The 47,300-nt window shown below is 70.7% G+C and carries 54 protein-coding genes; 10 read left to right on the plus strand and 44 right to left on the minus strand.

Translation table 11 applies throughout. The annotated features are described in order from the left end of the window. A partial coding sequence (gene gcvP / locus AB0C36_RS23915) for an aminomethyl-transferring glycine dehydrogenase (RefSeq protein ID WP_358357157.1) occupies positions 1-2,554 on the plus strand: 2,554 nt, incomplete at its 5' end. A gap of 162 nt (positions 2,555-2,716) precedes the next feature. Here the strand turns inward: gcvP and AB0C36_RS23920 are convergent. The 7 genes from AB0C36_RS23920 to AB0C36_RS23950 all read right to left on the minus strand — a co-directional run bounded on the left by AB0C36_RS23920 (position 2,717) and on the right by AB0C36_RS23950 (position 9,102). Next, a complete protein-coding gene (locus AB0C36_RS23920) occupies positions 2,717-2,911 on the minus strand; it encodes a DUF5999 family protein (RefSeq protein WP_358357159.1) in 195 nt (64 codons plus the stop codon). Between the two features lie 187 nt (positions 2,912-3,098). Beyond that, entirely contained in the window at positions 3,099-3,872 is a 774-nt protein-coding gene (locus AB0C36_RS23925) for an anti-sigma factor (RefSeq protein WP_358357161.1), read from the minus strand. Next, positions 3,869-4,444, minus strand: coding sequence for an ECF RNA polymerase sigma factor SigK (gene sigK, locus AB0C36_RS23930; RefSeq protein WP_358357281.1), 576 nt, complete (start codon positions 4,442-4,444; stop codon positions 3,869-3,871). Before sigK ends, AB0C36_RS23925 begins: the two co-directional genes overlap by 4 nt. Before the next feature lie 332 nt (positions 4,445-4,776). Then, complete coding sequence (locus AB0C36_RS23935) at positions 4,777-5,385, minus strand: hypothetical protein (RefSeq protein ID WP_358357163.1); 609 nt, start codon at positions 5,383-5,385, stop codon at positions 4,777-4,779. 430 nt (positions 5,386-5,815) lie between these two features. Further along, positions 5,816-6,802: a hemolysin family protein gene (locus AB0C36_RS23940; RefSeq protein ID WP_358357165.1), complete on the minus strand. Its 987-nt coding sequence runs from the start codon at positions 6,800-6,802 to the stop codon at positions 5,816-5,818. After that, the gene (locus AB0C36_RS23945; protein WP_358357168.1) at positions 6,799-8,109 is read right to left on the minus strand and encodes a hemolysin family protein; all 1,311 of its coding nucleotides are present in this window, start codon (positions 8,107-8,109) and stop codon (positions 6,799-6,801) included. The genes AB0C36_RS23940 and AB0C36_RS23945 overlap by 4 nt, the downstream gene beginning before the upstream one ends. A gap of 150 nt (positions 8,110-8,259) precedes the next feature. Then, positions 8,260-9,102, minus strand: coding sequence for a polysaccharide deacetylase family protein (locus AB0C36_RS23950; RefSeq protein ID WP_358357171.1), 843 nt, complete (start codon positions 9,100-9,102; stop codon positions 8,260-8,262). Positions 9,103-9,349: 247 nt separating this feature from the next. Here AB0C36_RS23950 and AB0C36_RS23955 point away from each other — a divergent pair, with 247 nt between their 5' ends. The 3 genes from AB0C36_RS23955 to AB0C36_RS23965 all read left to right on the plus strand — a co-directional run bounded on the left by AB0C36_RS23955 (position 9,350) and on the right by AB0C36_RS23965 (position 12,688). Next, entirely contained in the window at positions 9,350-10,828 is a 1,479-nt protein-coding gene (locus tag AB0C36_RS23955) for a glutamate-cysteine ligase family protein (RefSeq protein ID WP_358357174.1), read from the plus strand. Positions 10,829-11,042: 214 nt separating this feature from the next. Beyond that, a complete protein-coding gene (locus tag AB0C36_RS23960; protein WP_435839106.1) occupies positions 11,043-11,840 on the plus strand; it encodes a CPBP family intramembrane glutamic endopeptidase in 798 nt (265 codons plus the stop codon). Positions 11,841-12,151: 311 nt separating this feature from the next. Continuing rightward, a complete protein-coding gene (locus AB0C36_RS23965) occupies positions 12,152-12,688 on the plus strand; it encodes a hypothetical protein (protein WP_358357177.1) in 537 nt (178 codons plus the stop codon). A 42-nt stretch (positions 12,689-12,730) separates the two neighbouring features. On the opposite strand, the gene AB0C36_RS23970 is transcribed toward AB0C36_RS23965, so the two are convergent. Further along, positions 12,731-13,657, minus strand: a complete 927-nt coding sequence (locus AB0C36_RS23970; protein WP_358357180.1) for an amidohydrolase family protein — start codon at positions 13,655-13,657, stop codon at positions 12,731-12,733. On the opposite strand from AB0C36_RS23970, the gene AB0C36_RS23975 reads away from it, so the two are divergent. Further along, positions 13,656-14,450 (plus strand): PhzF family phenazine biosynthesis protein, encoded by a 795-nt coding sequence (locus AB0C36_RS23975; protein WP_358357182.1) that lies wholly within the window; start codon positions 13,656-13,658, stop codon positions 14,448-14,450. The genes AB0C36_RS23970 and AB0C36_RS23975 overlap by 2 nt on opposite strands. A 228-nt stretch (positions 14,451-14,678) precedes the next feature. After that, positions 14,679-16,361 (plus strand): MFS transporter, encoded by a 1,683-nt coding sequence (locus AB0C36_RS23980; RefSeq protein ID WP_358357184.1) that lies wholly within the window; start codon positions 14,679-14,681, stop codon positions 16,359-16,361. On the opposite strand, the gene AB0C36_RS23985 is transcribed toward AB0C36_RS23980, so the two are convergent. Further along, entirely contained in the window at positions 16,286-17,254 is a 969-nt protein-coding gene (locus AB0C36_RS23985; RefSeq protein ID WP_358357187.1) for a LysR family transcriptional regulator, read from the minus strand. The genes AB0C36_RS23980 and AB0C36_RS23985 overlap by 76 nt on opposite strands. A 306-nt stretch (positions 17,255-17,560) precedes the next feature. On the opposite strand from AB0C36_RS23985, the gene AB0C36_RS23990 reads away from it, so the two are divergent. Continuing rightward, a complete protein-coding gene (locus tag AB0C36_RS23990) occupies positions 17,561-17,794 on the plus strand; it encodes a helix-turn-helix transcriptional regulator (RefSeq protein WP_358357190.1) in 234 nt (77 codons plus the stop codon). Positions 17,795-18,069: 275 nt separating this feature from the next. On the opposite strand, the gene AB0C36_RS23995 is transcribed toward AB0C36_RS23990, so the two are convergent. Both AB0C36_RS23995 and AB0C36_RS24000 read right to left on the minus strand, forming a co-directional pair. Continuing rightward, complete coding sequence (locus AB0C36_RS23995; RefSeq protein ID WP_358357193.1) at positions 18,070-18,228, minus strand: hypothetical protein; 159 nt, start codon at positions 18,226-18,228, stop codon at positions 18,070-18,072. Beyond that, positions 18,225-18,410 carry a hypothetical protein gene (locus AB0C36_RS24000; protein ID WP_358357196.1) on the minus strand — a complete coding sequence of 62 codons (186 nt, stop codon included), beginning with the start codon at positions 18,408-18,410 and terminating at the stop codon, positions 18,225-18,227. Before AB0C36_RS24000 ends, AB0C36_RS23995 begins: the two co-directional genes overlap by 4 nt. A gap of 82 nt (positions 18,411-18,492) precedes the next feature. Between AB0C36_RS24000 and AB0C36_RS24005 the strand changes: the two genes are divergently transcribed. Beyond that, positions 18,493-19,449 carry a helix-turn-helix domain-containing protein gene (locus AB0C36_RS24005; protein WP_358357199.1) on the plus strand — a complete coding sequence of 319 codons (957 nt, stop codon included), beginning with the start codon at positions 18,493-18,495 and terminating at the stop codon, positions 19,447-19,449. On the opposite strand, the gene AB0C36_RS24010 is transcribed toward AB0C36_RS24005, so the two are convergent. After that, positions 19,446-19,727, minus strand: a complete 282-nt coding sequence (locus AB0C36_RS24010; RefSeq protein ID WP_358357201.1) for a hypothetical protein — start codon at positions 19,725-19,727, stop codon at positions 19,446-19,448. The two genes, AB0C36_RS24005 and AB0C36_RS24010, sit on opposite strands and share 4 nt — an antisense overlap. A gap of 1 nt (position 19,728) precedes the next feature. After that, the gene (locus tag AB0C36_RS24015) at positions 19,729-19,899 is read right to left on the minus strand and encodes a hypothetical protein (protein ID WP_358357204.1); all 171 of its coding nucleotides are present in this window, start codon (positions 19,897-19,899) and stop codon (positions 19,729-19,731) included. A gap of 140 nt (positions 19,900-20,039) precedes the next feature. Here AB0C36_RS24015 and AB0C36_RS24020 point away from each other — a divergent pair, with 140 nt between their 5' ends. Both AB0C36_RS24020 and AB0C36_RS24025 read left to right on the plus strand, forming a co-directional pair. Continuing rightward, positions 20,040-20,234, plus strand: a complete 195-nt coding sequence (locus tag AB0C36_RS24020) for a hypothetical protein (RefSeq protein WP_358357207.1) — start codon at positions 20,040-20,042, stop codon at positions 20,232-20,234. A 431-nt stretch (positions 20,235-20,665) separates the two neighbouring features. Next, positions 20,666-21,256, plus strand: a complete 591-nt coding sequence (locus AB0C36_RS24025) for a TerD family protein (protein WP_358357210.1) — start codon at positions 20,666-20,668, stop codon at positions 21,254-21,256. Positions 21,257-21,308: 52 nt separating this feature from the next. Here the strand turns inward: AB0C36_RS24025 and AB0C36_RS24030 are convergent, their stop codons facing one another. From AB0C36_RS24030 to AB0C36_RS24180, 31 genes are all read right to left on the minus strand, one after another. Next, a complete protein-coding gene (locus tag AB0C36_RS24030; RefSeq protein ID WP_358357212.1) occupies positions 21,309-21,665 on the minus strand; it encodes a hypothetical protein in 357 nt (118 codons plus the stop codon). Then, entirely contained in the window at positions 21,649-22,083 is a 435-nt protein-coding gene (locus AB0C36_RS24035; RefSeq protein ID WP_358357215.1) for a hypothetical protein, read from the minus strand. The genes AB0C36_RS24030 and AB0C36_RS24035 overlap by 17 nt, the downstream gene beginning before the upstream one ends. Next, entirely contained in the window at positions 22,080-22,403 is a 324-nt protein-coding gene (locus AB0C36_RS24040; RefSeq protein WP_358357217.1) for a hypothetical protein, read from the minus strand. Before AB0C36_RS24040 ends, AB0C36_RS24035 begins: the two co-directional genes overlap by 4 nt. Positions 22,404-22,405: 2 nt before the next feature. Beyond that, complete coding sequence (locus AB0C36_RS24045) at positions 22,406-23,356, minus strand: hypothetical protein (RefSeq protein WP_358357219.1); 951 nt, start codon at positions 23,354-23,356, stop codon at positions 22,406-22,408. Continuing rightward, positions 23,356-23,571 carry a hypothetical protein gene (locus tag AB0C36_RS24050; protein WP_358357222.1) on the minus strand — a complete coding sequence of 72 codons (216 nt, stop codon included), beginning with the start codon at positions 23,569-23,571 and terminating at the stop codon, positions 23,356-23,358. Before AB0C36_RS24050 ends, AB0C36_RS24045 begins: the two co-directional genes overlap by 1 nt. A gap of 61 nt (positions 23,572-23,632) precedes the next feature. Next, positions 23,633-24,097: a hypothetical protein gene (locus AB0C36_RS24055; RefSeq protein WP_358357224.1), complete on the minus strand. Its 465-nt coding sequence runs from the start codon at positions 24,095-24,097 to the stop codon at positions 23,633-23,635. Next, a complete protein-coding gene (locus tag AB0C36_RS24060) occupies positions 24,098-25,183 on the minus strand; it encodes a hypothetical protein (RefSeq protein ID WP_358357227.1) in 1,086 nt (361 codons plus the stop codon). Further along, positions 25,184-26,278 (minus strand): hypothetical protein, encoded by a 1,095-nt coding sequence (locus AB0C36_RS24065; RefSeq protein WP_358357229.1) that lies wholly within the window; start codon positions 26,276-26,278, stop codon positions 25,184-25,186. Positions 26,279-26,337: 59 nt separating this feature from the next. Continuing rightward, positions 26,338-27,276 carry a hypothetical protein gene (locus AB0C36_RS24070; protein ID WP_358357231.1) on the minus strand — a complete coding sequence of 313 codons (939 nt, stop codon included), beginning with the start codon at positions 27,274-27,276 and terminating at the stop codon, positions 26,338-26,340. A 4-nt stretch (positions 27,277-27,280) separates the two neighbouring features. Continuing rightward, on the minus strand, positions 27,281-32,701 hold the full coding sequence (locus AB0C36_RS24075; protein WP_358357232.1) for a transglycosylase SLT domain-containing protein: 5,421 nt from the start codon (positions 32,699-32,701) through the stop codon (positions 27,281-27,283). A gap of 25 nt (positions 32,702-32,726) precedes the next feature. Then, entirely contained in the window at positions 32,727-33,110 is a 384-nt protein-coding gene (locus AB0C36_RS24080; protein WP_358357235.1) for a hypothetical protein, read from the minus strand. Between the two features lie 17 nt (positions 33,111-33,127). After that, positions 33,128-33,553, minus strand: coding sequence for a hypothetical protein (locus AB0C36_RS24085; RefSeq protein WP_358357236.1), 426 nt, complete (start codon positions 33,551-33,553; stop codon positions 33,128-33,130). A 94-nt stretch (positions 33,554-33,647) separates the two neighbouring features. Next, entirely contained in the window at positions 33,648-34,568 is a 921-nt protein-coding gene (locus AB0C36_RS24090) for a hypothetical protein (RefSeq protein ID WP_358357238.1), read from the minus strand. A gap of 62 nt (positions 34,569-34,630) precedes the next feature. Next, positions 34,631-35,032 carry a hypothetical protein gene (locus AB0C36_RS24095; RefSeq protein WP_358357241.1) on the minus strand — a complete coding sequence of 134 codons (402 nt, stop codon included), beginning with the start codon at positions 35,030-35,032 and terminating at the stop codon, positions 34,631-34,633. Further along, positions 35,029-35,376 carry an HK97 gp10 family phage protein gene (locus AB0C36_RS24100; protein WP_358357243.1) on the minus strand — a complete coding sequence of 116 codons (348 nt, stop codon included), beginning with the start codon at positions 35,374-35,376 and terminating at the stop codon, positions 35,029-35,031. The genes AB0C36_RS24095 and AB0C36_RS24100 overlap by 4 nt, the downstream gene beginning before the upstream one ends. 18 nt (positions 35,377-35,394) lie before the next feature. Beyond that, positions 35,395-35,724, minus strand: coding sequence for a hypothetical protein (locus AB0C36_RS24105; protein ID WP_358357245.1), 330 nt, complete (start codon positions 35,722-35,724; stop codon positions 35,395-35,397). Then, complete coding sequence (locus AB0C36_RS24110; protein WP_358357247.1) at positions 35,721-36,107, minus strand: hypothetical protein; 387 nt, start codon at positions 36,105-36,107, stop codon at positions 35,721-35,723. Before AB0C36_RS24110 ends, AB0C36_RS24105 begins: the two co-directional genes overlap by 4 nt. A gap of 8 nt (positions 36,108-36,115) precedes the next feature. Then, positions 36,116-36,436, minus strand: a complete 321-nt coding sequence (locus AB0C36_RS24115; protein WP_358357249.1) for a hypothetical protein — start codon at positions 36,434-36,436, stop codon at positions 36,116-36,118. Between the two features lie 10 nt (positions 36,437-36,446). Continuing rightward, complete coding sequence (locus AB0C36_RS24120; RefSeq protein WP_358357251.1) at positions 36,447-37,463, minus strand: major capsid protein; 1,017 nt, start codon at positions 37,461-37,463, stop codon at positions 36,447-36,449. A 17-nt stretch (positions 37,464-37,480) separates the two neighbouring features. Next, on the minus strand, positions 37,481-38,200 hold the full coding sequence (locus AB0C36_RS24125; protein WP_358357254.1) for a hypothetical protein: 720 nt from the start codon (positions 38,198-38,200) through the stop codon (positions 37,481-37,483). A 16-nt stretch (positions 38,201-38,216) separates the two neighbouring features. Beyond that, positions 38,217-38,876, minus strand: coding sequence for a hypothetical protein (locus AB0C36_RS24130; RefSeq protein ID WP_358357256.1), 660 nt, complete (start codon positions 38,874-38,876; stop codon positions 38,217-38,219). A gap of 53 nt (positions 38,877-38,929) precedes the next feature. After that, positions 38,930-39,760: a hypothetical protein gene (locus tag AB0C36_RS24135; RefSeq protein WP_358357259.1), complete on the minus strand. Its 831-nt coding sequence runs from the start codon at positions 39,758-39,760 to the stop codon at positions 38,930-38,932. Further along, complete coding sequence (locus tag AB0C36_RS24140; protein WP_358357261.1) at positions 39,757-41,217, minus strand: phage portal protein; 1,461 nt, start codon at positions 41,215-41,217, stop codon at positions 39,757-39,759. Before AB0C36_RS24140 ends, AB0C36_RS24135 begins: the two co-directional genes overlap by 4 nt. Positions 41,218-41,235: 18 nt before the next feature. Continuing rightward, positions 41,236-42,864 (minus strand): terminase large subunit domain-containing protein, encoded by a 1,629-nt coding sequence (locus AB0C36_RS24145; RefSeq protein WP_358357264.1) that lies wholly within the window; start codon positions 42,862-42,864, stop codon positions 41,236-41,238. After that, positions 42,845-43,303 carry a phage terminase small subunit gene (locus AB0C36_RS24150; RefSeq protein ID WP_358357266.1) on the minus strand — a complete coding sequence of 153 codons (459 nt, stop codon included), beginning with the start codon at positions 43,301-43,303 and terminating at the stop codon, positions 42,845-42,847. The genes AB0C36_RS24145 and AB0C36_RS24150 overlap by 20 nt, the downstream gene beginning before the upstream one ends. Then, positions 43,300-43,461: a hypothetical protein gene (locus AB0C36_RS24155; RefSeq protein WP_358357267.1), complete on the minus strand. Its 162-nt coding sequence runs from the start codon at positions 43,459-43,461 to the stop codon at positions 43,300-43,302. Before AB0C36_RS24155 ends, AB0C36_RS24150 begins: the two co-directional genes overlap by 4 nt. Positions 43,462-43,509: 48 nt before the next feature. Continuing rightward, positions 43,510-43,950: a BT4734/BF3469 family protein gene (locus AB0C36_RS24160; protein WP_358357270.1), complete on the minus strand. Its 441-nt coding sequence runs from the start codon at positions 43,948-43,950 to the stop codon at positions 43,510-43,512. Positions 43,951-44,325: 375 nt separating this feature from the next. Further along, positions 44,326-44,616, minus strand: a complete 291-nt coding sequence (locus tag AB0C36_RS24165) for an HNH endonuclease (RefSeq protein WP_358357272.1) — start codon at positions 44,614-44,616, stop codon at positions 44,326-44,328. An 835-nt stretch (positions 44,617-45,451) separates the two neighbouring features. Then, positions 45,452-45,814 (minus strand): hypothetical protein, encoded by a 363-nt coding sequence (locus AB0C36_RS24170; protein WP_358357275.1) that lies wholly within the window; start codon positions 45,812-45,814, stop codon positions 45,452-45,454. Positions 45,815-45,825: 11 nt separating this feature from the next. Beyond that, positions 45,826-46,482: a DUF4082 domain-containing protein gene (locus tag AB0C36_RS24175; protein WP_358357276.1), complete on the minus strand. Its 657-nt coding sequence runs from the start codon at positions 46,480-46,482 to the stop codon at positions 45,826-45,828. A 391-nt stretch (positions 46,483-46,873) separates the two neighbouring features. Further along, entirely contained in the window at positions 46,874-47,224 is a 351-nt protein-coding gene (locus tag AB0C36_RS24180) for a hypothetical protein (RefSeq protein ID WP_358357279.1), read from the minus strand. Between the last annotated feature and the right edge of the window lie 76 nt (positions 47,225-47,300).

Raw genomic sequence — 47,300 nt, forward strand, 5'->3', positions numbered from 1 at the left:
GCGAGATCTCCGGCTGGTAGGGCGTCTGGAGGCGCTGCTCAACTTCCAGACCATGGTGTGCGATCTGACCGGGCTCCAGGTCGCGGGCGCCTCGCTGCTGGACGAGGGGACCGCGGCCGCCGAGGCCATGACGCTCGCACGCCGTGCGGGGCGGGCCAAGAGCAACGTGTTCGTCGTGGACGCCGCGTGCCTGCCGCAGACCATCGCCGTCGTGCGCACCCGCGCCGAGGCGCTGGGCATCGAGGTCGTCGTCGCGGACACCTCGGGCGGACTCCCCGAGGGCGAGTTCTTCGGCGTCCTCCTGCAATACCCGGGCGCCGACGGCCTCGTGCGCGACCTGACCGCGCTCGTCGCCGACGCGCACGCGCGCGGCGCGCTCACCGCGGTCGCCGCCGACCTGCTGGCCCTCACCCTGCTCACCTCGCCCGGCGCGATGGGCGCGGACATCGCGGTCGGCACCACGCAGCGCTTCGGCGTGCCGATGGGCTTCGGCGGACCGCACGCCGGATACCTCGCGGTCCGCGAGAAGCTGGCGCGCTCGCTGCCGGGACGGCTCGTGGGCGTGTCCGTCGACGCCGACGGCGACCAGGCGTACCGCCTCGCGCTGCAGACCCGCGAGCAGCACATCCGGCGCGAGAAGGCGACCAGCAACATCTGCACCGCGCAGGTCCTGCTCGCCGTGATGGCCGGAATGTATGCGGTCTATCACGGCCCCGACGGCCTCACCGACATCGCCCGGCGCACCCACCGCTACGCCGCCGTCCTGGCCGCCGGACTGCGCCGCGACGGCGTCGAGGTCGTGCACGCGGACTTCTTCGACACCGTCCTGGCCCGTGTGCCGGGCCGCGCCGACGCGGTCGTGCAGAACGCCCGCGCCGAGGGCGTCAACCTGCACCGCGTCGACGCCGACCACGTGTCGGTGACCTGCGACGAGACCACCACGCGCGACGACCTGGCCGCGGTGTGGCGGGCGTTCGCGCCCAACGCCGCCGCCGGGACCGCGGCGGACCTGCGCGACCTCGTCTCGACCCTGGACGCCGAGACCCCCGACGCGCTGCCGCAGGCGCTGCTGCGCACCGACGAGTTCCTGGCCCACCCGGTCTTCCACGCGCACCGCTCGGAGACCGACATGCTGCGCTACCTGCGGCGCCTCGCCGACAAGGACTACGCGCTCGACCGCGGCATGATCCCGCTCGGCTCCTGCACGATGAAGCTCAACGCGACCGCCGAGATGGAGCCCGTCACCTGGCCGGAGTTCGCGAACATCCACCCGTTCGCGCCGGCCGACCAGGCGGCCGGGTACCTGGAGCTGATCCACGGCCTGGAGGACGCGCTCGTCGCCGTCACCGGCTACGACAAGGTGTCGATCCAGCCGAACGCCGGCTCGCAGGGCGAACTCGCGGGTCTGCTCGCGGTCCGCGCGTACCACCTGGCCAACGGCGACACCGGCCGCGACGTGTGCCTCATCCCCTCGTCGGCGCACGGCACCAACGCCGCGAGCGCGGTGATGGCCGGGATGCGCGTGGTCGTCGTCGGCACCGGCGAGAACGGCGACGTCGACCTCGACGACCTGCGCGCCAAGATCGACGCGCACCGCGACAGCCTCGCGGTCCTGATGGTCACCTACCCCTCGACGCACGGCGTGTTCGAGGAGCACATCGGCGACGTGTGCGCGCTGGTCCACGAGGCCGGCGGCCAGGTGTACGTCGACGGAGCCAACCTCAACGCGCTCGTCGGCCTCGCCCAGCCGGGCAAGTTCGGTGCCGACGTGTCGCACCTGAACCTGCACAAGACCTTCTGCATCCCGCACGGCGGCGGCGGCCCCGGCGTCGGGCCGGTCGCGGTGCGGGAGCACCTGGCGCCGTACCTGCCGAACCACCCGCTCCAGCCGACCGCGGGCCCGGAGACCGGCGTCGGCCCGATCTCGGCGGCGCCGTGGGGCTCGGCGGCGATCCTGCCCATCTCGTGGACGTACATCCGGCTGATGGGCCCCGACGGCCTCAAGCGCGCCAGCCAGGTCGCGGTGCTCGGCGCCAACTACGTCGCGCGCCGGCTCGCCCCGCACTACCCGGTGCTCTACACCGGGCCGGGCGGGCTGGTCGCGCACGAGTGCATCGTGGACCTGCGCGGCATCACCAAGGCGACCGGCGTGACCGTGGACGACGTGGCCAAGCGCCTGATCGACTACGGCTTCCACGCCCCGACGATGTCGTTCCCGGTGCCCGGCACGCTGATGATCGAGCCGACCGAGAGCGAGAACCTGGGCGAGATCGACCGGTTCTGCGACGCGATGATCGCCATCAAGTCGGAGATCGACCGGGTCGGTTCGGGTGAGCTGCCGTCCGACGACAACCCGCTGCGCAACGCGCCGCACACCGCGGCGATGGTGGCCGGCGACTCGTGGGCGCACTCGTACACGCGCGAGGAGGCGGCCTTCCCGGGGACGGTGCAGCCCGCCGGCAAGTACTGGCCGCCGGTGCGGCGCATCGACGGCGCGTACGGCGACCGCAACCTGGTCTGCTCGTGCCCGTCGGTGGAGGCGTACCAGCACTGACGATCCGTCCGCGCGGGCGGCGCGCGGCGGCGCACGAGCCGGCGCGGACGGCCCGGCAACGGCACGCACGAGGGCGGCCACCGAACCCGGTGGCCGCCCTCGTGCGTCCCCGACGGGGACCTCGCGCGGGATCCGCGCCGTTGCCCGTCGCCTGAGGCCCCCTCAGGCGGCGAGACGGACGCGGGGCCGGTGCGGTGCGATCAGCCGCCCGTCCGGCAGGATCTCCCCGGTGTCCTCGAACAGGACCACGCCATTGCACAGCAGACTCCATCCCTGCTCCGGGTGGGCCGCGACAACGTGCGCGGCCTCCCGGTCAGGGCTGTCGGCCGGCGGGCATTGCGGTTGGTGCTGGCACATCCTCGTACCTTCTCGGTGATCGACGCCATGCGTCGCGTTCGGGCCGGGCGCTTGCCGACCGGCCATGCGGGAGTCGTGCGCTTTCCCATGCAGTGACACGACCTGACTCGTGTCTGGTCCCATCCTGCGCCTCGCGCGAGGCCCCCGCAGCGAATTACCGAGTTCTCACCCGACCGCGCCATGCCGTTTACACCGGGAGGGTCATCATCACGACGGGACGGGTGGTGGGTGCGGATGACCCACCTGCGGGCTCGAGCGTGACCCCGATGCGCGCCGCGTCGCCCAGACCTTTCGCGACGAGCCGCCGGACAGCGTCCTGACCGGCGGAAACGTCGTCCAACAGGCCGGCCGGGCGGACCTCGCGGTCGGTCATGAACCACACCTGCCAGACATGTGCGGCATCGGGCGCCGGCAACCCGCCGGTCAATACCAGAGCCTCGTCGCGTGCGCGCGACGCGAGCGCGGTGGCGGAAATTCCGCCGTCGCTTGTCGTCGCCGTGCGCGTGTCGGGGGCGGTCACGATGGCCGCGATGCGGTCGGCGGCCCGGGTGCCGGCGTCGGAGCGGTCGCCGCGCGCGTCGGCCAGCAGCGTGCCGAGGACGACGGCGGCGACGAACATCGCGGCGGCGGTCAGCCACGGGAGCCGGGTGCCGGCGGCCAGGCCGGCGCGGCGCAGCGGGACCACGTTGCGGGGCGGGGCCTGGCGTACCGTGCCGATCTCGGCCATCACCCGCGACCGCAGCCGGTCCGGCGGGGGCACCGAGGTGGCGGCGGCCAGCCGCGCGGCCGTCTCGCGCAGTTCGCGGACCTCGTCCCGGCAGGCCGGGCACGACTCCAGGTGGCGTTCCACCAGGGCGCGTTCGTTCGGATCCAGCGCGTCGACCGCGTACGGCCCGGTCAGCGCGTGCGCGTCGTCTCCGTCGCCGGAACCGCGCCGGGCGGGGCCGAGGGGGTGGTTCATGTCGAGGTCACCCCCAGGCAGTCGCGCATGCGTATGAGGCCGTCCCGCAGCCGCGTCTTCACGGTGCCCAGCGGGACGTCCAGCAGTTCGGCGACCTCACGGTACGTGTAGCCGCCGTAGTAGGCGAGAGTTATGGACTCGCGCTGCAATTCGGTGAGGGACGCCAGACAGCGCCGCACCTGCTCGCGCTCCAGACGCGTTTCGACCTCCTCGGCCACCGCGTCGTAGGCGGGGGAGCCGTCCCGGCGCCCGGCCCGCTCCTCGCGGTCGGCCGCCGACTGCGCCGACCGCACCCGGTCGACGGCCCGGCGGTGCGCCATCGTGCACACCCAGGCGTTGGCGCTGCCGCGTTCGGGGTCGTAGCGCGACGCGGTACGCCAGATCTCGACCAGCACCTCCTGCGCCACCTCCTCCGACTGCGCGGGGTCGCGCACGACGCGCAGGACCACACCGAGAACCACGGGCGACACCCGTACGTACACCTCTTCGAACGCCGCGGAGTCGCCGCGCGCCACGCGCACGAGCAGGCCCTCCAGCGACGATTCGGCCGCCGGTTCGCCCGCGGCCCGCATCCCTCTCAGTGCGCGCACGGTCGCCCCCGCCGGGGTGCGTTTGGCGGCTGCGACACGGCAACTCCCGCATGCGGTGGGCGCCTGGCGCGCAGCGTCGTTGCCATCGTGCACCCCTGTCCGGTAGCTGGCGAGGCCGGCGGCGGCCGGCGAGGGCCGGGTGACGGACCGTCAGGGGGCGGTGACGGGGGTGCTGTCGGGTGCGGTCCGTTGCCCGGGCCCTCGCGGACCCGCTCGTGGTTCACCGGGTGTTCGCGGCCGGGGGCGGAGCGGATTGGTCGGCGGGCGAGATTCCCGGACCCGTTCCGGGGAGGCGGGCCGGGTGCCCGTCCGGGTCAGGGCTGCGGGGCGGTGGGGGCGAGGCGGCGGCCCCGGCTGCCGAGCAGGGCGGCCAGTTCCTCGGCGGGATAGGGGCGGAGCGGCTGCACGCCGGGAGGCGCCGGGGCGAGGGGCACCAGGAGGTCCTGCCAGCCGACGAGGTCGGCGAGCCAGAGCGCGACCGTGTAGAGGCCGGGGATGTGCAGTAATCGCAGTTCGTAGTACCCGCGTTCGATCTGCGGAAGGGTGCGTACGGTGGCCACCGCCGCGTCCGTGCACGTGGTGAACGGGCCCTCGGTGAACCGCGCGACGGGGTGGCCGCCGCCGACGTCGGCGACTTCGACCGCACCGATGGTGTGCGCGCCGTCGTGCACGAGCCACCGCCAGCCGACCGGGCGTGCGGTGTCGAGGCCCCGCCCCTCGGCCAGGTCGGTCAGGTCGATCTCGAACATGCGGTGCGGGCAGACCGCGCTGAACGGGGCATGGGTGTCCGCGTCGGGCGAACCGGGGGCGTCGGGCTCGTCGGTGCCGGCTTGCGTGGGCGCCGGCCGCCGATGCGGTGCGTCGAGCACCGCACGAACCGCCGCCCGGGCGTGCTCGGGTGTTTCGGGCACACGCAGAACCATGAGACCGCCTCATTTCTGATGCAGCGTCCGTTGTCACGCCGCGGGGCGTGGATCGAGGCTGGGCGTGGATCGAAAAATGCCGCTGTGCCGGTCCGGGCCGGGCGGGTGCTGCGCCGCGCAATGCAGGAACCGACCGTACAAGCCGGTCAGCGCATTGTACTTGAATGGCTGCGAAAAGTAACGAACTGAGGACAGATCGTTCGGAATGGTGGCCGCCGACACCTGTATGCGGGGTTTTCGCCGGTCAGCGGCGCGTGAAGGGAGCGCACGGGGCGCACGGGGACGGAAGGGCTCCACGCCCTGCGACCGCCCGTACGATCCGGCCATCCAGGCCCGGGTCGTGCGGCTCCTGCGGGCCGTGCGGGGCCGGATACGCGGAGCCGGGTCCGTCGGTCCGGGGACGCGGGCCCGCGCCCCGCGACGACCGGCCTCAGGCCAGGAAGCCCGCGAGCACGTCGTCCAGGCTCGCCAGCCCCGCGATGCCCTCGTCCGGGTCCCGGATCAGCGCGATGTGGGTCCGCCCGGTCCGCATCCGGCCGAGCAGCGCCGACAGGGTCGTCTCGCGGTCCACCGCCAGCAGCGGGTACACCGGCACCGTGTCGTCCGGGCCGCGGTCGAGGGTGTCGTGCACGTGGACATACCCCTCGACGCCGCCGTTGCGGACCACCGGGAAGCGCGACCGGCCGGTCTCGACGGAAGCGCGTTCCAGGGCCCGCCCGGTCACCGGCCCCGGCAGCGTGCGCACCTCCGCCCAGGGCCGCATCACCTGCCCGGCGGTGCGCGACTGGAAGGTAAGAGCCGTGGAGAGCCGGTGGTGCCCCCGGTGGTCGAGCAGTTCGTGCTCGCGCGACTCGGCGAGCACCGCCGGCAGTTCCTCGGCTGTGTAGACGCTGCGCACCTCGTCGACCGGCTCGACGCGCGCGATCCGCAGGAACCCGTTCGCGACGTGCTGGAACACCCACAGCACGGGGGCGGTGACGCGAGAGAACAGCCACAGCGGCGGCGTGAGCCACAGCGCGCACTCCTCCGGACCCGCCAGCGCGATGTTCTTCGGCACCATCTCGCCGAGCACCATGTGGCAGAACACCACGAACGCGAGCCCCACCGCGAAGGCCAGCGGCCGGACCGCGCCGTGCGGGATGCCCAGCGCCTCGAACGGCGCCTCCAGCAGGTGCTCCAGCGCCGGTTCGGCGACCGCGCCGAGCCCGAGCGACGCGACGGTGATGCCCAGTTGCGCGCCTGCGAGCATCACCGACACCTGTTCCATGCCGCGCAGCACAATGCGGGCCCGCCGCGAGCCCTCCTCGGCCCGCGGGGCGATCTTCGTACGCCGGGCCGAGATCAGCGCGAACTCGGCGCCCACGAAGAACGCGTTCGCCAGCAGCAGGACGACCGACAGCGCGAGTTGGCCGATCACACCGCGTCCTCGGCGCCGCCGAGCCGGGCGATCTCCACCTCGTCCACCCGGTGCCGGTCCATCGCGGCCACCATCACGCGCCGGTCGTCCACGTCCACCCATTCGCCCACTTGCGGCACATGCCCCAAGTGCGCGAGTACAAGCCCGGCCAGCGTGCTGTAGTCGCCGTCCGGCATCCGCCAGCCGGTGGCCTCCTCGACCTCGTCGGCCCGCAGCAGGCCGGACAGGCGCAGCGGTGCGGTGCCGCGGGCCGCGGCCGCCGGCGGGGCGTCCGGCTCGTCCGCCGGGTCGTGTTCGTCGGCCAGGTCGCCGACCAGTTCCTCGGCGAGGTCCTCGGCGGTGATGACCCCGGCCGTGCCGCCGTACTCGTCGACGACGACCGCCAGTTGCGTGTGCGCCTCGCGCAGGCGTTCGACGACGCGGTCCAGGTTGAGCGAAGTCGGGACCAGCACGGGCGGGCGGGCGATGGAGCTTACGGACGTGGCCGCACGCCGCCGCGGCGCCACCGTGAACGCGTCGTGCACCACCGCGACGCCGGTCACCTCGTCCAGACTCGCGGCACGCACCGGGAACCGGCTGTGGCCGCTGTCCCGGGCCGCCGCCATGAGGTCCGCCACGGTCGCCGACGCGGGCAGCCAGACCACGTCGGTACGCGGCGTCATCGCCTCCGCGGCCTGCTTGCCGGAGAAGCGCAGCGCCCGGTCGAGCACCTGCGCGGTCCCCTGCGGCAACGCCCCCTCGCGGGCCGAGTGCCGCACCAACTGCGTCAGTTCCTCGGCCGAGCGGGCGGACCCCAGCTCCTCCTGCGGCTCGATGCCGAGCCGCCGCACGAAGAAGTTCGCCGAACCGTTGAGGAACGTGATGACCGGCCGGAACGCCGTCGAGAACGCGGTCTGGAACGGCCCGGCCACCGCGGCCACCCCGTACGGGCGCGCGATCGACGCGTTCTTCGGCACCAGTTCGCCCAGCACCATCTGTACCGCCGCGGCGATCACCAGGGCGAGCGGCGCCTTGACGTGCCGTGCCACGGAGTCGCCCACGCCGGGGATGGCCCTGATGACCGGCTCCAGCAGGGGCGCGAGCGCGGGCTCGGCGACGTACCCGGCGACCAGCGACGTGATCGTGATGCCCAGCTGCGCGCCGGAGAGTTGGAACGACAGCGTGCGCAGGCCCCGCAGGACGCGTCTCGCGCTCTTGTCACCCGACCGGGCCCGCTGCTCGACTTCGCTGCGCTCCACGGTGATCAGCGAGAACTCGGCGGCGACGAACATGCCGTTCCCCGCGATGAGCACTATGAGCAGCAGCAACGGCAGCGCGACGTCGATCGCGGGTCTCCTCGGTCGGCCACGGTCCGGGGACGCCGAGGCGGGCCCCCGACGGTGCCCGCCGGGGGCACCGCCCGGTCAGGGTACGTCGCCGGTCGGGCATCCCGGGGCACGCCACGCCACGCCGTACGGCTACACCGGCACGGTGAACTGGTAGCCCTGCGCGAGCAACTCGGGTATGAGCCTGCGCAGGCACTCCACACTCTGGGTGCGGTCGCCGCCCCCGTCGTGCATGAGGATGACGCCGCCGGGGCCGAGCTGGCTGTGCACGGTCTGCATCATCTTGTCGACGCCCGGCTTACGCCAGTCGAGCGTGTCCACCGTCCAACCGAGCGACCGCATCTCCAGCGACGCCGCGACCTCCTGCACCTGCACCGACCACATGCCGCCCGGGGCGCGGTACCACGGCACCGGGACACCCGGGACCGCCGCGTGGATCGCGTCCAGCGTCTGCTGCATCTGCGCGCGCATCTCCTCGGGGGTGCGCGTCGGCATCTCGGTGTCGTGGCTCATCGTGTGATTGCACAACGTGTGCCCCTGCGCGACGATCTCGCGGATCTGGCCGGGAAGCGCCTTGGCCTGGTTGCCGACAACGCAGAACGTTGCCTTGATGCCGTACTGCTTCAGGATGCCGAGAACCTGCGGGGTGTACGTGTTCCACGGCCCGTCGTCGAACGTCAGCGCGACCCACTTGCCGGGATCCGTCCGGCCCGTCTTCGACTGGAGCAGCGTCGGCACCTTGGGACCCGGCGTCGCCGCCGGCGGCTGAGCGGTCGGCGGCGTGGTCACCCCCTCGAACGACCCTTCCACTTCCGGCGGTTGCCCGGCATCGTCCTGGGTGGGCCGCGGGCCGGCGTGGGTACGCGGTGCGGCGGTGTCCGCACTCGCGGTCCACACCAGGAACCCGCACAGAAAAACCGCCAGCAGCACGACGGCGGCCTGGAACGACGCATTGCGCACCGGCACAACGGACACGGCTAACCCCCAGGTGGTACGTGGTAAAGCGCCGTGCCGCCCCCGACCCGGCGCGCGGGTGCGCCGGTGTACGGAGGGACGCGCCACCGAGGCCGCACACACCCTAGTGATCGCGAAATCAGCCGGGAAGAGGCATCCATGAGTAGGCGTCACACCTGGCCGGGTGACCCGTCGCCAGGGGTGACGCGGCGCTCGGGCGTGCGGTTCCCGGGAGATGCGCGGCACCGACTCGACGGGGAGGACTCCCATGGGGGAGAAAGTCGACCAAATCGAGTTCACCCGGTCCGATCGCCAGCGCTACCGGCACAAGCTGCGGCGGTGCCTGGAAACGCTGGAACGGCTGCTCGCCGAAGGCCGGTTCGAGAGCCCGCGCAAACTGATGGGCGTGGAAATCGAGTTGAACCTCGCGGACCGCGACGGCATGCCGTGCATGGTGAACGACGAGGTGCTGGACCGCATCGCGAGCCCCGATTTCCAGACAGAACTGGGGCAGTTCAACATCGAGGTCAACATCCCGCCGCACCGTCTCGCCGGGCCGGTGTTCTCCGAACTCGCCGAGGAACTGCGCACCAGCCTCGACTACGCCGACCGCAAGGCCGGTGAATCCGGGGCGCACATCGTCATGATCGGCATCCTGCCCACCCTCACCGATGCGCACATGGTGCTGGAGAACCTCTCGCACAACCCGCGCTACACCCTGCTCAACGACCAGATCCTGATGGCCCGCGGCGAGGACATCCAGCTCCAGATCGAGGGCATCGAACGGCTCGTCACCACGTCGTCGAGCATCGCCCCCGAGGCCGCCTGCACGTCCGTGCAACTGCATCTCCAGGTCACACCGGAAAACTTCGCGTCCGCGTGGAACGCGGCGCAGTCGATTTCCGGCGTCCAGGTCGCGCTGGGTGCCAACTCGCCGTTCCTGTTCGGCCGCGAACTGTGGCGCGAGACGCGGCCCATCCTCTTCGAGCAGTCCTGCGACACCCGGCCCGAGGAGCTGATCGCCCAAGGCGTACGCCCGCTCACCTGGTTCGGCGAGCGCTGGATCGACTCGGTGGTCGACCTGTTCGCGGAGAACGTCCGCTACTTCCCCTCGCTCCTGCCCATCTGCGACGACGAGGACCCCCTCGAGGCGCTGGACCGCGGTGACGTCCCGCACCTGCGCGAACTCAAGCTGCACAACGGCACGATCTACCGCTGGAACCGGCCGGTCTACGACGTCGCCCGCGGCAAGCCGCACCTGCGGGTGGAGAACCGCGTCCTGCCGGCCGGCCCCACGGTCGACGACATCCTGGCCAACGCGGCCTTCTACTACGGCGTCGTACGCTCCCTCGTCGAGGACGAACTCCCGGTCTGGAAGAGCCTGTCCTTCGAACAGGCCACCGAGAACTTCCACGGCGGCGCCCGGCACGGCATCGAAGCGGAACTGGTGTGGCCGGGGCTCGGCCGCGTCCCGGTCACCGAACTGGTGTTGCGCGAACTCCTGCCGCGCGCGCACCGCGGCCTGGAGGCGTGGGGCATCGACGCCCGCGAGCGCGAGCAGTACCTCGGCATCATCGAGCAGCGCTGTCTGCGCCGCACCAACGGCGCGGCGTGGCAGAGCGCGACGTTCCACCACTTCCGCGACCGCCTCGGCCTGGACCGCCTGGGCGCGCTGCGGGCGATGACCCTGCGGTACGCCGAGCACATGCGCGGCGGCGCCCCCGTCCACACCTGGCCGGTCGACTGACCGGCCGCGTCCCGTACGGCCGGGCAGGTAGCCCGGCCGTACGGGACGGTTGTGCGCGGCGGCCGGGCGGGGTGGGAGTGCGGGGTGGCTGTATGGGGTGGCTGGGCGGGCGGCCGGGTGCGGTGGCCGGGTAGGCGCGGGCGGTCCGTCGACCCGGCAACCGGGCGCCCGACTCTTTATCCGGCCGTGTCCCCGCCGCGGATACATTGTCCCGGTGATCACGGAAGAACAGCCCGAGCGGGCCGACCGCGCGCTGCCGCCGCGCCGCCGAATCCTGCGCGACGAGGTCTGGCTCGTGCTCGCCGTGTCGCTCGGCGCCTCCGCGGTCTCGGCGCTGATCTCGTTCATCGGCTCGATCACCCGGCCCGGCGGGCTGGCCAACCAGTCCGCGGTGCTCAACCGCTCCGCGGCACCGGGCCGCCCGTGGCTGGACCTCGCCTGGCAGCTGTTCGACATCGCGACGTCGCTGGTCCCGGTGCTGCTGGTCGCGCACCTGATGATGCGCAACCGCGAGTCGCTGCGCGACCTCGGCGTCGACGCCGGGCAGCGGCTCCTCGACCTCGGCCGCGGCGCACTGGTCGCGGCGGCGATCGGCGGCACCGGCCTCGCGCTCTACCTCGGCGCCCGCGCGTCGGGCGCCAACCTCACCGTGGTGCCGACCACTCTCCCCGACGTCTGGTGGCGCATCCCGGTCCTCATCCTGTCGGCGATCGAGAACGCCGCGCTCGAGGAGATCGTCGTCCTCGGCTACCTGATGCACCGGCTCCAGGGCTTCGGCTGGTCGTTCCCCAAGGCGGTGGCGGCCAGTTCGCTGCTGCGCGGGTCGTACCACCTCTACCAGGGCATCGGCGGATTCTTCGGCAACCTCGCCATGGGTGTCATCTTCTGCCTGCTCTACAAGCGTTGGGGCCGCGTCATGCCCCTGCTGGTGGCCCACGCCCTCATCGACATCGTGGCCTTCGTCGGCTACGTCCTCCTGGCCGGCAAAGTCGGCTGGCTCCCCACGCCCTGAGCCGGACCGCCGGCACCGTCGGCACGTCGACGTCTACGTCGCCGCCGACACCAGCACACCACGCGCCTCAGGCGGCGAGGTCACGCGCGTACGCGGCACGGGTGTTGCCGTGGTGGGGCAGCAGGAATTCGAGCGCCGGACGCTGCGCCGTGTCGCGCTTGCCGGGCCGGGAACCGGTTCCCGGGAACTGCGGTGGGGAACTGTCGTGGGGGACGGGATGATGGGGGCCACGCTGCCGGCCGCGGACACCGGCAGCGGTGTGTCGGCAGGGTGTGTCGGGTCCGGCGGTACGGCTCTGTTGGGGGTGGCCCATGCTGGGTGGCGGAATCCGCGAGCGGTTGCGGTTGCGCAGGGAGGTGGCGGCGGCCGACGGGACGGTGTCGACGCGTCGGCGCCCGGGCGTGCTCACGCCCGTGCTGCTGATCGTGTTCTTCCTGGTCGTCGTCCTCATGGTGGTCAAGATGGGCGGCGGCGAGGACAACCGCACCACCTCGACCGGGGATTCGCGGGAGGCCGACGCCGACCCCACCGCGACCGAGGAGGCGACCACGACGATTTCGCCGACCGCCCCGGCGGGCTCGGTCCCCGGCACCGTGCGGTCGCGCCTCGCGCTCGCCGTCTACAAGCAGGCATCGGCCAAGGGCAAACCGGTGCTGAGCGCCGACCACGGCACCAGCGTCATGGTGGTCTGCCACACCGCCGGGCAGACGCAGTACACCAACGGCAAGGCCGACCCGACCTGGGCGCGCATCATCGTCAGCGGCAAGGTCGGGTACGCCCACGTCGGCCAACTCGACACCGGCGGCGTCATCATCACCCAGGTCCCCAACTGCTCCGCGGTCGGCTGAGCGGCCTACTGGTCGGCGGAATCGGTCGGACCTGGGCGGAGGTCAACTCCACCACAGCGCGCGTGCGTTGCCACCGAGCACCACCTCGCGCGCACCGGGCGGGCGATGCCGCAGAGCCTGTTCGGCCATGGCGACCATGCCGGGGTAATCGGGGGTGCGCGTCTGCGGGTGGTCCGAACCCCACAACAGGCGCCCGTCGCCGAAGGCCGACGCGAGGGTGTCGACCACGTCGGCCGGGTCGTCCGGGGTGTACGACTGGAACAGGTGCGTGCTGATCTTCAGCCGCACGGAGGGCAGTTCGGCGAGCGCCAGCACGGGTGCGAGCCCGTCGGGTCCCGCGGCCGGGTCCGGGAACCCGGCGTGGTCCAGGGCCACCGTCAGGCCCGGGCGCGCGGCAAGCAGGGGCACGAAGTGCGCCAAGTGGTCGGCGAACGCGGTCAGTACGAGGGTGAGGCCGGCTTCGGCGGCCGTGTCCAACAGGTGCGCGGTGTGCGGGGCGTCCACCCAGCGGGGGACCGGTTGGCCGGGGCCGCCGGAGACCGCGAACAGGCGTACGCCCACCACTCCCTGACGGCCGGTCAGCTCGGCCAACCGGTCCGGCGCGGCCGGGTCGGCGGGGTCGACGGCGACGACCGTGCGGGTGCGCTCGGGGTGCGCGGCGGCGGCGTCGAGCACGTAGCGGCAGTCGTACCCGTACGCCCCCACGCCCTGTACCAGCACGCAGCCGTCGACGCCCGCGGCCGCCTGCACACCAAGCACGTGTTCGGCGGTGGCGGTGCCGTCCGACCAATAGTCGGTACCGTCGCCCGTGCCGCCGGTGCGCGGGTAGCGCTCGGTGTCGGGCGAGACGACATGGACGTGGGTGTCGACGAATCCGGTCACCCGCGCGACGGTACCGGCAACCGTGCAAGGCCGCCGCACCGCGTCGTCCTCGGCGCGGATCGGGTTCGGCTTAGGGTTGTGGGCCATGCGCATCTATGTGGTCGACGCCTTCACGGACACCGCCTTCTCCGGCAACCCGGCAGGCGTGTGCCTGCCGGACGCCGCGCACGCCGCCGACGCGGCGTGGATGCAGAGCGTCGCCGCCGAGATGCGGCACGCCGAGACCGCCTTCCTGGTGCCGAGCACGCGCGACGACGCCGACTGGGACCTGCGCTGGTTCACCCCCGCGATCGAGGTCGACCTGTGCGGCCACGCGACGCTCGCGAGCGCGCACGTGCTGTTCACCGAGGGCCTTGCCGGAGTCGACGTACGCTTCGCCACCCGCAGCGGCGTGCTCTCCGCACGGCGGCTCCCCGAGGGGGGCATCGTGCTCGACTTCCCGATGCTCCCGCCGCAGCAGGTGCCCGAGCCGGCGGGGCTGCCGGAGATCCTGGGCGTGCCGGTGGCGGCCGTCGCCGGGGGCGGCGGCGACCTGCTGGTGGAACTGGAGTCGGCGGACGCGGTACGCGGCGTCGCGCCCGACCTGGACGCGCTCGCGCGCCTGCCGTACCGCTGCGTCGTGGTGACCGCGCCGGGCGAGGGCGGGACGGACTTCGTGTCGCGGGTCTTCGCGCCCGCGGTCGGAATCCCGGAGGACCCGGTGACGGGGTCGGCGCACTGCCTGCTGGCCCCGTACTGGGCGCCGAGGGTCGGCCGGACCCGGCTGACGGCCCGTCAACTGTCCGAGCGCGGCGGCGCGGTCGGTGCCGAGGTGTTGGGCGAGCGCGTGGCGCTGGTCGGCGACGCGGTGCTGGTGCTGCGCGGCGAATTGGCGGTCTGACCGCGCGGCGGGAGAGCGCACGCGGCACGTGATCGCCGCCCGCTCCACCCACAGTTGCGTCTGACGCAAGTGTCGACTGCATAGGTTGCAATGGAGATCAGGCCACCGAGGCTCTAGCGTGAACGGAGTCCGGACGACGACGAAGCGGTGCCCGGGCCCGGCCGCCCCAGACGGGGCGTGCCAGGGCCCGCACACCGCACCGATCCGACTCCTCCGAGGTTGCCCTCCGTGCCACCCACCCGGTCATCCGCCACGCCCCCGGCCACGCCGTCCCCGACACCTTCCGGTCCGCCGCCGCGCGCCCGCGCGGTGCTGCCCGTCACGTGCGCCTCCGTGCTGCTCGTCATGGTCATGGTCGCCGCCATCAACCTGGCGATCCCCGACCTGGCCGCCTCCGGCCTCCACCCGTCCGCGTCCGAACTCCTGTGGATCGTCGACGCGTACGTCATCGTCTTCGCCGGACTCCTCATCCCCGCCGGCGCCGTGGGCGACCGCTTCGGCCGCAAAGGCGCGCTGCTCGCGGGGCTCGCACTCTTCACCCTCGGCGCCACCGTCTCAGCCGTCGCCCCCGGCGTGCCCGTGCTCCTCGCCGGCCGCGCCATCACCGGCGCCGGCGCGGCACTGGTCATGCCGGCCACACTGTCCATCCTCATCCACGCGACCGCTCCCGCCCGCCGCCCGCAGGCCATCGCCACCTGGACGCTGGCCACCGGGATCGGCGGCCTGCTCGGCAACGCGATCGGCGGCCCGGTACTCGAATACCTGCCCTGGCGCGGCCTGTTCGCGGTGCTCGCGCCCGTCGGCGCGGTGCTGTTCGTCCTCACCGCGGTCGCCCTGCCGAAGGTGCCGCGCACGCACGCGTCCCTCGACCCGGTCGGATCCGTACTCCTCGTCACCGGGTTCCTCGCCGTCCTCTTCGGCATCATCGAAGGCCCCGACCTCGGTTGGACGTCCGCCCGCGTCCTCGGCGGCTTCGCCCTCGGCCTCGCGCTCCTGGCCGCGTTCGTCGGCCACGGCCTGCGCGCCGCGGAACCGCTGCTCGACCCCCGCCTGTTCCTCCGCCCCGGCCTCCGCGCGGGCGTCCTGGGCATCCTCGTGGCGTTCGTCGGGCTGTTCGCGCTGTTCTACGTCAACGCGCAGTACCTGCAGTACGCCCAGGGGTTCAGCGTCCTCAGGACCGGCTTCGCGATCCTGCCGCTCGGCGTCGGCATGATCGCCGGCACCCGGACCAGCGTTCGCCTGGTCGGCCGGTACGGCGCCCGCACCGTATCCACCGGAGGCATGCTGCTCATCGCCCTCGGCCTGTTCCTGATGTCGCTCGTGGACACCGGTACGCCGTACCCCCTCTACCTCGTGTACGTCACCGCCCTCTCCGCCGGCTTCGGCCTCGTGGGACCCGCCATGTCCACGTCCGTGATCGCCGCACTGCCGCCCGAGCGCGCCGGACTCGGGTCGGGACTCAACGGCGCCGCCCGGGAGTTCGGCAGCGCCCTCGGGGTCGCGGTCTTCGGCTCCGTACTCGCCGCGCGCTTCGACGCCGAACTGCCGGACGCCGCCGGGCCCGCACACTCGATCGGCCTGGCGCTCGGCGCCGCGGACCGGCTCGGACCCGACGTGCACGATCGGACGGTCACGGCGTTCACCGACGCGATGTCGACCGGCTTCCGGGTCGTCGCCCTGATCGTCCTCGTCGCGACCGCCCTGGTGTGGCTGTGGTCGCGCGGCGCAACAGGCCCCCGGGGGAAGGCCGATGGCACCGCCGGCGCGATGCCCGGAGGGACGTCCGTCGGGAAGTCCGCGGGGACGCCTGCGACGCCGTCCGCGGGGACGTCCGGTCAGAACTCCGGCGGCGCCTCGGCCCCGTCGGCGGATCCGGACGCCGCGGCTCCCCGCGCCTCGGCCCCGCGATGAGCGTCCACGACATCCCCGATGGCGCCACGGACCAGGGCACGCAGCCAGGCATGCGCACCGTCGGCGTCGTGGCGCGGGTGCCACACTTGCGTGAGCGACAACGGGGGAAGGTCGAGTGGGATGGGGAATGTCCGCAAGCCGAGAGCCCGGATGACCCCGGTCGACATCAACTCCGCCGCCATCCCCACGGCATCGGTCTCGAGGAGCACGTACAGCGACGACGCGTACGACGGGACCGTGCCCACCACCCGCCGCGTCAGCCCCAGTTCCCGCAGCGCGTCGTCCACCGGCCCGGACTGCCTGCCCCGGCGCGACGCCACCAGGTGCTCGGCCTCGGCGAACCGCCGCGCCGTCACCGTGCCCCGGGTGAGCGGATGCCCCGCGCGCACCACCCCGACGAACCGGTCCTGGACCAGCAGTTCGGACCGCGACTCCGGCTCCAGGTCCCACGGCGACCCGATGATCAGGTCCGCGACCCCTTCGCGCAGGACCGGGGTGTCCGTGCGCTGCTTGGGCAGGAACCGCAGCGTCACACCGGGCGCCTCGGCACGCGCCCGGGCGAACAGCGGTGCGCCGATGGCCGTGATGATGCCGTCGTTGGCCACCACCGAGAACGTCCGCCGCAGCGTCGCCGGATCGGGCCGGTCCACCGGACCGAGCAGCACGCGCGCCTGCTCCACCAGCGTCCGCACTTCTGCACGCATGGCGAGCGCGCGCGGGGTCGGGACCATCGACCGGCCGGCCCGGACCAGGATCGGATCCCCGGTGGCCTTGCGGATCCGGCCGAGCGTGCGGCTCATCGCGGGCTCCGACAGGTGCAGCCGGGCCGCCGCGCCCCCGACACTCTCCTCGTCGAGGAGCACATCCAAGGCGACCAGCAGGTTGAGATCCATCCGGGATTGCATAGAGGGAGTATGTCGGGCGTTACCGCTGTGCTTGCGAGCGTTTGACCAGCACGTTGTACGTGATGCCCACTCCGACATCTGCCGACTATTGAGCAGCTAAAGAATCATGGAACGGGACGGGGCCGGCGGTGCAGTTCTCCCCCTGCTTTTGCCGGCCCCGCCTGCTCCCACCCGGTGGCTACCTCCCTAAGGAGCCCCGGGGGTACGGGTGCGGCGAGTGCCGCCGCTAGCAAGATCCAAAAATGGAACATCTGTGTTCTGGGCTACAGAGCATGATCACGACATCGTCAGCGGGTGCCGCCCGACTCCCGCCCAGACTGGGTCCGTGAACGGACTCGGGCCCTCGGAGTCAGGATCCGCGGCGCGCGCTTAGACGCCGACCTCACTCAAGAGGAGCTGGCGCACCTGGCGGGCGTGACGAAGATGACGATCTACAGGATCGAGTACGGACTAACCGACCCATCACTGTCCGTCCTCCTCGAAATCGCCCACGCCGTACGAATCCCACTACGTGACCTAATCGGCTGATTCGGCCGCAGGCAACGGGATCGAAACCGTAGCGGCAGCTGCTTCAACATGGAATGACTAGTTCCGCATTCACTCAAACGGGTGAGTGCCTTCCAGTGCCCTGATCACCGGTCGGTATCACCCGATTACAGCGGGTGTGCTCCATGATCGGAGCGCGGGCGGACATCCTGGCCGGACGACCAGGCAGATGACACCCAGGGGGCCCTGGAAGGAATTGGTGGTTGGTACCCGCCCGCGCGCCGCACGGGGGCGAATAGGCGCGCGGGCGGGCGTCTTCACGGCGTCGGCTTCGGCCGCGGATCCACTTTGATCCACGACGGCGGCACCTTCGATAGGTCCGGATCCGGCCGGCGCTCCTCCTCCGGCACCTCGTCCGGGACCTCGACCACGACGCCGCCCTCGTACTCCCAGCGGCGGACCCTGCGCGGAATCACGGCGCCACCGTCCAGGCCGGGCCCATCGACGACGCGTAACTGCGTATGTGCGTGGATCCGTTCGGACCCACGCGGTACACGTCGATCGTGATGCGGGACGGACGCAAGCGCTTGCGAGCAGACACAGCAGCCCCGGCCACCGAAGTCTCGGCAGCGGAGGCCGACTTGGATTCATCGGCCATGCAACTACCGTGTCAGAACGATGTCATCGCGGAATCATCCAAACACGCCACAAGACTTGGCGTCACACGCCAAGATGAACGCATGGACTCGTCAAAACCCGAGCAGAGTTTCCGGCGCATGGAGCGCAGCGCCCACGACATCCGCCTCGCCGGCCTCCGACGCGAAGCCCCCATCGGGGAGGTCGTCGACAACATTCTCGTCGCCCTCCCCGAAGTCCACCCCCTCGAAGCCCACCGCTGGGCGAACGGCTGGAACCGGCGCGAACTCTCCACACGCATCGACATGGTGTACGAGGCCGAAGGCCTGAGGCCGCCCGGGATCGCCGACGCCGAGCTGTTCCGCTGGGAGCGAGGCAAGCGCCGCCCCAACGAGGAGCGCATCGACGTCCTCTGCAAGGTCTACGGGACCAGACCCGACAGGTTGGGCTTCGGTCGCGACTACTCTGGCGTTGTGCTCGGACACCTCGAACAAGCAGGCCTCGTCGACCTCTTCCCCCGTACCGCCGCAGAATCGAAGGCCGACCTCGTCGGAAGGCTCTCGGCAGCCACGAAGCGGATCACGATGTTCGGCCTGACCAGGAACTTCTACGCCGCCGAGGCGATGCTGCCGCTCTTCGAGCACAAGGCCGCCAAGGGGATACCGGTCCAGATCTTCATCATGGACCCGCACTGCGACTCACGGCGCGACCGATACCGGCTGGAGCCGGCCGAAGCGGCGATGGAAGACCCGGACCGCTACACGCGGGAGATCCTGCGCCCGCTCGCTGAAGCCGCGGCGCGCGTCGGGAACATCGAGATCTACCTCTACAACTTCCCGTGCAGTTTCGCGATGGAAGAGATCGACAACTGCATACGCGTCATGCTGTACGGGCACGGGAAGCGCGGCACCGACGGGCCGATCCTGGCCTTCCAGGAAGGCACCGAGTACCACACCTACTTCGCCGAGCAGCTCCGGTGGGTCGAGCGCCTCGCAGCGGCCGACCCGATCCCGGAGCCGTGGCGGTCCAAGGGCATCGAGGTGCGGCGGTACCTGGGCTAACGACGGCGCAGCCGCGGCCAGTCGTCACCGGGGAGCTTCACCCGGTCGACGCGCCGCAGCTTCGCCCCGGGGCCGGCAGCCAGGCTCACGTGCCCTTCCGATGCCGCGCCCGGATGCTGCTCGCAGTCCGGGCACGGGTCGGCCTGCGTGTCCACCGTCAGCGACGTCTCGACAGCCGGGCTCGGCGTGAACGGCCTGAACACCGCGCCGACTCCGCCGCAGGTCGTGCACTGCTGCCGCACGCGCGAGGCCGGCACGTCCACGTAGTCCGGGTCCATGTCAGCCGCCTCCCGTCTCCACCCAGCCCTGGCCCTTGCAGACGGGGCATGTCTTCTTGACCTCGACGGTGCGGGACTTGACCTTCCCGTCCTTCGGATCGGTGTACGTCTCGACCTTCTGCTCGAAGATCACGCCCGCGTTGTCGCAACGCCGACAGACCGTGCGGCCCATGGAAGCACTCCATCCCGCCCCCATGCGGTAGCGACAAGGTTACCGGGAGTTCGGCTACCCGATCAGGTGAATCCCGCCACGGGGTGCAGGTGGCGGCAGTAGCGTCGGCGACCCTGAGAACAGCCGACCAAGGAGGCACCGTGCACCACGACGACCCCATCCAGGCTGTACGCGACAGGCTGCGTGGATTCCTCCGCGGCGACGCCGACGTCCGCGACAGCGACGTCACCGACGGCATGCCCACCCCGCCCGAGCTCCCCGAGCTGCCCGACTGGGACGAGCCGCTGCCGCGCGACCGGTGGGGGCGGGTGAAGCGGGGCGTGCAGGTGGGCTGATCCCGGACGCAACGAAACGGCCCGCTCTCCGTCGAGAGCGGGCCGTTCGTACGTGGGCCAACGAAGTGACCTTCACCGGTCGAGGCGGTTCGGCGTGCACGTCCAGCCGTGTACCGATCGGACTACCAGCCTAGCCGCAACTCCCGCCGCCAAGCCCTCTCTTCCCGCTTCCGTTCCGCCCGCTTCCCGCGCGCCGTCGACGGGCAGTCCAGCCCCGCCGGGCCGTGACAGACCGGGCACCACGGGCGCTGGACCGTACCGAGCATCCGGGGCATGGGGACCTCCTCAACTCATGCGTCTATCGCATGGATCAAGTCTCTGACATGCGCGACGTGCATAACTCCGGAAATCCGCCTACCCTCCGAATCTCGGGCCGCACCCCGGCGGGCGGCACCGAGCACCCCACCCCGCGACCAGACAGGTGCACCCCCATGGGCCTCCAGCTCACCAAGAACGCCGGACTCGAAGACCTCGGCAACGTCACCAAGTTGCGCGTCGGCCTCGCCTGGGACACGTCCGGCGGCGGACGCAAGGGACTCCTCGGCAAGATCAAGCGACACGTCGGCAGCGACCTCGACCTCGCCGCCGTCGCACTCGCCGACGGCGAACCCGTCCGCCTCGCCTGGTTCGACAGCTACGACCCGTTCGGCAACGGCTCCCTCGTCCACCTCGGCGACAACCGAAGCGGCAAAGGCGACGGCGACGACGAAGAACTCGAAGCCGACCTCAGGAAGATCCACGCCAGCATCAACGCCGTCGTGTTCATCGTCACCGCGTACAAGGAAGGCGTGTCCTTCGCCGACATCGCCAACATCACGATGCGCACCTACGACCTGACCAGCGGACGCGCCGAGAACATCGGCGAGTTCTGGCCCCGCCTCGACGCCCGCGAGAACGCCTGCGTCATGGCCGCCGTGCACCGCACCGGCGCCACCTGGTCCGTGCGCGTCATCAACGAGATGGGCAACGCCCGCGACCGCGACGGCATGCTCCGCCTCGCCGGACAGCACGCCCGGCCGTAGACACGACGAAGCGGCCCCGCCCCCGGCGAAGGGGGCGGGGCCGCAGCCGCGTTCAAGGGATGAGGTGCTTCGTCAGGTCCGGCGGCGGGTGGTACACCGGGATCGGCATCCCGCCGTCCCGCATCTCACGAATCAGTATCCGCGTATACCCGCCCAACGCACGAGTCTCGATCGTCAGCTCGTCGATCTTCGCCTCAAGCACCGCGATGTGCTCCGCCTGCTCCGCCTTCTGAGCCTTCAGCGCCTCGTTGTTCTTCCGCAACTCCGTGACCACGGCCTGGAAATCCTCACGGAACCCAGTCCGCTCCGCAGGCTTCACGCCCACCCGCGCCTGATACACCACACCGATCAAAGCCAGCAGGCCGATCACAATCCCCGGCAGCGAACCGCCGTCAAGACCGTCGAGCATCCCCGTCCTCCGTCGTACTCCGGTGCCCCCGGCCCAACCTCATGTTCACGATCGTGATCCCGGCGGCGTAGAAGAACCACGTCCCGCCCACCGGATAGCCGTCCGCGCCATCCGCGATCCACGACCAACCAAACGCCAGAAACCACACCACCAGCGGGAACGTCGCCAACGCGAATCCCACCCGGTCCAGCACCAGCCACCGCGCCTTCGCCACCGCGGTAGCCGCGGTTGCCGCTGCACAGCCCATGAACGCCCAGCCCAGCACGTCCATCGGCACCAGATCGGCGGCAGGCTCCAAGCCCTGCTGCGTCGCGAACGACGGCTGCACGATGATCTGCCCGGCGTAGTAAGCGAGGACCCCGGCGAGCGTCAGCAGATACGCGCCACGGGCATCCACCCGGAGCCCCCACAGCTTCACCGGTTGCCGACCCCCTGCGCCTTCGCCGTCAGCCCCGTCGGCTTCAGCAGGCCGAAGTGCGAGCCGACCGCGACGAGGAAGGTCGCCAGCGCCGTGACCAGAGCCGTCGACCACATGAAGTCCCCCTCCGACGCCGCCCACTCGTTCAGGAATCCTGACAGCGCGGCAAGAGCCGCAAGCAGGATTGCCTTCAGGCCCGCCGACGTCGACGCCTTCGTCACCAGCCCGACCAGCAGCGGCAAACCGACGCCGACCAGCAGGGACACGTACTGCACGCGAATCGGGTCGCCCGTCTCGGCGACCGCCAGCATCACGGACATGATCAGACCTCCGGGTAGTGCAGGGTCACGTCGAGAACGGCCTTCGGATGGGACTGGCGCTTGACCGACACCACGCGCGGCACGTCCCAGCGGTCGAGCTCCAGCGCCGTCACCACGCCGTTGCCGACCAGGCGGGTCACGCCCTGGTGGATCCAGCCGCCGCCACCGTCGGACACGTCGATCCGCACCGTGACCCGCTCGCCCGCAGGGACGTAGTCGGCGGACACATTCACCCAGCAGTGGCCGGGCACGGCGGTAAGCGTCGTCGCCGAGTCATCGCCGACAACCTGCGGGACGGTCTTGCTGACGAGAGCCATCTTGGTCTTCTTCCTCGGGGTCGGAGTGGACGACGGAACTTCGGGCTGAGGCATGGGAGTCGAACCGCCCGCGGCAGCCCAGAGCTTCGCCGGATCGATCGCGCCCGGGTCGCCGTGGTCGTTGCCCGGGACGTTGGCGTGCCCGTAGTGACCGGCCTGGTTCAGCCACACCGCACGGTCACGCCGAGACCCGCCCGGATACTTCGGCGGATCACCCATCGGGAACCGGTCCGGGATACCCCAGCTGCGAATCGCGGCCATCAGCGCACGGAACTTCGCACCCGGCCGCCACGTCGACTGCGCCGTGAACGGCTGCGCAGCCCGACCCAACACCTCGATCTGGATACAGACCCGGCCGGTGCGGTTCGTGCGCGTGGTCCCGTCGTTGCGGAGCGCCCGGCCCGAACGGTCCAGCCGGCCGAACTGGCCCAGCGAATCCGTCTCCGGGTCGAGCAGCACCTGCGGCCAGACCGACTCCCGCTTCAGGTATGACGCCATCGACTGGAAGTAGCCCCGACCCGTCGGGCATTCGACCGTGTGCCACACCACCCGCGGCGGCAGATTCGGGGTGTCCATCGCCGCGCCCGTGTCCGGGCCCAGTTGCTCGGCGCCCGGAATGTAGACGACGCCGGGCATCAGTCGGCCGCCCCGTCCACCGGCAGATAGTGGTCCAGGTCGCCGTCCTCACGCAGGACATAGATCCCGCCACCGCGGCCCGGCTTCACCCACCGATCCGGGTGATCAGCGCACGCCGCCACCACCGCATCGACGTGCTCCTGCGACACCACCCCGCAGTACGTATCCGGCACGTCGTCCGCGGGGTGGACGACGGCAGCGTGAAACTCAGGCACGCGGGCCTCCTGACATGCGAAAACCCCGCACGGGGCGGGGCAGTTGGGGTAGGTAGTGCGTCTACGAGATGCGGTAGCTCAGCCCGTCCAGGCCGATCGCGGTGCCGGCCGCACCCGAGCCGCCGGACGTCCAGCCGCGGACGACCACCGCGCCGCCCGTCTGGAACTCCAGGTGCACGAAGCCTCCGGCGTACACGCCGGCCGTCGTGAACGCCTGGCTGGCCACCGGCAGCAGGTCGGCCGGCAGGGTCAGCAACGTGAACCCGGCCGCCGGCCACACCGACCCGGACCGCATCACCGCGCCGCGCAGCCGCACCAGGCCGCCCGGTTCGACGCGCAGCCCGATCAGCTCCCACGAGGAGTCCGTCAGGTGGTGGTCGGTCCAGCCGGAGCCGAGGGACGCGACCGGCAGCCACGGCGCGGAGGTGCGGTCCGTCGGGATGGATGCGACCTGCGTCGTCAGGTCCCGGACCTGCCGCTCAAGGCGGGCGATCTGGTCGTTGATGGTGTCCGTGTACTGGGGCATCTACAGGGCCTCCAGCGTCAGGGTGGCGCTGCCTGCGGTGCCGCGTTGTCCCGCGGTCACGACGATCCCGGCCAGCCGGTACTGCAGGTCGGTGGCGCCGCGCAGGAGCGTCCTGTTGCGGACGCGGACGGTTTCGCCGATGGCCTGCGGGGTGATGCGGACCTGCTCCAGGTTGACGCTGATCTCGGGGATCGCCGTGGCCGCGAGCGCGTTGGCGAGATCCCTTTCAGCGTGCGAGTTCAGGGTGTCGATGCTGGTCACCGTCGAGTAGTCGGTGACGACGTCGATGCGCGGCCAGCCGCCGTCGAGGAGCCCGGTGGCGGCGTACACGTCGGACATGATCGGCTGCTGCTCGCCGGTGCCTGCGCCTTGCGGGGTGCCGCCGCGCGCCCGGTACCGGGTGCCGAACTGAACCGTCTTCTCACGCCAGGATTTGATCGAGGACCGCTCGATGACGTGGACCGCAGACGCGGACCCGAGGCGCGGGTAGCCGAACCGCATGTACTTGATGCGCTCACCCGACGACGGGTCGATCCACACGTCGATCGTCCACTCGAAGCCGCCCTGGACGTTGCCGAGGTTCGTCAGCGCTTCGCCGTAGGACAGGTTCGCCGAGGCGAGGTACTGGGTGCGGTCCCGCAGCACCCCGGACACCAGGGGGTCGAGTTGGATGCCGATGTGCGCGGACGGGTCGGACTGCATGTGCTGCACCAGGACCCGCGCGATGTCGAGCTGGTCGACGTCGTCCGCCGGAGGGATGTCCTCGGAGATCACGACCTGGTTCAGGTACGACTCGAAGGTGGCCGCCGAGAACTGCCACTGCTCAGCGGAGTGTTCGTCCCACGCCGCCGTCGGATCCCAGACGATTCCCCCGACCTGCAGATCCTTGCCCTCGTACACGTACACCGCGGTCTTCTTCGCCAGCAGTTCCCGCAACTGCGCGGCGTTCCGCTCGGTGACGGTGACCGACCCGGAGATGACCTCGCTGTCCGCGATCCGCCGCCCGAACCTGAGGCCGTCGACCTCCGTGCGGTACAGCGTCGTGTCCGTGAGCAGGTCCGCGAACTCGACCCGGTAGATCCCCATCTACTGGGGCCCGATGTCGTGGATGATGATGTCCATGCCGCGCTCGATACGGGAGGTTCCGGTCCCCTCGTGCGTCCAGAACATCCCGATCGTGCCCGTCTCGGTGACGCTCGGCGCGAAGATGTAGTCGAGGCTGCACGGCGTCGCGTACTGGAACCCGGGGAAACCGGCCTTGCGGCGGCGCAGCAGCGTGGACGAACTCGTGTTCTGGTCGTTGGGGATCGACGAGCCGGTCTTGTACCGCAGCTCCAGATACGCCGCATTCGCGCTGCCCGACCAGCACATCAGCGTCGCGTGCAGGGTGATCTGGTAGCGGCGCGCCGACGACCACACCCGCGTCATCCCGCCCAACTCCGTCACCAGCCACGGCCCGCCGGACTTGTCCGCCGTCACCAGCTCGCTGTTGCGGGAGTCCAGGTAGCCGAGCGGCCCGGGGTACTTCCACGCCGCCCCGTTCCACCGCTGGAGTCCGGTGCCGTCGTCGCGGTACTGCCCCGGGTACGTGCCCAGCCAGGACCCGCCCGCGGGGAGGATCCCGCCCGACGCGACCGTGTACCAGCGCGAGTCTGTCCTCGCTGCGGTCCAGCCCGGGTTGCTGTTGATGCCGCCGTTGCCCGCGCTGACGTTCGCGTTGACGCGGACCGTCCAGAGCGGGATCGACGTCGCCGACGGCAAGGCCGGGGCGACAGGCGAGGACGCCGCGGTGCCCTTGACGATCTCGATGTCGGCTTTGGTCTCGCCCGAGCTGTCGTTGAAGTTGTCGTACACGCGCAGGATCACCAGGTCGATCCTGGGATTGGTCGCGTGCCCGGGGTCGAAGGTGAGGTTCTTGTCGGCGTCGGAGTAGACCTTGTAGCCGCCCTGCGCGGCGGTGCCCTGGATGAAAGCCAGCCCGGGGGTGATCTTGCAGACCATCGCCGACACGGATTGCAGGTCGAACGGCTGTGTGCCGGACGACGTTCCCGGCCGGATCCCGGACAGGGACTTGATCGGGGTGTCCGGGGTCATCAGCATGCCCTCGCCCAGCCGCGTGTCCTCGCGCGTCTGGCCGTCCGACACCGTGATCGGCAGGGCCCAAATCGGGCGCACAGTCATGAGAGTCCTCCTCGGGGCATGCCGAAATCGCCCGAGCAGGGCGGGAATTGGTCAGGGGGTTACAGGTAGGCGGAGCGCCACGCCACGGACATCGCCGCCGGGTCCTCACCCGACTGCGGCAGGAAGCTCAGCAGCGAATCGCCCGGCGGCAGAAGGAACTCCTCCAGCAGCGCCGACTTCGCAGTCACCCGGTACGCGCGGTCCGACGAGCCGTTGAGCATCACCGAGCCCAGCCGCGCGTCGACCGTCAGCGTCTCCCCGGTCACCAACGCGAGGTCGTACTCGAGGACCATGTCGTCGATCTCGTCATGCCGCAGCAGCACCGACGGCGTGGCGCACGGACCGTAGAACGTCACCACCGGAGCAGTCGACTCGGTCCCGGAGTTCGTCGCGACGATGTCGCCGCCCGAACCGTCCACGCCCCAGTCGAAGCGGTCCACACCACCCACCGCGACATAGTCGATCCGGTCGATCCCGCCCACCGCCGCGTACTGCAGACCAGCCGACCGGATCGGCGGACCCGACATCCGCGACTCCTCCAACACCGAGTAACGGCGCGGGTCCGTCGCCAGGAACTGCAGCGGCAGGCCGACCTCGCCCAGCACCATCCACGTCGTCGACAGCGCCTCGGTGATCCGCTGGTTGATCCGCGCCCAGCACACCAGCGACTGGCCGCGCATCCGCACCGTCAGCTCCTGCTCCGGCAGATGCACCCGCGTCGCCAACTGCAGGGCGCGCAACAGTTGCTCGCCGGAGCGGCCGGCCGGGTCGTTGTCCGGGTGGATGCTCACGTGCACCGTGACCACCCGGGTACCGACGTACCGGTCGCCCTGCCACGCACCGTCCGACCCCGGCCGCAGCACATCCGTCGCATCAAAGCCCGGGAGATCCTCCCAGCCCTCGATGCCGTCACGGCGGATGACGTAGCCGGTGCCCGGACCCATCAGGAGATTCCCGAACTGCACCTGGTTGTCCTCGGTGATCAGTTCACCGGCCACGCCGTCACCTCCTCGGGCCTCTCGCCGTACCCAGGGCCCGCACTTCCTCCGCCGTCTGGCGCGCAGTCGGCCCGCCGTACTGGTTCCACGTCTCCACCACCAGCGCCGGGCCGGCCGCCGGACGCGAACCGCCGCCCGCAGCCGGGTCGGCCGCGCCGCGCGCCGCCAGCGTCAGCAACGCCCTGTTGACCTCGGCCGTGTACGTCTGCTCCGTCCGCCCGGTGCCGTTGTAGGCGAGGGTCAGGCCGGGAGGCAGCGGACCGCCCGAGTCGTACGCCCGCAGCGGCACGATCCCGCCGAGCGCGTAGCCCTTCGGGTCCTTCGACGGGTCGGCCTGCTGGACGTTGCCGATGCCGCCGTACTTGTACTTGATCCAGTTGATCGACGCGGCCAAGTTCGCGACCGGGTCGAAAATGTCCCAGCTGGTTCCGATCTGGTGGAACGCGTTGAAGGTCGTCGGCACCACCTGCGCAAGACCGCGCGACGAGTTGCCCGCCACAGCGTTCGAATCCCAGTTGTTGACGGCGAAGACGTTGCCGCCGGACTCCCGCCCGACGAGTGTCGCCATGCCGCGCATCCACTGGTCCAGCGAACCCGGCGGAGGCGTGCCCGTCGCCCGGAGCGCCTGCGCGATCCAGTCCGCCAGCGCCCCCGTCGGAGCGAACTGCCCCAGCCCGGAGTTCGACGGCGAGAAGCCGTACCGCTCGGCGAACATCGTGTTGTCCGCACCGCGAGCACTGGGGCCGACGACGACCCCGTCACCGCCCCGGGACTCCACGTTGACGCCGGCGAGCGTGCCCGCCATGTGGCCCACACCGATGTTGCTGACACCGACACGGAAGGGCGCGTCCAAGTCCTTCTTCCACCCCGGGGGCGCCGAACTCCCGGAGAAATCGAAGGTCGTGTACAGGCGCCTCGGCTTCTGGCCGAGGATGACCGACTGAATACCGGCCATGAATCCCGAGCAGTCCCACGAGGGGTTGCCGCCGCCGCCCCACTGGTAGGGCTTGCCGGCCTCGCCGCGCGCCCACTCCAGTGCCTTCTGCACGACGGGCCCGCCGAGCACCTTGGCGTCCTCGCCGCGGATCTTGTCGAGCATCCCGTCGATCAGCGCGAGCGGGATCTTCTTGACGACCTTCAGCCACTCCGGGCTGTCCGGCGCCGCGTTGATCACAGCCTTGACCGGCCGCAAGGCGATCTCGGCGGTCTTCGCCGCCGCCCCCTGGACCAAGTCCTTCGTCCAGTCCACGGCGCTGTCGATGATCCCGCCGAGGGCGAAAGCACCCGCGTACGGCAGGCCCTTCGCCTCCACGTACTGCCGGGCGCCGGAGACCCCGCCCGCCGCTGCGGCCCGGTTGGCGCCGTGGACGTAGTCGGCTCCGACCGCGCGCGTCCACTCCGGCCGCATGATCGCCTCGCCGCCGGAGACCGCGGCCAGGCCGATGTCACGCCCCGGCGTGTAGCCGGGGTAGATGCCGCCCGTCGCGTACTCGGGGATGCCCTTGACCTCAGGCATGTGCGGCAACTTGACGATGTCCGCGACCTTGTCCCAGACCCGCTTGATGCCGTCGGTGTAGACGACGCCGATGACCCAGTTGATCGGCTTGGCGAGGACGGACTTGATGCCGTCCCACACAATGCCGATCATCGTCTTCGCCACCGAAAAGGCTGCGACGATGCCGCCGGTGAAGGCGCCCGTGGTGTTGCTGATCTTGTCGAACCAGGGCTTGATCCACTCGTCGTGGAGCTTCTGCGCCCACTCGCCGAGCTGCCTGAAGCCCGCCTTGGCCAGGTCGAACGGCGGCTTGATGCCGTTCTCCCACAACCAGGTCGCGCCCCTGGCGATGGCGTCGAAGCTCGGCTTGACCGCCTCGTTCCACAGCCACTGGGCGATCAGGCCCCAGCCCTTGAGGGAGTCGCCGATCGCGCCGACCACGGGATTGATGACGTTGTCCCACAGCCAGCCGAGGCCGTCTCCGATCCCGTCGAAGGCAGGCTGAACAGCCTCTTCCCACAGCCAGGTTGCGATGATGCCCCAGCCTCGGATGGCGTCCACCACGGCGCCGATGACCGGCTTCAGGACGTTGTCCCACAGCCACGTCGCAGCCGCGCCGATGCCCTCGAACGCGGGCTTGAACGCGTGCTCCCACAGGCCCAGCACGATCGGCGACAGGATGTTGAACGCGATGACGATCGGCGCAATCAGCGCCGTGGCGATGACCGCGGCCAGGATGCGTGAGGCCAGCGAGATGGCCTCCCATGTCGGCCTGATCGCGTTGTCCCATAGCCAGACCGCAGCGTCGCCGACCCGCTTCAGCGCCCCCCACGTGGCGTCGAACGCTGGCTTGATGCCCTTGTCGTACAGCCACACCGCGGCGGCAGAGATCCCGTCGAAAGCAGGCTTGATCGCCTCGTCGTACAGCCAGACTGCCCAGCTGCCGATCTCCTTGAAGACCCCGATGACCTTGTTGCGGAAGCCCTCCGACTGGATCATCAGCAGCGTGAAAGTGCCGATGATCGTCAGCAGGAAGAGGATGAAGTTCGCGCTACTCAGCACCCGCAGCGCCGTCGACAACGACCACGTCGACGCCGTCGCCAGCGCCGTCGCCACCGTGTAGACCTTCATCGCGCCGAGGTAGAGCCACGTCACAGCGGTCATGGCAAACACCGCGACCCTGTACGCGAAGAACAGGTCGATGAGAGTCTGCAGGATCCACACGGGTGTGTTCTCGATCGCCGTAGCCACGCCCTGCAAGATCAGGACCGCCGACGGTGAGATCTCCGCAAGAGCCTTCGTGATCTGCCACAGCGCCCCGCCGACGTCGGCGAACGTCTCGCGGACGCCCGGCCAGTCCTCCGCCAGGAACTCGCGGAAGCTGGCGAAGCCCTCGGACGTTTCGAGGCCCTGGCCCCACTCGCGGAAGGACGCGGTCGCGCCTTCCATCGAGTCGGCGATCTGGTCCGTCTGCGGCAGGAAGGCGTTGATGATCCCGGCCATGCCGGCGAACACGTTGCCGAAGACGACGCCCATCGACTCGACCGCGCGCGGCAGGTTCTCGACCAGGTTCGCCTTGAAGCGGTCCCAGAACGGGTCCTCGAACGAGTCACGCGCCCGGTCGGCGAGCCGCCGGAAGCCCTCGGCCGCACCGAGCACCAGCGGCGTCAGCGACGGCAGCAGGTTCGTCAGCCCGTTGATCGCGCGGGTCAGGAGCGGCATCGTCGCGGGCGACAAGCTGTCGCCCCACGCCTTGAAGCCCTCCTTGAGCCTGATGACGGCGTCGTACACGCCGCGCTGCTCCGGCGACAAATCCGCCAGCGCGCGCTTCTGCTTGTCCAGCGCCGTGTTCGCCGCGGTCATCGCCTCGGTCGACTGCACCGCCGCAGCGGATGCTGCGAGTTGCGCGGCCGCGACCGTCCGCTGAGCCGACGCCACCTGCTCCGCGCCCTGCACCCGCGCCCGGGCGACCGCCTGCTCCGCGTCCGCGACCTGGTCGCGCGCCTTGACGACGTCGCGCTGCGCCGTCAGGACGGACCTCTCCGCCTTCTCGATCGCGCGAGCGCCCTCGACCTGCGTACGGCGGGCCTCGTCCTGCGCGTCCGTGACCGCCTTGGTTGCGTCGACCGACCGCTGCTTGGCGTCCGCAAGGGCCCGCTCGGCGCCGAGCACCTGCTTACTGCCGTCGACACCGGCCTTGTCCGCCGCCGCCTTCTCGACCGCGTTCCTCGCGTTCTCCCTGCGGACGTCCTTCAGCCGCAGGACCGCTTCGTCGTACGCGAGTTGCGCTTCGATCGCCGCGTCGGAGTCGGCCTTCGCCCCGGACTTCTTAACCGCGTCAAGGGTCTTGCGGGCGTCTTTCTCCTGCTGAATCGCGCGCCGCTCCGCAATCGCGCCGCTCTCGGCGCGCGCGGCGAAGTCCTCCAGCTGCTGCTGCGCCGCCCGCCGCGCATCCACCAAAGCCAGTTCGGCGCGCACCGCATCCTGGACCGCGTCCGTACGCGACCGCTCCGCATCCGTGATCCGGTCCAGCGCCGCGTCCATCCGCTGTGCCGCCTGCACCCGCGCGTCCGCGACCGCGCGCTCCGCGTCCGCGACACGCTCCTGCGCATCACCGACACGCTGCACCGCGTCCTGCACACGCTCCTGCGCATCCGCGATCTGCTGCGACGACGACCGGTACGCGTTCGCCAGGGACGCCTGCGCGCCCTGCATCGACAGCGCCTGCTGCTGCGCCGCGATCGCCTGCGACGCACTCCCGCGCGCCGTCTTGTCCGTGGCCGCGGCGAGGGCCTCCTCGGCGGCGGTCGTCGCCATCACGGCCTGGCCCACATCGATCAGCCCCGGCGCCGCCGCCGCAGCAAACGCACCGATCCCGGCCGTCGCCGCGGACAGCACCGACACGAACGCGCCCACGCCGAAAGCCGCGCCCGCGAACGCGGGCACCAGGGCAGGGCCGACCGAGGCGGCGAGCGTCGTCAGGCGCACCAGGCCGGCCGCAGCAGCCGACACGTCCACGTCGATCCGTGCCGTGTCGCCGTCCAGCGCATCCACCTGCGCCTGGATCGTCGCGAGCGTCGCCGACGCCGCAGCAGCGTCCACGCGCACATCGGCGGTCGCGTCGCCCGCGGCGATCTGGTCCAGCCTGCGCTGGATCTCGCTGATCCGAGCCAGCGCGGTCGCCGCGTCCAGGTCGATGCCGACCCGCACCGTACGCAGTGACTCCAACTGGCCGCGAAGCGCCTGCACCTGCGCGGCTGCCGTACTCGTAGACGCGTCGATGTTGATGACCGGCAGCTGCTGCTGCGCGGCCTCCACCGCCGCACGCAGCCGCTGCGCGAAGCCGCCGTCGACTTCGATCCGCGGCGACGCCGACGTCCGCGACAGCCGCTCAACCTCCGCCTGAAACTCGGCGAGCGCGGCGCGCGCGGCCGCCGTGTCCACCCGGACCTGCACGTTCGGATGTGCTGCGCCGAGACGACGCAGCTGCTCCTCGATGTCCGCGGCCTCAGCCCGGGCCGCGGCGGCATCGATGTCGATGCCGATCCGCTGGGTCGTCAGCGACTCCAGACGCACCCGCAGCGCCTGAATGTCCGCGTCCGCCTCGGAAGTAGACGCGTCGATGCGGATGTTCGGGAGCGACCGCAGCGCCGCCTCAAGGCGGCGCCGCATCGCCTGCCCGAACGCCCCACCGGCCCGATTGCCCTGCTGGGTCGCCGACGCCATAGTGGCGCCCGAAGACGCCTGAATGGCGTGCGGGATCGCGCCAGAGATACCGTCCCGAATCCGCTCGCCGATGATCCGACCCGCATCACGGCCGACCCGTTCCGCGTCAGGCAGCATCTGCGCCGCAAGGCGGGCGTAGATGCCCGTCGCGTTCGGGATGACGTCGATGCCGACGCCGCCGATCGGAATGAGAGGACCAGGCACAGGCACCCCCTCGAGATCAGGCGTCCTACGGCGAAGTAGTCGTTGTCGCGTCCCACTTGGCCCGCAGTGCGGCACGCCGCTCGTCGCGTTCCTCGAGCGTCTCCGGGCGGTCGCCGTCCGATATGGGCACGCCCGGCCGATAGATCGGCCGGAACTGCGGCGGCTCAACGCCCAGCGCGGACAGCACGGCAATCAGCAGCTGCTGGAGCCGCTCGTCCAGCCCGGCGGCCAAGTGCTCCAGCCGCGACCACGATTCCGTCGCCGGATCATGGCCGACCGACAGCTCCTGGATCTGCTTCTCGGTCAGGCTGTTCCGCAACGCCGTCTGGTAGTGCGAGTTCGCGGGAAGCCGGTTCAGGAAGTTCCGGAACCGGCGCCACGTCAGCCGCGACGTACCGCCACGGCGCAACAGGACGTCCCGTGCGTCTACTTGGTACGTCGCTTGGAAGTCGGCTTCGATCGCCTCGCGGTGCGCTCCGAGCTGCGCCGCGAGGCTCGCGATTCCGGGACTGTCAGCCCGTAGTGCGCCTGCCACTCATCGGTGATCTTCTTGATCGCCTTGTTCGGCAGCTTGTTCTTGCAGAACTCCTCGTACTCCTCGTCGCCGAGCAGCAACTGGACGAACAACTGCGTGTCGTTGCTGGAGATCAGCCGCGCCGTCTCCTGCCAGTCGAAGTCGTCCGCCGGGTTCATCGTGTACATCCGACCGCCGACGATGAACGTGTACGGCGCAGGAGTCGGATCGCCATCCTCGCTGTCCTCGTCGGCTACTTCGCGCAGCCACTCGTCGAGGTCGAGGATCCCGTCGTCCTCGTCACCCCGATTGACGACCTTGCCTTCGATCGCTTCCATGCGCGGACCCTTCCGTGCGCGCGCGGACCTTGGATGGGGCGGTGGACGGGCCGGGTCCGCGCAAGGAGGCGGCCCGCCCACCGGATCAGAGGGATCAGTCGAGCATCGAGACGGCGCCCCCAGCGGTCGTGGTCACGACCACGGCCGGGGTGGTGCCGCCGGTCAGCGACGCGGCAGAGCCCGTCATCTGCGCGACGTTGGTCCCGGACAGCGACCCGCCGAAAGTGACGACGACCGGGGTGCCGGGCAGCGCGCCGCCCGTCGCGGTGATGTCGCCAGCCTCGACGTTCGGCAGCGCCTCCAGCGCCGTCTTCACGTTCGCCGCGGTCGCGTTGTACGCGATGCCACTCGTCGTCTCGCCGTCGAACGTCAACGTGAACGTCCCGCCCGTCGGGGTGCCGGTGATCGCGACCTGCTGCTGCTCCGAGGAGAAGAACGCGCCGAGGTCCGCAGTGCCGTAGTCGAGCAGGTGCGACAGCGCCGACATACCCGTCGGGCTCTTGAAGCCGGTCACCGTGAACTCCGGCACCGTGTACGCGTCCGTGCCGTTGTTGTCGCCCGCGCGGCCCGTCACCTCACCGGCCGGCATGTACCGCCACATCGCCTTGCCGCCGGCCTCGATCGCGGCGAAAATCCACGCGTACCGGCGCCGGCGCGGCTGGCTCGGCAGGTCGTACGCGGCGATCCCGTCAACGCCCGGCGCCACGTCCGACAGTGCGACGTTGTCCAGCAGCGCACGGATCAGAGGGCTCATCGCCTCGTCCGCCGAGAACTTGACCGGGCGCGTGACCTTGATGATCGACGACGCGATCGGGTCCACCTCGCCCGCCGCCTCCAGTTCGACGCGCTCTTCCGTCGACTCGAACTGGCCGCCGGTCTTCGCCAGCCAGCCCAGGCACACCCACGGTGCGGTGAGCGGAGTCATGTCGGTCGGCTTGGCCGTCTCCATCGGCGCGACGAAGCCGAGGAAGTCGGTCGCCCTGAAGGCGAAGTCCACGTTCCGGGTGTCGGTCACTGTCACTCCATGCGTACTAAGCCCCCTGCGGGAGCTGGAAGGAAAGAAGAGAAAGAGGGGGCTCAGCCGACCGGGCACACGGCCAGCGAGTAGACCGCCTGGAACCTGACGACCAGCGGGTTCTCGTAGTCCAGCGGCGACGGACCCGACCGGCCCTCGACGTCCTGGATCCGGCCGCCCGCGATCACCGTGCCGGGCAGCGCGTGCATGAACGCGTCGTCGACGTCCACCGCCAGCGCGGCCGCCGCGTCGTACGACGGCGCGAACGACGCCACGTACATCACCGGGTACGACGCGAACCGGTCCGACGGGCCGCCCGCCCGCTGCACCTGCACGAACCTGGCGTAGGACTCCAGGTTGTCCGGAGTCCGAGCGGCGACCCGGCCGGTCGGGCCCAGCGCCAGGACCGACTTCAGCGCGGCGATGACAACAGACTCGGCGTCGACCGGCGCGCGCGTCCTCACGCGAGCCTCGCCGCGTCGATCGCCTTCTGCGCCACGTGCTGCGCCGCCATGTGCTTCGTGCCGAACTCCAGCGCGAGAGCGTGCGGAGCATCGTTGTAGACGGTGATCTCCACGATCGGGTGCGGCCCGTACCGCGGCGACAGCACCCGCCACCGGCCCGTGTCGATCTTCCACGAGCGCTGATACAGGCCCGGGTGCTCGTCCTCCGGCGGCGAACCCACCGGAGACACCGACTCCGCCACACGCTTCAGCCGCTCAGCGTGTACCCGGACGCCGGCCTCCATCTGCGGAGACTGCAGCAGCCGCTGGATTCCCGAGTTGTAGAGCGTCAGCCGAGCAGCCACCGGGCCACCTCCTCGAGGTCAGCCGGTGACCCGGCGAAGAGGCACTTCCAGGTGATGCAGACCGTCCGGGCTGTAGACCGGCTTCGGATGGCCGTCGACGTCGAACGACTGCGCATTCCAGGTGAGTCGGTCGCGCGGCTGCCAGTCCGGGTCGTTGGTGTACATCCACCACTGGGTGGCCACCGTCTCCCGGCCGCCCACGACCTCGGTTGTCGACCGCTGTTGCAGCCACGCCCGGGCTGACGGACCCGAACTGGGGTACGTCAGGGCGTCGTTGCCGTGGGCGTCCTCCGCCACCGTCGGCCGCCGCTTCACCACGGTGTGCGGCAGCATCCCGTCGGGAATCACCAGCACCCCTCGTACGGCGAGACCCACGCCGGGCCGGTCTCGGAGATCAGCGAGAACGCCTGGTCTCCGCTGCCGTCCGAACCGCCGAGCAGCGCGGCGACCTCGCCATCGGTGATGTACAGCCCGCCGGCCTCGCCTAGCGTCTCCGAGTACTCGCCGAGGGTCCGCGACCGGTAGCCGCCCGGGTTGACCTTGACGCGGCGGACGATGGCCACGGCAATCGCCTTGGCCATGTCCCCGTCCGGGGTGAACCCGGTCGGCATCCGGGAGCGGATGATCGCCGAGGCGTCCGCCAGGTACGCCTGGATCTGCGCGGCCTCCGCCCCGGAGACGGTGGTGGCGGTCCGCGCCGTGTAGTCCTCGATCGTCGCGAACGCGGCCACCACGCCCCCTACTGCTCGGCGTTGGCCGCGTCGACCGCGGCGATGATGTCCTTGCGCGACGCCCCGTCGGGCACCTCGATGCCGCGCGCGGCGGCGTATGCCGCCCACGACGCCTCACCCGACCCGGGTCCGGAACGGGGCGGCTCGCTGTTCTCGTCGGTGTCGTCCGCGTCCGGTTCCGGCCCGTCGGCCGGGGCGTCGTCCGCCCATGCCTTCGGGTTGCCGATCCGCTCCGCCGCCCAGTCCGGCACGTCGTCGTCGGGGCCGAACACGTGGGTCCGGCCGTCGGCGTCGTGGACGTGCACGTGGGTGCGCAGTCGCCTGCCCATGCCAAACCTCCTACGGGATGACGTCCGCGACGAACGTCAGGTCCGGGTTAGCGAGCACAGGAAGGACGATCGCCGCGGCCTTCGTCCACAGCGCCGGCGACTCCTCGACGCGGTACACGCCGGAGACGATGCCGGCCTCCTCGCCGGACTCCAGCGAGTAGCCGCCGTCCAGCGCCTCGACGGTGGTGCCCCAGAACGTCCCGCCGAGCTCGGACGGGTCCGACGGCAGGTAGAGGAGCTTGTCCTCGGGGATGAACCGGGTCGCGACGCCGCCCGACTTGTACTGCGCGTCGTAGGTGCGCACCGGAGGCAGGCCGTACACGCGCAGCACCGCGCCGAGGGTGTCCTCGGAAACGATCGACGGAGTTCCGGCGAGCGAGCTGGCCAGGGTGCGGATCTCCGCGTTGAGCAGCATGTAGCTGAGGACCAGTTCCGACGTCAGGATGACGCCGGGACGCTCGCCGTTGGTGTTGATGTAGGTGCGACGCCACGCGAGCAGGTCGGTGATGATCGTCGCCGCGGGGTTGGACCAGGCGGTGCCGGCCGTGACCGAGTGGCTGTTGGTGCGGCCGAAGTTGACGGTCGCCTGCATCTCGTTCTCGTTGATGACGACCTGACCGGTGACCAGGGCGTCGGCGCGGGCCTTCTCCACCCGGACGGCGATCTGCCGGGTGATGGTCTCCGCGTCGGTCATCAGCGCGTCGGTCATGTCGCTGTTGGTGGCGTGCCGCTGACGCAGCCGCTCGTACTCGCCGAGCCGGATCTTCCGCTTGATCGGCGGCAGTTCGCCGGTCACCCGCATGACGCCTTCACGTCCGGCGATGGACGCCTCGGCGTCGTACGCCTGGTACGGCGCAGCCTCGAGGAGGCTGCCGCCGCCGCGGGAGAAGCGGTACATGAGGTCGTCGACCTGCACCGACGGCAGGTACTGCGACAGGGTCAGCCGGTTGATCTCCAGGTCCCGCAGGGCCTCGCGCGAGTACCCGGTCAGTTCCGCCGGGGTGATGAACTCGGTGTTGAGGAACATCTGTTGTCACACCCCTTTCAGCTGAACTGGATACGGCCGTTGACGTACGCCTGACCGGCGGCGTCAACAGCGATGGGAAGCTTGGCGGCGATGACCTTGCCGTGGTCGAGCATGGCCGCGGGGATCTTGGTGTTGGACGAGTTCGACGTCGGCGCGGCGACCGCGCAGAACAGGAACCCGGCCAGGTTCTCCGTGCCGTCGCTCGCGGACGAGCCGCCCGCGGTGGTCGTGGTGACGGTGACGGTCGGCGAGGTGCCGCCGGTCAGCGAACCCGACGCGGCGGTCATCTGCGGCACGTTCTGCCCCAGGTACCGGCCGCCGAACGTCACGGTGACTGCGGTGCCCGGGTGCGGGCCTCCGGCGCACACGACCTCGCCGGGGACCACGTTGCTGAGTGCTTCGAGGGCGGTCTGCACCGCGGACGCCGCCGCGTTGAACGCGATCGCCGCGGTCGTCTCGCCGTCGAAGGTGAGCGTGTAGGTGCCGCCGGTCGGGGTGCCGGTGATGGTGACGGTCTGCACCTCGGACGCGCGGCCACCGTACGGGCCGTACAGCCCCGTCGCGGTGACCTTGCCGAGCGGCAGCCCGGACTTGAAGTAGCCATCCGGGTAGTGGGTGTTCGCGGTGAACTTGGACACGTCGAGCGTGATGGTGCGCGCTGCTTCCGTGCCGTGCTGGGACCCCAGCCAGGACTGATCGTCCTGACCCCAGGTCTCGGTCCTCAGGCTGAGGTCCATGCCTGCTTCCTTTTCTCTAGGTCTTCTTCTGGTGCCGCTCGGCGTACAGGTCGCGGCCTGCCGCGACCGACCCGCCGCGGTCCTTGCTGCTGGAGCGCGGGCCCTGCCCGGACACGACCCGCCTGCGCGGGTCCGGCTCCGGGGGTGCCTGCTCGATCGGCGCGAAACCGGCGACGAGTTCCTTCAGCGCCGCCTCGTCGACCTCGCCGTCGTCACCGACCAGGTCGGCGAGATTGAGGCGGCCGATGACGGCCTCGGGGACCGCGACTCGCTCGGTTGCTGCGGCGGCGTTCAGTGCGTGTCGCGCGATCGCCGACCGGTACTTCTCGCTGGCGGCCTTCTCGCCTTCCGCGCGCGCGTCGGCGACGGAACGCTCCGACTCGGACTGCGTCTGCCGCTTGAGCTCGGCGAGTTCCTTTGCGGCGTCAGCGTTCGACTTCTCGCCCGCCTCGTGCTTCTTCGACAGCGCCTTCCACTTGTCCCGCTCGGCGATCAGGTCCGCGAGCGTCGCCCCCTCGGCGGGGGGTGCGGGCTTCGGCGGTTCCGCGGGAGGCGGCGTAGCGGCAGGAGGCGTGTCGCCTTCGCCGGAACCGCCTGCGATCGGGAAGATCGCTCGGCCGTTGACGAAGCCGACCGGGATACCCGGGGCATGCCGGAACGGCTTGGGTCGAGTCATGAATGAACTCCCGTGTCGGGTGGTCCGCGGGCCGTGTCGGCCCGCAGGGAAGGTCAGGCGGTAGGCGTGTCGCCGCGCGCCAGATGCTCAGGCCCGGTGAACCCGTGCCGTTGCAAAGTCAGAAGAGGGCCAATCTCGCCGTGCTCCCGCACCGCGATCAGCCGCCGGTAGTCCGGGTTCCGTGCGCCCCTGTCGGGCCGGAACCCCGCCGCCTCGACCGCTGTGTGCACCTGCTCGAGCAGCACCGGGTCGATGATCTGCCCCGGGTCACGGTCGCCCGCGATCGGCTCCACCTCGCAGTCACAACCCGGATGGATCGCCGCGAGCTCCCGCTTCCGGTACCGCTGCGTCGCAGCCACCAGGCACAGCAGGCAGTCCCGCTCACCGCGCAGCACACGCCGCCACCCGGCAGCACCCGGCTGCCCGCTGATCGCCTGCTGTGCCGCCCGCACCCGCGCCATCTGCAGGTCGGTCTCGGCGAGCACTTCCGCGCGGCGGTCCGCCCCGGCCAGAGCGTCCTCGAACGGCACGCCCTGACCGAGGTTCGACCACAGCTGGACGTACGGCCGCTCGTACAACTCGTCCTCGGGCACGCCCCGCAGGTCGTCCGCAAGATCCACCCCTAGCGGGTCGACGGTGCGGCCGGTCTGCTCGGCGAGCGACTCGGCGATGTACTGGTCGGTGAGCACGGCCATCTGCCGCTGCGTACCGATCACCACCGGGGCCACCGTCGCGGCGAACCACTGCATGTCGGGCCGGTTCCATGCGCCGCGCGCGCGGAACGCCCACGCGACGAACGACAGCAGCGACAGGCGCAGCGACGTTGTCGCAGCCGCGTACGCCGCCTGAGCGGTGACCTGCACCGGCTGGATCGGTGTCGTCACGCGTCAACCTCAAGCGCGAGTTGTTCCCCGCGGCCCTCACGCGTCGACCTCGGAGGCGGTGTCGGCTGCCGCGCAGCCTGCTCGGCGCCTGCACGCAACATCGCCTCACCGGCGGCCATGGCAACGATCCGCTTCGTCTTCTGCGGCGACTCGCCGATCTTCTCCGCGAGCGCTTCCAGCGGGTACCCGACCGCCTTCAGTTTCGTCGCCATATCCGCCAGCACCGCAGGGTTGAGGTGTCGCGAGTTCTGCCAGCGGACCTCGTGCTCGGTGAAGTCCCGCGGCTCCCCGGCGACCACGGAGCACAGGCCGAACATCTCCTCTTCCTGCTCGCCCCAGTTCGTCTGGTGCTCGCCGACCTTCGCCTGGTTCAGCTCGTCCAGGGCGACGACCGTCTCCGTGGCGATGTTCACCAAGTCCCCGGCGACCACGTACGTCGGCGTCGCAGTGAGAACCAGCAGGTCGCGGATGTCCGCGTCGTGGACCTTCAGATAGCCGAGCATGTCGGCTTGAGGGAACTGCCCGAACTTCGCATCAGGGTTCGACGAGGCCCACGTCGACGCCGGGTCCGGAATGAACGGGTTCCCGTCCGGGATCTGCCTCGGCACCGAGATCGGCAGCCCGGTCTCCGAGTCGACCTCGGTGACCATCTCCGTCCGCGTCGCGAACTGGTGGCCGGTCACCCACCGCTGCGGGTGCGCCGAAATCCGGCCCACCGTCATGCGGTTGAGCACGCCGAGGTTGATCCGGTTCTGCGGCTCGATCCCGCGGGCGAACTCCGGCTGCGGCTCCTCGCCCAACTCGGGCCGGCACTCGAACGCCAGCACCGGCGGCCGGTCGAAACCGTCGTTGACCTGGACACCCGGCTCCCACGTCTTCGCCGACAGCGCGAATCGGCGGCCGGCCTGCTCCCTGCGGTACTCGGTACGCCCCTCGCCCTTGACCCACACATCGGCGCACGCCAAGCGCTCGATCTCGTCGTACCAGACCTTCAGCGCCGACTTGACCTCGCCCGTCGCCGGGTCGTGCTCGGTGATGCAGTCCCGCGGGTGCTCGATCGAGATCAGCGGCTGCCCCGGCTTGTCGGGGTGCTCGCCGACGATGACGTAGGCGACGCCGAGAGCGAGCGCGGTGCGGTAGAGCGTCTTCTGCCGCGAGTCCATCTTGTTGAGCTGCCACCACGACCACGCCTGGTCGTCCGGCTTGCCGTCGGCGCCGGTGATCCCGATCGCGTTCAGGCGGTTCACGGACGCGTCGACGACCATGGCGAGGAAGTTCGTGCGGGCGTTCTTCTGGAAGTCGCGGTACGCCTGCACAGCCTTCGCCGGTGCCTGCGGCAGCGGGTGGTTCCCGGTGTACCAGTCCCACCGGCGGTCCAGCTCGGGGCGGCGGTTGTAGAGCTTCCTGCCGAGTCGCAGCAGCCACCAGTCCGGCGAACCGGGTTCGGGAACCAGCACAGCCGCACCCCCGATCCGTCAGAAGGTCCAGCCCATCGCGGGTTCCTGCGGTACGGCGGCGCCCTTGGCGACCGCATCCAGCCGTGCCTGCCACGCCAGGACCGACGCAACGATCGCGTCGATCTTGCGGGGCGAGTCCGGATGCTCCTTGGCGATCTGCAGGCCACTCTTCGACGTCCGCCGCCGAGCGTTCAGCGCGTGCCGGGCCAGTACCGACGACCCGTCGTGCGTCAGTTCTCGTTCGACGACCGCGCTGTGGAACTTCTCCAGCGCGCGGACGATGAGGATCGACCGGCCGCCCGTCATCCACCACTCGATCGGATGGTTCACGGTGGCCTTCACCGTCAAGCCGGCGCCCCACTGCGCTTCCCAGTCGGCGACGTGGCCCTCCCACTTCGCCGGGTCCGCGAAGAACCCGACCACGCGGTACCGGGCGAACGCCTCAGCGACCGTGGCCAGCACCTCCGGCACCGGCACCGACCAGTTCTCGCCCGCCGGGCCGTCCGGCTGCTCCCAGCAGCCCAGGACGAACAGGTGCCCGTCCGAGACGCGGCAGCCGACCAGCGCCGTCGCGTCCGTCACGCCCCGGTTCCGCTTCCGCGACCCGTCGAACCCCAGCGTGATCACGTCGCCGTCCGCGACGATCTTCGCCGCGTTCGCGCAACCCGACCACTCCGGCTGGGAGATCCACTGATCCGACGCGTGCGTGATCTGGTTGCCGTAGTAGCGGCGCGCGTCCTGCGGGTCCGTCGCCGGGTCCCACACCTCCGCCGCGATCCGCTCCAAGTCCACCCAGCCGCCGGCCGGCGCCGCGGAATCCCCGTACGCCACCGCCAACCCGGCAATCAGCGAATCCCGGTCGGACATGTCCGTCTCCGCCGGCCACTCCCGGTGGTCGTACAGCAGGCCGTCGTCCTTCGCCCGGCCTTCCTTGATCCGCAGCCAGTACTCCGCCGACGATTCGGCCACCGACTCGTCACCCGGCACGTACGCGTTCGGCGCCTCGATCGACGTGCCGTTCGTCTTGCCCAGGTTGCGGCGCATCACCGCAGCGAGACGCACGCCGCCGTTGCCCGGCTTCCACTCCTCCGTCTGGTCCAGCAGCGCGAAGACCGGCCGGTTGCCCTCACGCGAACTCGCGCTCGAGGTGACCGGTTCGATGCGGCCCTTCGGCAGCGCGACGAACGTCTCCATCGGCTCCAGCCCCGGATACGCACCCAGCACCGGGCCCTCGCGCAGCATGTCCAGCAGCGGCGACCACGCGTTCTTCGTCTGGTCCTCGCTGACCGCGGCGATCTGCACCCACGGCGTCCGCAGGTCCGACCACGGCCGGCCCACCGGCTCCCCGTGCGCGTCCCACCCGTCCGGAACCACCGGGGCCAGAGCCTCGGCGCATGCGATCGCCGCCAGGATCGGCGACTTGCCCCAGCCCTTCGGCCGTGACAGCACCCCGCGGCGGTACCGGCGGCGGCCGGTCCGCGGGTCGATCACATAGAAGTCCAGGACGAACTGCGCCTGCTCGCGCGTCAGAACCAGCGGCTCGAACCAGGCCCGGTCCGGAGCGGCGAGCATTTCGCCGAACCAGTCGAGGATCTGCCAGCCGAGGGTGGGGAGCTCGCCGGGGTACTCAGGCCCCCGCCACGGCACCGGAAGCCCCGGCCCCAGGCAGGACCCGCAGGTCCGCGTACCGCTCCCTCGAGGGCGCAGCCGCCGGACGCTTCGCGTCCTTCTCGTCCGCCTCCGCGAACACCAGCCGCAGCCGGGCGCGGTCCTCCATCGTCGCCCCGAGCTTCGCCACCCGCAGCCTGAGCTCCGGGGCCTGCTTCAGGTCGCCGTCGTAGAACGCCTTCGCGATGTACGCCGTATCCACCAGGAACAGCCAGTCCGTGGACGAGAAGTGCTCCGCCTGCGGCGACGACACCCACGTGTCCCACCAGCGCACCACCATCGGCCGGCATGCCAAGTCGTCCGGCAGTGGAGGCGGGTCGGCATGCTCGAACCGGAGCACCGTCTGCGGAATCGGGTCCGCGTTCGTACGCGCCCGCTTCTTCGGATCCTTCGGAGCCGGGCCGCGACCGGGCATCATGCACCGCCCTGGGCCGTGCCAGCCGCGATGCACTGGCCGATGATGACCAGCGCCTGCTTCTCCGTGAACCCCTCGTTCATCAGGGCCACGAACATCTGCCGGAGCTGACTCGCCATTTGCCGCAAATCCGCGGCAGGCTCGGTCGGATAGCCGGACATGGTGATACCTCCCGTGTCGGGATGCAGCGCATCCCGTGTCGGGAGGCGCTACGCGATCAGCTCTCCGACCAGTCCGGAGAGGTCACCCAGCACCGAAGGCGTGTCGCCGAACGGCCGGGAAGTCACAGTGATGTAGCGGCCGTTCGGATAGACCTCGGCCTTGCCGCCGCCAGGAAGGTGCACCACCCGGCCGTGCACCAACTCGGCACGGCCCCAGATGTGCACGCCCGTCCCCGACGGAGACACCTCGATGTACGTAGCGCCCGCGGCCGCGACGATCCGCTCAGCCCAGGGGGCGAGTTGGCCGCCGGTCAGGCAGTGGTCCAGGTCGACGCAGACGATCCCGTCGCCGTCCAGAACGAAGCCCATGCCCACACCGCGGGTCGACGTCGACGCCTCCGCGAAGGAGGACCAGGTAGACCGGTCCGTCGACGACGCCACCTCGCGGCCGGCCGATTGCAGCGGGATCTTCCTCGGCGAGTACCGCACCCAGCGGTCCTTCGACGTCAGCTCACACGGGACGGGACACGCGCCGGCCACGCGCCGAGCCCGCAGCGCCGCGACCCGGCAACGCCCCGAGCAGAACCGGGCATCCACGCGCGTGCGACTCGCAAGGGCGTCTCCGCAGCGCTCGCACGACCTTGTCTCCATGCACCCATTCTACCGCGAAAGAGCAGGTCAAGGCGTTACAACTGCCTCACTTGGCAAGCCAGTTCACGCCGCCACGGGCACCCTGGGCACCCCGCCACACCAGCAGCCGGCCGCTACGCCCACAGGCAGCCACCCAGCCCCGCCAGGACCCCGACCCATGTGACCCGTAGCCGACCGGAGCGGCAGCATTCCAAGGTCTTCCGGTTGGGGGCATCAGGAGACCCCGCCCACCCCCTGGTTGGCCAGCAGGTCAGGCCGGGTCAGCAAGCCCTTGATCGTACGGTCGCCCTTGATCGCATTGCACAGGAAGTGGGCCGCACGCACGTTCGCCATGCTGTGCTCTCCGCCTACCGCCAGGGCAACGACGTGATCGATCGTTGCCGCTTGCGGGTGAGGCACGACTGCATCTTGATCAATGGCCCCATCGCACAGGTAGCAGTTCCAGTCGTCGCGATCGAACACCGCGAAGCGGTTGACGTCTTCGACATACGCGGCTTGAAGCATGGCGCGTCGGCGGTACCACCTGCCGAGGTACATGCACTGTCTGGAACACCACTTGGCTGTGTCCTTGGACTTGCGTGCGACGAACTGCGCACCGCAATGCCAGCAGGCTCCGCTCGTCCAGGTAGTCCCTGTGGTTCCCCGCGCAGCGCGCTGTGCACGCACCTCCGCCCGCCTGCGGAGTGTCCAAGTACACACACCTGCCGCGTCTTGGCACGCACGTGTGCAGTACTTGGCGTTCTTGCCCTTGGTCATCCACGTGGTACCGCACACCACGCATGTGCGCTCCACCTTGTATCGGCCAGCGTTCGCTTGCTTCCAAGCTTCGAACCGGGCTTGCACTTCGGGCCGTCTGGTGTAGTCGCGGAGCCTTCCGTCTGCCGAGCGGGCCTTGTTGTAGGCGCGGGCTTTGCAGAGTGGCGAGCAGTACTTCGCACGCGCCCTGGTGTGCGGTTGGGCGCAGTGTGCGCAGGTCTTCATGGGGTTCTCCAGACATGCGGAAGCCCCCGACGTCTGGAGTCGTCGGGGGCTTCCTGACCGCGGGGATCAGCCGCGGGGCTTATGGGTGTTCAGCGCAGGCCGGGGTGTCGCTCGGGCGGCCTGCGTGTGCTGGGTCGTGCTGCTGCCGACTGCGTGGCGGTCTTCCGCGCGTGACATCGGTGGCAGAGGATTTGGAGGTTGTGGTCTTCGTGGCAGTGGGGGTCGCCGATGTGGTCGACTTCGGGCCGCTCGGTGCTGCCGCATACCTGGCATTGGTCGCGGTCTCTGCGCCGGATGCGCGGGACGATCACGCTGGACCAGTTGCCGGGTAGCTGCGCGCGCCTGCCAGTGGCCCACGTCATCGCACGGGCCTGGGTACAGCGGGTTCCTTGCCTGGCCCGGTGCCGCCTGGCGGCGGTTCGCTGGGTGGCGGTGGTTCGACGGGCGGCGGTTGTGGCGGCGGTGGGTCGATGGCGTCGCGTAGGAGCCGCTTGAACTCGGCGACGGTGGCGGGCTTCTGCGCTTCGGCCGCGGTGATCACGGTGCGGGCCCGGTTGATGGCGGTGGCGACGAGGTCGTCGGGTGGGTCGCCGTCGACGTCTTCGAGGGTGGGGCACGGCCATGCCTTCCCGCATTCGGTGCAGTTGCCGTCGTCACCGGCGGGGTGGCGGTCGCGTACGCGTTGGAGGGCGCGTTGTGCCGGCGTGGTGGGGGTGGTCACGGCGCCTCCGTTCAGATGGCGATGCCGCGCAGCACGATGTCCCAGTCGTCGAGGCCGTCGTCGTCGGGTACGAACGTGAAGTCGATGCCGTAGTACAGGCCGGCGAATCCGCCGCCGGGGGTCTGGTCGGGCATGTTGCCGGGGGTGGTGCCGAACCGGCAGTTCGTCGCGGTGATGGCGCCGACGGTGATGGGCCCGAGCGCGAACAGCCCGGCGGTGTTGCCGTAGCGGGCCTGCGGGTGCCGGACAGACACGAGGTAGGTGACGCCTGCTGCGACCGCAGGCGGAGAGCTGATGGCTTGTGCCTGCCATCCGCTGCTGGTTTCCCCGGCGAAGTTCTGCTCCGCGAGCTTGGTGGTGTCGGAGACGCGCCACAGCCTGCCGACGTGCGTGCCGCCGTTGGCTGTGGAGCCCTTCCAGAACTTGAACTCGGAGATGGTGCCGGGGACGTCGACGCTGAACTGGATGGCGAGTTCGAGGTCGCCTTCCTCGTTGTTGACGCTGGTGGTCGGCTGAGTGGGCGCTCGGAACGAGTAGGCGCCTGCGAGGCTGACGGGCGGGGTGACGTCGAGGTTGGTGCGCTTGGCGACGTACAGCATGTTGTTGTGCCGTACGAGCTGGCCTGCACTGTAGGTGGTTGCGTCGGACCAGACGCCGAGCCAGGGCATCTGTCCTGCGGGCCCGGTCGCCCCAGTGGCACCGGTGGCTCCTGTAGCTCCGGTGGCTCCTGCGGGTCCTTGCTCGCCTTGCGGCCCGGTGTCGCCTTGCGGGCCTGGGTCGCCCTGTTCTCCTTGTGGACCCGGGTCGCCTTGGGACCCCTGCGCGCCCGTGGCGCCGGCTGGCCCGGTCTCGCCCTGGGGCCCTTGGTCGCCCGTGTCGCCCTTGGGTCCGGTTGCGCCTGTGGCTCCGGCTGCCCCTTGTGCTCCGGTTGCCCCGGGCGGGCCTTGTGCGCCTGTTGCTCCTGCGGGCCCGGGGTCGCCTTGGGGCCCGGCTGGTCCTTGGGTGCCCTTGCCGGAGACGACGACGGGTACGTCTTCGCGGATGACGACGACCTGTGCTTCAGGCATCGGGTATCGCCACCTCGTCGACGTAGAACTTGCCCCAGGTGACGGCGTCGGCGTCTGGGGTGCCGTGGTCGAGCCAGAGGGCCCAGGCGGCTGCAACGTTGATGTCTGCGGTGCCGTCTGGCGTGACGGTGACGATGATCTGGCCTTGGGCGCCGGTGATTTGCATGCTGCCGTTGGTGCCGCCGCTGTTGTGTATGTCGGCGTGGATGGTGTCGCCGGTGCGGAGGATGAAGGCGACTGCGCGGCCGGTGATGTCTTCGGGTGTGGTGCCGTCGGACTGCTTGATGGTGAACGACTGTCGCCATACTTCGCCGCGGGCGGTGCCGGTGAAGTCGTGGGGCATCCTCGATCAGCGCGCCGATGCGGCCGCGGACCTCGATCTTCCCGGCGTACGGGTACATCACGCCGGTCAGCATCTT

This window comes from Streptodolium elevatio (genome assembly GCF_040649515.1).
In the GTDB taxonomy this organism is placed as follows: Bacteria; Actinomycetota; Actinomycetes; order Streptomycetales; family Streptomycetaceae; genus Yinghuangia; species Yinghuangia elevatio.

What these genes read in the sequence shown, in the direction of transcription:
- AB0C36_RS24060 (WP_358357227.1), bottom strand. Translation starts at nt 25,183, where the DNA reads ATGGGGATCTACCGGGTCGAGTTCGCGGACCTGCTCACGGACACGACG.
- AB0C36_RS24115 (WP_358357249.1), bottom strand. Translation starts at nt 36,436, where the DNA reads ATGGGCAGGCGACTGCGCACCCACGTGCACGTCCACGACGCCGACGGC.
- AB0C36_RS24045 (WP_358357219.1), bottom strand. Translation starts at nt 23,356, where the DNA reads ATGCCCGGCGTCGTCTACATTCCGGGCGCCGAGCAACTGGGCCCGGAC.
- AB0C36_RS24120 (WP_358357251.1), bottom strand. Translation starts at nt 37,463, where the DNA reads ATGTTCCTCAACACCGAGTTCATCACCCCGGCGGAACTGACCGGGTAC.
- AB0C36_RS24030 (WP_358357212.1), bottom strand. Translation starts at nt 21,665, where the DNA reads ATGCTCGACGGTCTTGACGGCGGTTCGCTGCCGGGGATTGTGATCGGC.
- AB0C36_RS24130 (WP_358357256.1), bottom strand. Translation starts at nt 38,876, where the DNA reads ATGACTCGACCCAAGCCGTTCCGGCATGCCCCGGGTATCCCGGTCGGC.
- AB0C36_RS24025 (WP_358357210.1), top strand. Translation starts at nt 20,666, where the DNA reads ATGGGCCTCCAGCTCACCAAGAACGCCGGACTCGAAGACCTCGGCAAC.
- AB0C36_RS24000 (WP_358357196.1), bottom strand. Translation starts at nt 18,410, where the DNA reads ATGGCCGATGAATCCAAGTCGGCCTCCGCTGCCGAGACTTCGGTGGCC.
- AB0C36_RS24005 (WP_358357199.1), top strand. Translation starts at nt 18,493, where the DNA reads ATGGACTCGTCAAAACCCGAGCAGAGTTTCCGGCGCATGGAGCGCAGC.
- AB0C36_RS24180 (WP_358357279.1), bottom strand. Translation starts at nt 47,224, where the DNA reads ATGCCCCACGACTTCACCGGCACCGCCCGCGGCGAAGTATGGCGACAG.
- AB0C36_RS24165 (WP_358357272.1), bottom strand. Translation starts at nt 44,616, where the DNA reads ATGCTTCAAGCCGCGTATGTCGAAGACGTCAACCGCTTCGCGGTGTTC.
- AB0C36_RS24125 (WP_358357254.1), bottom strand. Translation starts at nt 38,200, where the DNA reads ATGGACCTCAGCCTGAGGACCGAGACCTGGGGTCAGGACGATCAGTCC.
- AB0C36_RS24010 (WP_358357201.1), bottom strand. Translation starts at nt 19,727, where the DNA reads ATGGACCCGGACTACGTGGACGTGCCGGCCTCGCGCGTGCGGCAGCAG.
- sigK (WP_358357281.1), bottom strand. Translation starts at nt 4,444, where the DNA reads ATGCGGGCCGCGGGCGAACCGGCGGCCGAATCGTCGCTGGAGGGCCTG.
- AB0C36_RS24040 (WP_358357217.1), bottom strand. Translation starts at nt 22,403, where the DNA reads ATGTCCGTGATGCTGGCGGTCGCCGAGACGGGCGACCCGATTCGCGTG.
- AB0C36_RS24175 (WP_358357276.1), bottom strand. Translation starts at nt 46,482, where the DNA reads ATGCCCTGGCTCGGCGTCTGGTCCGACGCAACCACCTACAGTGCAGGC.
- AB0C36_RS24085 (WP_358357236.1), bottom strand. Translation starts at nt 33,553, where the DNA reads ATGGAAGCGATCGAAGGCAAGGTCGTCAATCGGGGTGACGAGGACGAC.
- AB0C36_RS23965 (WP_358357177.1), top strand. Translation starts at nt 12,152, where the DNA reads ATGCTGGGTGGCGGAATCCGCGAGCGGTTGCGGTTGCGCAGGGAGGTG.
- AB0C36_RS23970 (WP_358357180.1), bottom strand. Translation starts at nt 13,657, where the DNA reads ATGGCCCACAACCCTAAGCCGAACCCGATCCGCGCCGAGGACGACGCG.
- AB0C36_RS23925 (WP_358357161.1), bottom strand. Translation starts at nt 3,872, where the DNA reads ATGAACCACCCCCTCGGCCCCGCCCGGCGCGGTTCCGGCGACGGAGAC.
- AB0C36_RS24015 (WP_358357204.1), bottom strand. Translation starts at nt 19,899, where the DNA reads ATGGGCCGCACGGTCTGTCGGCGTTGCGACAACGCGGGCGTGATCTTC.
- AB0C36_RS23935 (WP_358357163.1), bottom strand. Translation starts at nt 5,385, where the DNA reads ATGGTTCTGCGTGTGCCCGAAACACCCGAGCACGCCCGGGCGGCGGTT.
- AB0C36_RS24055 (WP_358357224.1), bottom strand. Translation starts at nt 24,097, where the DNA reads ATGCCCCAGTACACGGACACCATCAACGACCAGATCGCCCGCCTTGAG.
- AB0C36_RS24155 (WP_358357267.1), bottom strand. Translation starts at nt 43,461, where the DNA reads ATGTCCGGCTATCCGACCGAGCCTGCCGCGGATTTGCGGCAAATGGCG.
- AB0C36_RS23920 (WP_358357159.1), bottom strand. Translation starts at nt 2,911, where the DNA reads ATGTGCCAGCACCAACCGCAATGCCCGCCGGCCGACAGCCCTGACCGG.
- AB0C36_RS24150 (WP_358357266.1), bottom strand. Translation starts at nt 43,303, where the DNA reads ATGATGCCCGGTCGCGGCCCGGCTCCGAAGGATCCGAAGAAGCGGGCG.
- AB0C36_RS23985 (WP_358357187.1), bottom strand. Translation starts at nt 17,254, where the DNA reads ATGGATCTCAACCTGCTGGTCGCCTTGGATGTGCTCCTCGACGAGGAG.
- AB0C36_RS23975 (WP_358357182.1), top strand. Translation starts at nt 13,656, where the DNA reads ATGCGCATCTATGTGGTCGACGCCTTCACGGACACCGCCTTCTCCGGC.
- AB0C36_RS24065 (WP_358357229.1), bottom strand. Translation starts at nt 26,278, where the DNA reads ATGACTGTGCGCCCGATTTGGGCCCTGCCGATCACGGTGTCGGACGGC.
- AB0C36_RS23955 (WP_358357174.1), top strand. Translation starts at nt 9,350, where the DNA reads ATGGGGGAGAAAGTCGACCAAATCGAGTTCACCCGGTCCGATCGCCAG.